Source organism: Comamonas sp. C24C, assembly GCF_053345995.1.
In genome coordinates, this window is record NZ_JBKFBC010000001.1 from 57148 (window position 1) to 114818 (window position 57671).

Below are 57671 nucleotides of genomic sequence, written 5' to 3' on the forward strand. Positions count from 1 at the left end.
TCCTCGCCAACCCCTGGGCTCAGGGGGCGCACGATACGCGGCTGTACCGCACCGGGGATCTGGCGCGTATCGACGAGCACGGCCAGATCCACTGCCTGGGCCGGGCCGACGATCAGGTCAAGATCCGCGGTTTTCGCGTGGAGCTCGGCGAGATCGAGGCCGTGATGGCCCAGCAGCCGGGCGTGGGTACCACGGCGGTGCTGCTGCGTCAGGACGAAGGCATAGACCAGCTGGTCGCCTTCTACGTGCCCGCCGAGGTCGCCGCACCGCCCGCGCATTCCACGCTGCGTGCCGCCCTGGCCGAGCGCCTGCCGCCCTATATGGCGCCCGCGCGCTTCGAGGCGCTGGCCGAGATGCCGCGCCTGACCTCGGGCAAGATAGACCGCAAGGCACTCAAGGTCCGGCAGCTGTCCGCAGCGATGGATGCTTGCGGCTCCGACCTGCCCCAAACTCCGGCCGAGGAAGTGCTGTTCGCGGCCCTGGCCCAGCTTTTCCCGGGGCAGTCCATACGCCGCGGGCTTGATTTCTTCAGCGATCTGGGCGGGCATTCCCTGTTCGCGGCGCGGCTGACCTCGCTGCTGCGCGCCGATGCACGCTTTGCCCGGGCCACGGTGAGCACCATCTACCAGCAGCGCCACATAGGCCTGATCGCCGATGCACTGCAGGTTGCCATGCTGGCCGATGATGAAGCCGCCGAGGGCGTTCCGCCGCGGCCGTTTCGCATCCATTCCGCGTGGCGGCGCTGGCGCTGCGGCGCGGCCCAGGCGGTGGCGATTCCGCTGCTGGTGCTGATCAAGATGGCACAGTGGCTGGCGCCGTTCTTCACCTATCACTTCTTCACCGGCGACGAGAACGACTCGGTCTGGTTTGCCGTGGCCATGTCGGTGCTGGCTTTCGCGATCGCCACCCTGGCCGAATTCGCGATTGCCTGGGCCGGCAAATGGCTGGTCGCCGGGCGTCTCAAGCCCGGGCGTTACCCGCTGTGGGGATGGACCTATTTCCGCTGGTGGTTTGCCGACCGGCTGGTGGAGGCCGTGCCCATCGCGATGATCACCGGTTCCTCGCTGCACCCGCTGTGGCTGCGTGCGCTGGGCGCAAAAGTGGGCCTTGAGACCAATCTCGGCTCGATGACGGTGCGCGTTCCCGACCTGCTGGTCATCGGCGACGGCGTGAGTGTGGGCAATGCCGTGAGCCTGGAGAACGCGCGCGTCGAAGGCGGTGAGCTGGTGCTGGGCCGTATCGTCATCGGCAACCAGGTCTGCATAGGCTCATATGTGGTCGTGGAAGGCAATACCCGCCTCGAAGACTGGGCCCACCTCGAGGGTCAGTCGGCGCTGGCCGACGGCATGGTCCAGCCCGCGCGCAGCATCTGGGCCGGCTCGCCGGCGCGGGCCGTGGGCGAGTTCGACCCTGCCAGCCTGCCGCCGCGCCAGACTGCGGGTCGGCTGCGCCAGGCCCTGGGGATGCTGGTCTTCCTGGCCGGGGGGCTGCTGGTGGCCACGCTGTTCTTCATGCCGGTGTTCCCGACCTTCATGCTGATCGACGTGCTCGACGTCGAGGCGATCTCGGTGCGGCCGTTGCTGGAGCAGGGAGTGGTCGATGCGGGGGGAGCCTTCATGCTGCGCCTTCTCAAGTTCTTCGTGCTGGCACTGCCGTCCAGCCTGGTGCTGGTGGCCTGCACGGTGCTGGCGGCGGCGCTGGTGCGCTATCTGTTCCTGCCGCGTACGCGGGCCGGTACCTGGTCGGTGCACAGCGGGCGTTACCTGGGCAAATGGCTGGTCAACCAGATCCAGGAGGCGAGCCTGTCCACGCTGCACGGCATCTACGCCACGGTCTACTCCTCCACCTGGTACCGGCTGCTGGGCGCCAAGGTCGGCAGGCAGACCGAGCTGTCCACTGCGCTGGGCGTGGTGCCCGATATGTTGACGCTGGGTGACGAATGCTTTGTGGCCGATGCCGTGATGCTGGGCGACGAACTCATCGACGGCGGCTGGATGACGGTCAAGCCCACGGTGGTGTCGCGCCGCAGTTTCATCGGCAACGGCGCCTATGTGCCCGATGGCTCGACCATCCCAGAGAATGTGCTCATAGGCGTGATGACGGCCGTGCCGCGCAATGCGGACATGCAAAGTGGCGATACCTGGCTGGGGGCACCCGCGATCAATTTGCCGGCGCGCGAGGTCGCACAGGGCTATCCCGAGCATCTGACGTTTGCGCCTTCTGCGTGGCGGCGAGTCGCGCGCGGGTTGGTGGAGGCCGTTCGCATTGCCGTTCCACATGCGCTGGTGATTGCCGTCGGCTATGCCATTGTGCTGGATGCGATGCCTCTGGCTTCTGAAGAGCGCTGGGGGGCCGTGGTGCTGGACCTGGCCATTTCGGGGGTGGTCTTCGGGATCGCGGCGTTCTTTCTGGTGGCGCTGTTCAAATGGCTGGCGATCAGGCGCTACGGCAAGACGGCCGTGCCCATGTGGACACCTTTTGTCTGGCTCTCCGAGGCTGCGACCAATATGTACGAGGGCATGGCCGTGCCCAACTTCCTGCGTTACCTGCGTGGCACACCCTGGCTGCCATTGGCCATGAACCTGATGGGCTGCAGGATTGCGGCCAGCGTCTATCTGGATACCACCGACATCACCGAGCATGACTGCGTGACGATAGGCGCCCACAGCGAGCTCAACGCGCTGTGCTGCCCGCAGACTCATCTGTTCGAGGACCGGGTGATGAAGATCGACCATGTGTCCATAGGCAGCCGCGTGACCATGGGCGCGCGCTGCACTGTGCTCTACAGTGCCAGCGTGGGCGACGACGTACAGCTCGGGCCGCTGACCCTGGTGATGAAGGGCGAGACCCTGCCCGCGCGCACGCGCTGGGAAGGCGCGCCGGCCGCACCGGCCCGGCGCCGCACCGGGATGGCCTGATGCAGACCCGGCCCTGCGTCTTTGCCGGCGAGCGGCGAGCCGATGCGCCGCAGCTGCGGTTGGTACAGGGTCTGGATGCCGCAGACCGTGACAGGGCGCGAGGTCAGGCTCGGGCGGCGCTGCGAACCTGTCTGGCACCGGAGCTAGGCTGTACCGAGGCCGAGTTGGAGGTCAGCAATCTGCGCAACCAGGCGCCGCGGTTGTTGCTGCGCGGCAAGCCGCTTGTGGCGCCGCACTGTTCCATCAGCCATGCGCCGGGACTGGCACTGCTGGCCTGGCATGACCGGTCTGCGGTAGGTGTGGATATCCAGGCCGTGGACGAGACCACGCCGCGCCGCGAGCTGGAGGAGGTAGCGCGCCTGTTTCTGAGGCCGGAAACCGCTCGGAAGCTTCTGGATATTGCGCCGGATACTCTTTTTTCTGAAGCATTTGCGAGCGCCTGGACGCAGCACGAAGCCAGGCTTAAATGCGCCGGCCTGGGTCTGGCGGAATGGAGCGGCTCGTTGCAGGCGCGGCTGACGGGTATGAACTGCGCACCGCTGGAGCCCGCAGCTGGCTATGCGGGCGCCGTGGCCTGGTATGGCGCTGCCGGCGGCGGCGTGCGCTGAACAGGCCGTACATCAGGATTCGGTCGCCCAAAAAAAAGGCTGCCGGAGGCAGCCTTGGCGGGTGAGCGCAGTGCTTACTGGAAGCCCAGCGTATGCGGCAGCCAGGTGGAGAGTGCCGGAATGAAGGTCAGCAGGCACAGCACGACGAAGTGGGCCAGCAGGAACAGCGGCATCTCGCGCGTCAGATCGGTGATGGACACGCGCGTGGACACGGCGGTCACGAACAGCAGGCCGCCGACCGGCGGCGTGATCATGCCCAGCGTGAGGTTGACGATCACCACCATGGCGAAGTGCGTGGGATCGATGCCCAGGCTGAAGGCGATGGGCGCGAGAATGGGCACCAGAATCATCACGCCGGGCAGCGGCTCCATGAAGATGCCGAAGATCAGCAGCAGAATATTCACGGCAATCAGGAACATCACGGGCGAGAGTTCCCAGCTCACGATCAGCTCGGACAGATACTGCGGAATGCCTTCCACCGTGAGCACCCAGGCAAATGCTGCCGAGGTCGCCATCACCAGCAGCACCGAGGCCGTGAGCATGGCCGAGCGCGCCAGGATGCCGGGCAGAGCCGACCACTTGAGCGTGCGGTAAACCCATTTGCCGCAGACCAGGGCATAGAACACGGCCACGACGGACGCTTCCGTGGGCGTGAAGATGCCGAAGCGGATGCCGACCACGATGAGCACGATGAGCATCAGCGCAGGGATGGCCTTGAAGCTGGTGCTCCACATCTCGCGTGCCGAAGGGCGCGGCTCGGTGCTGCGGTAGTTGCGCTTCTTGCAGACCCACCAGTTGACGGCCGCCATGGCCAGCGCGATCAGAATGCCGGGAATGAAACCGGCCATGAACAGGCCGCCCACGGACACATTCTCATCCTGCAGCGCATAGATGATCATGCTCACCGATGGCGGAATGATGGGGCCCACGATGGCGGTGCTGGCCGTCAGCGCGGCCGCATAGGGACGGCTGTAGCCTGCCTTGTCCATCATCTTGACCATCATGGAGCCGGGGCCGGCTGCATCGGCCAGGGCCGAGCCAGAGATGCCCGAGAACATGGTCAGCGACAGCACATTGGCATAGCCCAGGCCGCCGCGCAGATGGCCGACGAACTGGGCGGCGAAGCGCAGCAGCACGGCCGTGAGCGCACCGCCCGACATCAGCTCCGCGGCCAGGATGAAGAAGGGCACGGCCATCAGCGGAAAGCTGTCGATGCCCGTGAACATTTCCTTGAAGACGATCAGCTGTGGATAACGTCCGCCGACAAAGACTGCAAGGGCTGCCGAGATGGCCAGCGCAAACGCCACCGGAAAGCCCAGCGTGAGCAGGGCGATGATGGCAACAAATAAAGTGATACCCATGATGTTTCAATCGATCAGTGATTCGTGGCGCAATGCATAAAACTGGCCTGACCCAAGCCAGGGACAGCGAGCAAGGGCCTATGCCGGCCGCGCCGCCCCGCGGCGAGGCTGTCGTCCCCCTTCCAGGGGGAAGGCGCGCAGCGACTCAGGGGGTGTTTCATATCGATGCTGCGGCATCCGCATCCATTTCATCGGACTCGGCGAAGCTGCCTGCGGTGATGTAGCCGCGTGCGATGAACAGCAGATGGATCAGCATCAGCACAAAGCCCACAGGCATGGCGCCGTAGATATAGGAGATCGGAATGTCCGTGGCCGCCGTGGTCTGAAAGCGTGTGGCGTACACATACTGCGAGGAGGTCACGGTCATCACCACAAAGAAGACCGCCAGGATCAGCACGACAAAGCCGCGCATGGCCTGCGCCTTGCGGGTGCTCACGCTGCGGTGCAGATTGTCGATGGCCACATGGCCGCCAAAGCGCAGCACCAGGCCGGAGCCCAGAAAAGTGACCCAGATCATCATGTGGCGGGCCACTTCCTCGGCCCAGACGATGGAGTCGCCCGTGGTGTAGCGCAGCACCACGTTGGCAAAGACGATGCAGGCCATGGCCAGCAGCAGCAAGATCAGCAGCCAGCGATTGCCGGCCACGAGAATGCGTTCGATACGATCAAGCATAGGAGTGGGGGTGAGCAGAGGCAGCGGCGAAGCCTGCCGCAAGAGCCGGCTGCGTCACGGAGTTGAAGGCTGCGTCATCATCGGCGGGAATTGGCGCAAGTCCATTCGTGCTGACCGCAGCCGGGCAAGGACCTGCCTTGCCCGGGAGTGAGAAAAATGCATGGGCCTGCCTCAGCGGAGGCCGTCCCATGGTGCCGGTGCTTACTTGACGGCGGTGATGGAGTCCAGCGTCTTCTGGCCGAACTTCTTGGCGTATTCCTTGTACGCGGGCTCCAGCGCGGTGCGGAAGGCGGCCTGATCAACCTTCTCCACGACCTTCATGCCGTTGGCCTTGGCTTCTTCAACGCCCTTCTTCTCCACGTTGTCCACAAAGGCGCGCGAGGCCAGCGCACCCTTCTTGGCGGCTTCCGTGAAGGCGGTCTTCTGGGCGGCGTTCAGCGAACCCCAGAAGGAGGGCGACACGATCAGGGCCATGGGGGCGTAGACGTGGGAGGTCAGGGTCAGGTGCTTTTGCACTTGCCACAGCTTGGCGGACACCAGCACGGAGATGGGGTTCTCCTGGCCGTCGATCGTGCCTTGCTGCAGCGCACCGATGACTTCGGGCCAGGACATGGGAGTGGGTGAGGCACCCAGGGTGCGGAAGGCCGTGATGTGCACGGGGTTCTCGGTCACGCGGATCTTCAGGCCCTTGAGGTCAGCCACGCCATTGACGGCATGCTTGTTGTTGCTCAGATGGCGAAAGCCCTGCTCGCCCCAGGCCAGCGCGATCAGGCCGCGCTTCTGGAACTTGGCCAGCAGGTCCTGACCGAAGGCACCGTCCATCACGGCACGTGCGTGCTGGGTGTCGCGGAACAGGAAGGGGATGTCCACCACGCCCACATCGGGCACGAAGTTGCTCAGGGCGCCGGTGGAGACGATGGCGGCTTCCACGGTGCCCAGCTGCAGGCCTTCGATCAGCTCACGCTCGCCGCCCAGGGCGGAGGCGGGGAACTGCTTGAACTTGTAGGCACCGTTGGTGCCCTTTTCCACGCCTTCGGCCCAGGCGTTGGCGGCAGCGCCGTAATGGGAGTTGACGGCCAGCGCATAGCCGATCTTGACTTCCTTGCCCTGGGCAAATGCAGTGCCTGCGGTCAGGGCGGCTGTTGCTGCCACGGCCGTGGCGACAAAGGTGCGGCGAATCATGCGCATGGTGTTGGTCTCTCAGAAATGTTTTGAAATGAATCAAAAATTGTAGTGAGTGCCAACCGTGGGTTTTTACGCATCCGGGGGTCGTCTTGTACGGGTGGATGCATCGTGTTTGGCGATGGATGGGCGTCAAAAAAGGCCTCCGTGCCGGCAAGCACGGAGGCCTTTGAAAATGAGAGCTGTTTACGCTTGTTCTCAAACGATTTCAGATCATTTTGATGTTGAAATCGTTAACCAAAGAGCGGTTGCAGCTACTATTTTTGCTGAGCCAGCAGCTGATCGGCAAGCTGCACAAAGCCGTCGCCGCGCTCGGCCGTGGTCACATAGCGCGGCAGATGCCTGAGCTGGGGCACGAAGCGCGCGATATTGGCCACGCCCACGCTGTGGGGCATGTGCTCGAACATCTGCTGGTCGTTGGTCGAGTCGCCGATATACACCCAGCGCGTCAGCGTGGCGTCCAGATCGATGTCGAACAGCTCGCGCGTGATCCAGCGCGCACCTTCGAGCTTGTTGTGCTCGCCGAACCAGCCGTTGATGTGGATGGAGCTGACGGTGGCATTCATGCCGGCCGCCTTCATGATGGCCACGCATTCATCGATCTGTGCCTGGGGCATGTTCGTGAATTCGCTGTGGTCCACGGCGATATCGCATTCACGGCCGGCCGAGTCCGTGGCGCGTTTGGCGCCGGGCACGGTGGCCTCGATCTGCTCGAGCACCTGCTGCATGCGGGCAAAGTTGCGGGCGCGCTCGTCGGCAGATTGCTGGTAGAGCTTGTCCAGGCCGCCTTGGGCATTGCGGCGCAGGGCCACGGCACCGTTCTCGGCCACGATGGCGTCCACGGGCCAGGCCGATGCAAACGGCACGCTCCAGCCCACGGGACGACCGGTGATGGGCACCACTTTCAGACCCGCATCCTTGAGGCGCGCAATGGCGGCCACCACATGCTCGGGCACCACGCCCTCGGTGGTCAGCGTGTCGTCGATATCGGTCAGCACGCCCAGCAGCTTGGCAGGTGTCTGCAGTTCAGACAAAGGGCGCAGAAATTCTTGGCTCACAACAAACTCTCTCGATGTTGATCCTCGCCTGAGGCTAGCGCGGTCCAACTCAGAGACATCGAGCAAGAGCCGCCTCGCAGCGAGGATGTCGTCCCCCTCCGGCGAAGCCAGAGAGGGGGAAGGCGCGAAGCGCCTCAGGGGGTGATCACGCTCAATTCGCCGAGCCCAGTGCCAGGCCCGCATGCTCGCGCAGCGGGTGGAAGTGGATCTTGGGGAAACGCTCCTGGGCCAGGCGCACGTCATAGGGGCTGGTGCACAGATAGGCCAGGGTGTCGGCCGCGTCATGCGCCAGACGCATGGGGTAGGCGTTCTCGAACTCGCGCAGCTCGGCGGGCGAATCTGCCGTGATCCAGCGTGCCCCGGTGTACTGGCAGCCTTCCAGGCGGACGTCGCAGTCGTACTCGGTCTTCAGGCGGTGCTGCACCACTTCGAACTGCAGCTGACCCACGGCGCCCAGCAGCATATTGCCGCCGACATCGGGCTTGAAGACCTGGATCGCGCCTTCCTCGCCCAGCTGCATCAGGCCTTGCTGCAGCTGCTTGGTGCGCAGCGGGTTCTTGAGCACCACGGTCATGAACATTTCGGGTGCGAAGAAGGGCAGGCCGGTGAACTGCAGATTGGGGCCGTCGGTGATGGAGTCGCCCAGCTGCACGCCGCCGTGAATCGTGAAGCCGATGATGTCGCCCGCATAGGCCTCGTCGACGGCCTCGCGGCGCTGCGACATGAAGGTCACCACGGACGTGGGACGCAGTTCCTTGCCGGTGCGCTGCACCTTCATCTTCATGCCGGGGGTGTACTTGCCGCTGGCCACGCGCACGAACGCAATGCGGTCGCGGTGGTTGCTGTCCATATTGGCCTGCACCTTGAACACCACGCCTGCGAAGGTCTTGTCTTCGGGGTTGATGGTGACTTCTTCGCGCTGGCGGTTCACTTCGGTGAAGGCAACGCGCGGGCCGGGCGGGGGCGACATGTCGACCACGGCGTCCAGCACTTCCATCACACCGAAGTTGTTCACACCGGAGCCGAAGAACACGGGGGTCAGCTTGCCTGCCAGGAAGGCCTCATGGTCCCATTCGGCCGAGGCGCCAACGGCCAGTTCCATGGATTCCAGGGCATCGTCGAAAGCCTTGCCAAAGCGCGCGCGCAGCTTGTCGCCTTCGCTCAGCGCAATGACTTCAAAGTCCTTGGGGCCGCGGTCGCTTCCGGGCGTGAACACCGTCATGCTCTGCGTGCGCAGATTGATGATGCCGCCGAAGCTCTTGCCCTGACCCACGGGCCAGGTGATGGGGCAGCAGGGCATGCCCAGTTCGCGCTCGACTTCGTCCATGATGTCCAGCGGGTCGCGCACTTCCCGGTCGAACTTGTTGACGAAGGAGATGATGGGCGTGTTGCGCTGGCGGCAGACCTCGATCAGGCGGCGGGTCTGCGATTCCACGCCGTTGGCCGCGTCGATCACCATCAGCGCCGAGTCCACGGCCGTCAGCACGCGGTAGGTATCTTCCGAGAAGTCCTTGTGGCCGGGAGTGTCGAGCAGGTTGATCACATGGTCGCGGTAGCTCATCTGCATCACCGACGAGGCCACCGAGATGCCGCGCTGCTTTTCGATTTCCATCCAGTCGGAGGTGGCGTGGCGCGAGGCCTTGCGGCCCTTGACGGCGCCGGCAATCTGGATCGCGCCCGAGAACAGCAGCAGCTTTTCGGTCAGCGTGGTCTTACCCGCGTCCGGGTGGGAGATGATGGCGAACGTACGACGGCGCCGGGTTTCTGGGGCGTATGACACAGTATTGAGAGCTGTAAATACAGCCGGAGAACGCCGGCTGTGACAACAAAAGGTGCAGCGGTCCGTTTGCCGCACCAGGCCCGCACCCATGCAGGGCAGACCTGTGAATAAGTCTTGAGGGCGCTTATTTTAACGGCAGGGCCAATTCTTGGAGCCGCTGCGGAAATGCGGGCCGCTCGACGCCATTGCCCAAGGCCGCTGGCTGCGGCAACTGGCAGATGCACAGCACAATAGAGGTCTTGTTTCCGGTCCTCATCTTTCCCTCATGAACAGCGCCCCGCAGGAGGTGAATACCTCCTTACCCAACGAGTCTCCTGCCACTGCTGCTCCGGTATGGATCAAGCGCGGCACTCCCGAGTACTGGCGGGTCAGCGTGGCGTTGTTCCTGGCGGGGTTTGCCACCTTCTCCCTGCTGTACTGCGTGCAGCCGCTGCTGCCGGAGCTGGTCCACAGCTTTGCCGTCAGTCCGGCCCAGAGCGCGCTGGCGCTGTCGGTCTCCACGGCCTGCCTGGCCGGATCCATCGTGCTGGCGGGGGCCTTGTCCGAAGGGCTGGGGCGGCGCAAGCTGATGTTCATCTCCATGGCCCTGGCGGCGCTGTGCAATCTGCTGGCTTCATTCATGCCGCAATGGCATGCGCTGCTGGCCGCGCGCGCGCTGGAAGGCTTGTTGCTGGGCGGCGTTCCCGCCGTGGCCATGGCCTATCTGTCCGAGGAGATCGATCCGCCCGGCCTGGGCTTTGCCATGGGCCTGTATGTGGGCGGCACGGCGCTGGGCGGCATGCTGGGCCGGGTCGGCATGAGCGCCATGACCGAGTTCTGGGGCTGGCGCCACGCCATGGCGGTGCTTTCGGTGCTCGATCTGCTGGCCGCCCTGGGTTTTGTCTGGTTGCTGCCCCATTCGCGCAACTTCATCAAGAAGACCGGGCTGGGCGCCAGATACCACCTGCAGGCCTGGGGCCGTCATCTGCGCCACCCGGGCCTGCCGCTGCTGTTCCTGATCGCCTTCGGCCTGATGGGTGTGTTTGTCAGCATCTACAACTATGCCGGCTTTCTGCTCAGCGCATCGCCCTATGGTCTGAGCCAGTTGCAGATCAGCCATATCTTCTACGCCTATCTGCTGGGCACGGCGGCGTCGCCGATTGCCGGGGGGCTGGCCGACAGGCTGGGGCGCGGGCCGGTGCTGGTTGCGGGCACTTTGCTGATGGCCGTGGGCGTGGTTCTGACCCTGTTGCAGCCGCTGGCCGCCATCGTGACGGGCATGGTTCTGCTGACGGCCGGCTTCTTTGTCGCGCATTCGGTTGCCAGCGGCTGGGTGGGGCGGCTGGCCACGCAGTCCAAAGGCCATGCATCGTCGCTCTACCTCTGGGGCTACTACATGGGCTCCAGTGTGCTGGGGGCCGGGGCGGGCTGGTTCTGGTCGCGCTGGGGCTGGACGGGCGTGGGCTCGGTGGCCCTGGCCGTGCTGGCGCTGGTCATCGTGTTGGCCCTGCGCGTGCAGTGGCTGGCCAAGGTCGCAGCCGCGAACCGGGCCGCGTCTTGATGCCGTCTTGATATCGGCAAGCCCAATCTCTACCCGTTCTTGACGGGCGAATTTCTACAGTTCCTCCATCGCAATCAAGCCGCGTGAACGGCTTGTGGGAGGAATGAAATGAGCATCACCTGGATCGAAGCCCTGGCCGCCCTGACGGCGCTGGGGCTGTTTGCCTATTTGGGCTATGCGCTGCTGCGCCCCGAGAAATTCTGAAGGGGGCGCCATGCAAGTGCTGCAAGACCTGATTTTTGTGAGTCTGACCGTGGTCTGCTTTGTCGGACTGCTGGGCTTTGTGCGCGCCCTGGCGCGTATCTGAAAGGGGTGGATCATGTGGCTACCCTGGATGGAATTCGCGGCCGTGCTGACGGCGGCGACCTTGCTGACGATTCCCATGGGCCAATGGCTGGCGCGCTGCTTTACCAGCGAGCACCATGGCTGGCTGGAGCGCCTGAGCTACCGTGCCATGGGCGTGAACCCGCAGGAGCGCATGGGCTGGCAGCGCTATGGCGCAGCCCTGGTGCTGAGCAATGCGCTGATGCTGCTGCTGGGTTACGGGCTGCTGCGCCTGCAGGGCGCCCTGCCGCTGAATCCGCTGGAGATCGCGGCGCAGGCGCCCGACCTGGCTTTCAACACCGCCGCCTCCTTCATCACCAACACCAACTGGCAGGCCTACTCGGGTGAGAACAGCCTGAGCAATGCAACGCAGATGGTGGTCATCACCTTTCTGATGTTTGCCGGTGCCACCACGGGTGTTGCTGCCGGAGCCGGCTTTGTGCGCGGCCTGGCGCGATCCAGTAGCAAGGATGTCGGCAACTTCTGGGTCGACTTCGTGCGCGTGTTCTGGCGCGTGCTGCTGCCACTGTCCTTCATCATGGCCCTGGTCTATGTCTGGCAGGGCATTCCGCAGACCCTGCATGCCGAAGCCGTGGCGACGACGCTTGAAGGAGGCCGTCAGCAGCTGCTGATGGGGCCGGTGGCCAGCCTGGAAAGCATCAAGCATCTGGGCACCAACGGCGGTGGGTTCTTTGCCATGAATGCGGCCCATCCCTTCGAGAACCCGACACCGCTGACCAATCTGCTGCACATCCTCTCGATGCTGCTGATTCCTGCGGGCATGACCTACGCCTTCGGCTCCATGCTGCTGCGTCGCAAGCAGGGCTGGGTGCTGTTTGCAGCCTGCATGGTGATGTTCGTCGGCTTTCTGAGCCTGGTGTTCGTGGCCGAGCAGAACGGCAGCCAGCTGTTGGCGCGCGCCGGAGCCGATCAGCAGTACAGCCTGACCCAGAGCGGCGGCAATATGGAAGGCAAGGAGCTGCGCTTCGGCATTGCCGATACGGCCTTGTTCGTGGCCACCACCACGGCAGCCACCACGGGATCGGTCAATGCCATGCATGATTCGCTGACCCCGCTGGGCGGCATCACGCCGCTGGCCCAGATGATGCTCAACTGCGTCTTCGGCGGCGACGGCGTGGGGCTGATCAATCTGATTCAGTACGCCATCCTCACGGTGTTTCTGGCCGGCATGATGATAGGTCGCACGCCCGAATTCCTGGGCAAGAAGATCGAGGTGCGCGAGATCAAGCTGGTCATGCTCGCGGTGCTGGTGCCGCCGGCCTGCATTCTGGGATTCACAGCCCTGGCCGTGCTCTGGCCCGATGCCGCCGCCAGTCTCAACAACCGCGGCCCGCATGGTTTCTCGGAGATCCTCTACGCCTATGCATCGGCCACGGCCAACAACGGATCGGCCTTTGCCGGGCTGAACGCCAACACCCCGTTCTTCAACACCACCACGGGTCTGGCCATGCTGGCGGGGCGCTTTCTGACGCTGCTGCCCATGCTGGCCGTGGCCGGCAGCCTGGCGGCCAAGGCCACCGTGCCGGCAGGGCCGGGAACATTCCCCACGGCCACGCCACTGTTCATGGGCCTGCTGGTGTTCGTGGTGCTGGTGGTGGGCGGTCTCACCTTCCTGCCGGCACTGGCCCTGGGTCCCGTGATCGAGCAGCTGCAAATGCTGGTGGGTCAGCTCTACGCCTGACGCCTTCTTCCAAGTGATGCCAATGGTCTGCAGTCCTTGTGCGGCTGCAGACCAAGGAGCAAACATGAAAACATCGACTCAAACTCTTTGCACCTCGGTGCAGCCCGGCCATGCAACAGCGCAGCCCGAGGCGCAAGCCGCTTCCTGGCCCCGGCTGCTGGGCGCCAGCGTGCGCACCGCCTTGCTGGTGATGGTGGTCTCGGGCATTGCCTATCCCCTGCTGACCACGGGCGTGGCACAGGCGCTGTTTCCCCATGCGGCCAATGGCAGCCTGATCGAGCGCGAGGGCCGGATCGTGGGCTCGGCCCTGATCGGCCAGCAGTTCACCGGGCCGCAGTACTTCCACGGCCGCCCCAGCGCCACCATGGCGCCGGACCCGAACCAGGAGGGCGCAAGCCTTGCTGCTCCCTACAACGCAGGGCTTTCCGGTGCCAGCAACCAGGGGGTGACGCACAAGGACTTGTCCGAAGCCGTGGCCCAGCGTGTCGCCCGGTACCGCGCCGATAACGGCATGGCCGCAGATCTGGCGGTGCCGGTGGATGCGGTCACCGCCTCCGCCTCGGGCCTGGACCCGCATATCTCGCTGGCCAATGCCAGGCTGCAGCTGCCGCGCGTGGCACAGGCGCGCCAGCTGCCCGAGGCCAGGCTTGTGGAGCTGATGGACAGGGCCACCGAATCTCGCAGCCTGGGCCTGCTGGGCGAGCCGCGCGTGAACGTGCTGCAACTCAATCTGGCGCTGGATGCCTTGCAGCCCGCCAACAGCGCCGCGAAGGAGTAAGCCATGAGCGCAAGAAAAATGACAGCAGGCCGCAGCCTGCTTGACGCCGCGCTGGTGAAGTCGGCGCTTTGGGATGCGCTGCGCAAGCTCTCGCCACGCACACAGTCGGCCAACCCGGTGATGTTTGTGGTGTATCTGGGGGCGATCCTGAGCAGCCTCTTGTGGTGGCAGAGCCTGATGGAGCCGGGCAGCGAGAACAGCGGCTTTGTGCTGGCGATTGCGCTGTGGCTGTGGTTCACCGTGCTGTTTGCCAACTTTGCCGAGGCCCTGGCCGAGGGCCGCAGCCGCGCCCAGGCCGCCAGCCTGCGCGGCATGAAGCGCGATACCGTGGCCAAGCTGCTGCAGCAGCCGCATTTCGGCAGCTCCTGGATTCCCATGCGAGCCAGCGAGCTGCGCAAGGGGGTGGTCATCTTCGTCGAGGCCGGTGACACGATTGCACTCGACGGCACGGTGATCGAGGGCGTGGCGTCGGTGGACGAAAGCGCGATCACCGGCGAATCCGCTCCCGTGATCCGCGAGGCCGGGGGCGACTTCTCGTCGGTGACCGGCGGGACGCGCGTGCTGTCGGACTGGCTGGTGGTGGAGGTCACGGTCAACCCCGGCGAGTCGTTTCTGGATCGCATGATCTCCATGGTCGAGTCGGCCAAGCGCCAGAAGACTCCGAACGAGATGGCGCTGACGATCTTGCTCGTGGGTCTGACGCTGGTCTTTCTGCTGGTCATCGTCACGCTGTGGCCGTTCTCGGTCTTTGCGGTGACGCAGGCCGGTACGGGCTCGGTCGTCGGCATCGCCGTGCTGATTGCGCTGCTGGTCTGCTTGATTCCGACCACCATCGGCGGCCTGCTGTCGGCCATCGGCGTGGCCGGCATGAGCCGCATGATGCAGGCCAACGTCATCGCCACCTCGGGGCGTGCGGTGGAGGCTGCCGGCGATGTGGACGTGCTGCTGCTGGACAAGACCGGCACCATCACCCTGGGCAACCGTCAGGCCTGCGACTTTCTGCCGGCACCGGGAACGAGCGCCGCGCAGCTGGCCGAAGCGGCCCAGCTGTCATCGCTGGCCGATGAAACCCCCGAAGGCCGCAGTGTGGTGGCGCTGGCCAGGGAGCGCCATGGCCTGCCCGAGCGCAGCAGCGCCGATTTCCCGGGCGAGTTCGTGCCCTTCACCGCACAGACGCGCATGAGCGGGGTGGACCTGCAGAGCGCTCAAGGCCTGCGCAGCTTGCGCAAGGGCGCTGCCGATGCTGTGCGCCGGCATGTCGAGGCGCTGGGCGGCAGCTTCCCGGCCCAGGTGCAACTGGCCGTGGACCAGGTCTCGCGCAAGGGCAGCACGCCGCTGGTGGTGGCCGACGGCGCCAGGGTGCTGGGCGTGATCGAGCTCAAGGACATCGTCAAGCCCGGCATGCGCGAGCGCTTTGCCGAGCTGCGCCGCATGGGCATACAGACGGTGATGGTGACGGGCGACAACCCGCTGACGGCAGCCGCCATTGCCGCCGAGGCCGGCGTGGACGATTACCTGGCCGAAGCCAGGCCCGAGGACAAGCTGCAGCTGATCCGCTCGCACCAGGCGGCCGGCCGTCTGGTGGCCATGACGGGGGACGGCACCAACGATGCGCCGGCCCTGGCCCAGGCCGATGTGGCCGTGGCCATGAACAGTGGCACCCAGGCTGCCAAGGAAGCCGGCAACATGGTCGATCTCGACTCCAACCCCACCAAGCTGATCGAGGTGGTGGAAACCGGCAAGCAGATGCTGATGACGCGCGGGGCCTTGACCACCTTCAGCATTGCCAACGATGTGGCCAAGTATTTCGCCATCATTCCGGCCGCCTTCGTGGGCACTTATCCGCAGCTGGCCTCGCTCAACGTGATGCAGCTGCACAGCGCGGATTCCGCCATCCTGAGCGCCGTGATCTTCAACGCGCTGATCATCATCGCCCTGGTGCCGCTGGCCTTGCGCGGCGTGCAGTACCGCGCCGTGGGCGCCGCCATATTGCTGCGCCGCAACCTGCTGATCTACGGCCTGGGCGGGCTGATCGTACCGTTCGTGGGCATCAAGCTCATCGACCTGCTGCTGACCGCGCTCCATCTGGTCTGAGTCGTTCGCCCTCTGGGGCTCCTCCGGGCTCTCTGGCTGCCGAGAAACGTGCAGCCAGGGCCGCCCTGTCTCTTTCGCATTTCCTATGTCTCAATCTTCCGTGAAGAAATTTCTGGCCGTGGCAAGCGCCTTGCTGCTGATGGCTGCTTTCGGCGCCAACCCCGCCCGGGCCCAGACTCCTGCCGACGAGGCTGCCGACAAGCCGCCCGTCACCGGTTCGTTCGGCCTGCTCAGCGACTATCGCTTTCGCGGCATTTCGCAAACCTGGCAGGGGGCGGCCGTGCAGGGCGGTGTGGAGCTGGCCCTGCCGCGTGGCTGGTATCTGGGCACTTCGCTGTCCAATGTCTCTACCCACAGTTACGGCCGGGGCCAGGGGCTGGAGCACGATATCTACGGCGGCTGGCGCGGCGATGTGGCGCCCGGCTGGCAGCTCGATGCCGGGCTGCTGCACTACCGATACCCCGGCGCGAGGCTGATGGCCGATAACGGCACTGCCAGGCGCTTTGACACCACCGAGCTCTACCTGGGCGCAGCGCATGGCGGTTTCAGCGCCAAGTGGTCTGTGGCGCTGACGCCTTATTTCGGCCTGGGAGAGAGCACGGCGGCTTCAGCCTTCGCGTCGGCGCTGCGCCCCTTGGGCAGCAGCCGAGGCAGCCAGTATCTGGATCTGAACTATCAGCATCCGCTGGCCGATATCGCCACCCTGGGGCTGCATGGCGGCTATACCTGGGTGCGCAATTACGGCGATGTTTCCTATGCCGACTGGCGGCTCTCGCTGTCCAGGAGCTGGGGCGCGTGGACGGCCTCGCTGGCCTATGTCGGCACTTCGGCCGATGCACGCTTCTACAGTGCTGCCAACGGCCTGGGCCAATGGCGGGATCTGGGCAGCAGTGGCTGGTTGCTCGGACTGGGCGCCGGGTTCTGAGCGGGCTTGAGTGATACGCTGATCGTCCGATGCCTTCATCCACCACCTCCTCCACCGCGTCGCGCCCCGATCCCGACGCGCTGCTCGCCCAGTTGCAGGCCGACAGCCAGCGCGCCCATCGTGGCAAGCTGCGCATCTACTTCGGCTCCAACGCCGGGGTGGGCAAAACCTATGCCATGCTGGCGGCCGCGCAGCGCGAGCGCCAGGCCGGGCGCAGCGTGCTGGTCGGGTTGGTGGAGACTCACGGCCGTGCCGAGACCGAGCAGCAGCTGCATGACCTGGAGCTGCTGCCGCGGCGTCAGCTGGTCTACCAGGGCCGGCGCCTGGACGAGTTCGATCTGGATGCCGCACTGGCGCGCCGCCCGGAAGTGCTGCTGCTCGACGAGCTGGCGCACAGCAATGTGAGCGGCTCGCGCCATCCCAAGCGCTGGCAGGACGTGCAGGAGCTGCTGGAAGCGGGGATTGAGGTGTGGACCACGCTCAACGTCCAGCATCTGGAAAGCCTCAACGATGTGGTGGGCAGCATCGTGGGCATACAGGTCCACGAGACCGTGCCCGACCATCTGTTTGACGATGCCGACGAGGTCATCGTGGTCGACATTCCGCCCGAGGAGCTGCTCAAGCGCCTGAAGGCAGGCAAGGTCTATCCACTGGAGCAGGCCGAGCGGGCCTCGCGCAATTTCTTCCGCCAGGGCAATTTGCTGGCGCTGCGCGAGCTGGCCTTGCGCCGTACGGCAGACCGGGTCGACGAGGACATGCGCGACTATCGCCGCGAGCGTGCCATCGGCGATGTCTGGCCGACGCGCGAGCGCCTGCTGGTGGGCGTGGGCGGGCGCGCTGGCGACGATGCCCTGGTGCGCCAGGTGGCACGCCTGGCGAGAAGGCTGGAGGCCGACTGGGTGGTGGTCTATGTGGACGCGCCCGAGCGCCAGCATCGGCCCCGTGCGGCCCAGGAGGCCGTGCTCAAGACCTTGGCGCTGGCCGCACGCCTGGGTGCGGAAACGGCCACCATTCCCGGCGCCCATGTGGCCCAGGCCCTGGTGGACTTTGCGCGTGAGCGCAATGCCAGCCATCTGGTGCTGGCGCGCGCGCAACAGGCTTTGGGCCGCTGGCTGCGCTGGCGGTCCCCCAGCCTGTCCGAGCAGATTGCCGCACTCGATCCCGGGCTCGACGTGCTGCTGCTGTCCGTCAAGCAAAGCAAGCATGAGAGCCGCATGCGCTTGCCGCCAGAGCGCGAGCAGTCCGTCCCCTGGAAGGGCTATGCGGGCGTGACGCTGGCCTGTCTGGCGGCCACGGCGGTGGCGGAACTGCTGCTGCAGGTGTTTGATCCGGCCAATGTGGTCATGCTGTTCCTGCTGGTGGTGGTGCTGTCCGCCGTGCGCTGGGGGCGGGGTCCCGGCGCATGGGCGGCCCTGCTGTCGGTGCTGCTGTTCGACTTCTACTTTGTGCCGCCGCGCAACTCCTTCAGCGTCAACGATACCCAGTATCTGTTCACCTTCAGCCTGATGCTGGGCGTGGCCCTGGTCTGCGGCCAGCTCACGGCGCGGTTGCGCCATGAGGCGCGCGTGGCCGCAGAGCGTGAGAGGCGGGCCGGCGCGCTGGCCAGACTGGCGCGCGATCTGTCGGGTGCGCTGACGCAGGAGCAGGTCACGCGCATTGCGCTGACCACCATGTCAGGCGTCTTCGACGCCCAGACCGGGCTGCTGGTGCCCGATGCCGACGAGCAGCTGCAGCTGGCGCAGGGCAGCGAGGGCACGATCGACACCAGCGTGGGCCGATGGAGCATGGAGCATGGCCAGATGGCCGGCCACGGCACCGATACCCTGGCCGCCGCGCCGGCGCTGTATGTGCCGCTGATGGCGCCCGTGCGCTCGCGCGGCGTGCTGGTGCTGCAGCTGCGCGCGCCGCAGAAACTGCGGGTGCCGGAGGAGCGCCGTCTGCTCGATGCCTGTGCCAGCCAGATCGCGCTGGCGCTGGAGCGCGTGCATTTTGTGGAAGTGGCGCAGCAGACCCAGATCGCCATGGAGGGCGAGCGCATGCGCAACACCTTGCTCTCGGCCGTCTCGCACGATCTGCGCACGCCGCTGACGGGCATTCTGGGAGCCGCCCAGGCGGCCTTGCCGCATGCGCCCCAGGGGCCGGCGCATCACATGCTGCTGCAGATTCGCAATCAGGCCCAGGCGCTGCAGCAGCTGGTGGACAACCTGCTGGCCATGGCGCGGCTGCAGCAGGGCGGCGTGCAGCTCAAGCGGGAATGGCTGCCGGTGGACGAGCTGGTCGGCAGTGCGCTGGCGCAGATGCGCGAGCGACTGGCAGCTCATGTGCTGCAGACCTCGATGCCGGCCGGGCTGCCCTTGCTGCAGCTCGATGCCGTGCTCATGGAGCGGGTGCTGGTCAATCTGCTGGACAACGCCATCAAATACACGCCTGAGGGCACGACCATCACCGTGGCCGCGCGCGTGCTGGGCAGCGACTGCGTGCTGAGCGTGCAGGATGCCGGGCCGGGCCTGCCGGTACATCTGTCGCCCGAGCAGCTGTTCGAACCCTTTACCCGCGGGCAGGCGGAGAGCGCCGTGTTCGGCATGGGGCTCGGCCTGGCACTGGCGCAGCGCATCGTGCAGGCCCATGGCGGCCGCTTGCAGGTGGCACAGGCTGAGCCGGGGCCGGGCACCGTCTTCAGCATCTCGCTGCCAGTGCCCGAGCAGCCGGCCATGGACGAATGAGCCGACAATCCCGTGCATCACATGCAAATCCGAACATGACAAGCGCCGCACCCCGCATCTTGCTGATTGAAGACGACGCCAGCATCCGCCGCTTTGTGCGCCTGGCACTGGAGGACGAAGGCTGGCAGGTGTTCGAGTCCGAAACTGCCAGGCGCGGCCTGATCGAGGCCGCCAGCCGCCAGCCCGATGCCGTGGTGCTGGATCTGGGCCTGCCCGATGCCGATGGCAAGAGCGTGATTGCCGAGCTGCGCAGCTGGAGCCAGCTGCCGATTCTGGTCCTGTCCGCGCGCGAGCGGGAAGAAGAGAAGGTGGCGGCGCTGGACGCTGGTGCCGATGACTACCTAACCAAGCCCTTTGGCGTGCCCGAGCTGCTGGCCCGGTTGCGCGTGATGCTGCGCCGCCGCCAGCAGGCGTCAGCGGCAGACAAGCCCGGCAGCTGTGCGCGTTTCGGCACGGTGGTGGTGGATCTGGCGGCGCACGATGTCAAGCGCGACGGAGTGGCCGTGCACCTGACGCCCATAGAGTTCCGTCTGCTGGCGACCCTGATTGCCGGCCATGGAAAGGTGCTGACGCACCGCCAGCTGCTGCTGCAGGTCTGGGGGGCGGAGTATCTGGACCGCCCTCACTATCTGCGCGTGCACATGGCCAATCTGCGCCAGAAGATAGAGAGCGATCCGGCCCAGCCCCGGCATCTGGTAACCGAGTTGCAAGTGGGTTATCGCTTGGTGGGACTGGAAGGCTGATTCCTTTATAATCTCCGTCCATCCGAGGAGCGTTGCAGCGTTCCCCAGCCAGCCATGAGCTGGTCTGCGCGGGGCGTGAGGCTCGGATTTCATCCCGCAACGACGCTCGCCCACGCTTTCTGTGCGGTGAGCCGGTTTATTCCCCCTCTGCTGCAGAACGTGGTTTTTCATTCAAGATTTGGAGAAAACCATGAACGCTGCCGTGCGCTTCAACCCCGCTGATTCGGCCATTACCGATATTTCCCTGGCTGCCTGGGGCCGCAAGGAAATCAGGATCGCCGAAACCGAAATGCCCGGTCTGATGGCCGTGCGCGAGGAGTTCGCCGCTGCCCAGCCTCTGAAGGGCGCGCGCATCACCGGCTCGCTGCACATGACCATCCAGACCGCCGTGCTGATCGAGACGCTGACGGCTCTGGGCGCGCAAGTGCGCTGGGCCTCGTGCAACATCTTCTCGACCCAGGACCACGCTGCTGCCGCCATCGCCGAAACCGGCGTGCCTGTCTACGCCATCAAGGGCGAGTCGCTGGAAGACTACTGGAACTACACGCACAGCATCTTTGAATTCGGCGCCAAGGGCACCGAAGGCGAAGGCCCCAACATGATCCTGGATGACGGCGGCGACGCCACCATGCTCATGCACCTGGGCAAGCGCGCCGAGCAGGATCTGTCCGTGCTGGCCAACCCCACTTCGGAAGAAGAGCGCATCGTCTTCGCCGCCATCAAGGCCAAGCTGGCCGTGGACTCCACCTGGTACAGCCGCAAGTCGGCCCAGATTCTGGGTGTGACCGAAGAGACCACCACCGGCGTGCACCGTCTGAACGAAATGTCCGCCAACGGCAGCCTGCTGTTCCGCGCCATCAACGTCAACGACTCGGTGACCAAGTCCAAGTTCGACAATCTGTACGGCTGCCGCGAATCTCTGGTGGACGGCATCAAGCGCGCCACCGACGTGATGATCGCCGGCAAGGTTGCCGTGGTCGCCGGTTACGGCGACGTGGGCAAGGGCTGCGCCCAGGCGCTGTCCGCTCTGCGTGCGCAAGTGTGGGTGACCGAGATCGACCCCATCAACGCCCTGCAGGCCGCCATGGAAGGCTACAAGGTCGTGACCATGGAATATGCCGCCGACAAGTGCGACATCTTCGTGACCACCACCGGCAACAAGGACATCATCCGCCACGAGCACATGGTCGCGATGAAGGATGAGGCCATCGTCTGCAACATCGGTCACTTCGACAACGAAATCGATGTCGCATCGATCGAGAAGTACGAGTGGGAAGAGATCAAGCCCCAGGTTGACCACATCACCTTCCCCGATGGCAAGAAGATCATTCTGCTGGCCAAGGGCCGTCTGGTGAATCTGGGTTGCGCCACCGGTCACCCCAGCTTTGTGATGTCCAACTCCTTCGCCAACCAGACCCTGGCGCAGATCGAGCTGTTCACCCGCCCCGACGCCTACGAGGTGGGCAAGGTCTATGTGCTGCCCAAGGTGCTGGACGAAAAGGTGGCCCGCCTGCACCTGAAGAAGGTGGGCGCACAGCTGACCGAGCTGACCGAAGCGCAAGCCGCCTATATCGGCGTGAAGAAGGAAGGCCCTTACAAGCCTGAAACGTATCGCTATTAACTCCCCCTGAGGCGCTTTGCGCCTTCCCCCTCTCTGGCTTCGCCGGAGGGGGACGACAGCCTCGCTGGGGCAGCCCTTGCTGCGCGGCGGCGCTTGCTCGCTGTTACTGGTGTGGATAGCGCCAGCATCGAGGTCGTCGTGGTTTTATTGATAGCTGCTTGCGCACGTTATGTATTGATTTCAGATGAATATTTATCTGAAATCAAGCTGTATCAAGCGAAAGCAGCTATCTAAAAAGATTTCTTTGCCCGCTGCACCTTTGTGCAGCGCCTGGCGCCGGTTTATTTCAAAGGAAGCGACGCTATGCGCGCAGATGTTTTTTTGGTTGAAGCAGGTCATGCTGCCACCCGTTCCCAGGCCCAGCGCCTGATCGCCTCGGGTGTGGAGTGGCGGCTGACGCCGCTGGCGCCCTGGAAGAAAGTGGCCAAGAACGGCGATGACATTCCTGCTGGTGCCGAGCTGCAGCTGCTGGACGCCGCCGAGGCCAAATACATCTCGCGCGGCGGGCTCAAGCTCGAAGGCGCGCTGGCCGCGACCGGCCTGAGCGTCAAGGGCTTGCGCTGTCTGGACGTGGGCCAGAGCACGGGCGGCTTCACCGATTGCCTGCTGCAGGCCGGTGCTGCCCAGGTCATCGGCCTCGACGTGGGCCACGGCCAGCTGCACGAGCGCCTGAAGAATGACGAGCGCGTGGTCTGCGTCGAGGGCTTCAATGCCCGCGCGCTGACGCCCGAGCTGCTGGAGAAGGCCTGCGACGAGGCGCTGTGCGAAGTCATCGAGGAAGAAGAGGACAACGACACCCAGCCCGTCGCCCCCTATGCCTGGATGCGCAACGGCGGTCAGGTCGATGAGGACTATGACGACAGCGACGATGCCAAGGAGCAGGATGTCGAGAGCTTCAAGGCCGAGCGCGCCGCCAAGGCCAAGGCCCGGGCCGAAGGTCTGGCTCCGGTGGAACTGCGCCGCAAGCCCGGCACCGAGAATATCGACATCACCCCGGCATTTGATTTCGTGACCGGCGATCTGTCCTTTATCTCGCTGACCCTTGTGTTGCCTGCCGTGGTGCAGCTGCTCAAGCCCCATGGCCAGTTGCTGATGCTGGTCAAGCCCCAGTTCGAGCTGCAGCCCGGCCAGATCGGCAAGGGCGGCATCGTGCGCGACACGGCCTTGTACGCCGAGGTCGAGAAGCGCATTCGCGACTGCCTCGGCGATCTGGGGCTGAGCGTCAAGCAGTGGCTGGACTCGCCCATTGAGGGCGGCGACGGCAATCACGAATTCTTCGTCTGGGCCCAGCAGGGCGCAGAAGTCAAGGCTCCGGCCCCCGTCGTTGCAGACGAAGCGGCTGCGGCCAGGCCGGCCGTCAAGGCGGCCGCCAAGCGCCCTTCGCGTGCCGACATCAAGGCCCAGCGCGCCAAGCAGGAGCTGTATGAAGACCCCGAGGTGGCCAGCTTCGGCCAGCCCGGCCCGGCACGCAGCAAGCAGAAAAAGCGAAACGAGCGCTGAGCAAACAGCGCAAGCCGCGCTGAGCACAAGAGCGTGGCGGGTGCCGAGCCTTCGGAGCCCGCCCATGACCCAGGATTCAGAGACATAGACCGCCATGAGCTTTCCCGTCAGCTTCGAGTTTTTCCCCACCAAGACGCCCGAAGGCGCTGCCAAGCATGTGGGCGTGCGCCAGGCCCTGTATGCGCGCAAGCCCGAGTTCTGCTCCGTGACCTATGGCGCGGGCGGCTCCACCCAGGCCGGCACCTTCACCATGGTGCGCGACATCCAGAACGAGGGTGTGGGCGCGGCCTCGCACTTCTCCTGCATCGGCGCCACGCATGAAAAAGTGCGCGCCGAGCTGAACGAACTCAAGGCCATGGGCGTCAAGCGCATCGTCGCCTTGCGCGGCGACCTGCCTAGCGGCTACGGCCTGGGCGGCGAGTTCCAGTACGCCAGCGATCTGGTGGCTTTCGTGCGCCAGGAGTTCGGCGACTGGTTTCACATCGAAGTTGCCGCCTATCCCGAAACTCACCCTCAAGCAAAGTCCCCTCGCAGCGATCTGGACGCATTTGTTGCTAAAGTGCGCGCTGGTGCAGATTCCGCCATCACGCAATACTTCTACAATGCCGACGCATACATGCGCTTTGTCGATGAGGTGAGGGCTCTGGGGCTCGACGTGCCGGTCGTGCCAGGAATCATGCCGATTACCAGCTCTACACAGCTGATGCGCTTCTCGGATGCATGTGGTGCCGAGATTCCGCGCTGGATTCGTCTGCGTCTGCAGGCGTTCGGAGATGACACCGCTTCCATTCGTGCGTTCGGTCTGGATGTCGTGACTCATCTATGCGAGCAGTTGCGCAGCCAGGGTGCTCCCGGGTTGCACTTCTATACGATGAACCAGAGCGTCGCCACTCTGGAGATCTGCGACCGTCTGGGTCTGTAAGCCAAAAGCTTGCCGGCCGCGAGGCGGCCGGTCTTGGGCGGCTCTCACTTGAGCTTTCAAGGAGATTGCGCCCGTGCAACCGAAATTTTGGCGCTTGCGTTGTTGTCAGTGGATAGGTCTTGCCGTCGTTACCGCGACCATGGCCGGTTGCGCTCCACTGCCGGAAAAGCCCGAGGAACAGGCCCCCGTCGCTCAGAGCCAGCCCCGAAAAAAGGGCGCGCAGCCCACGGTCTCCGCCCCCCTGCTGCCCGACGCCTATGCGCGCAGCAACTATCGCGACAAAGGCCTGGGCGTCAAGGCCAACAAGCCTGCGGATGCCGACAAGGCAGACCTGCCCGAAGACAGCAACAAGTATGAGCTGAGCCCTCCTCGCGAAAGCGACCAGGCGGGCCTGGCCTCCTGGTATGGCGAGCAGTTCCATGGCCGCAAGACGGCCAGCGGCGAGCGCTTTGACAGCATGGACATGACGGCAGCGCACAAGACCCTGCCTTTCGGAACACGTGTCTGCGTGCGCAGCTCCGTGACCGGCAAGAGCGTGGTGGTGCGTATCAATGACCGCGGCCCCTTCGCGCCCGGCCGCGTCATCGACCTGAGCAAGGCCGCAGCCCAGGAGCTGGGCATGCTGGGCCTGGGCATCAAGCCTGTGGAGCTGTGGCAGCTGGAGGCCGACGAAGACGAGTGCCCGGCCACGCTCAATGCGTCGAGCCGAAAGCGTCACCCCAGCGTGGCGCAGGGTGCTGCCGCCGCCAAGACGCGCGCGGCGTCCGCTAAGCAGCCCACGCGCAAGGTGTCACAGACCGCCAAGCGCAAGCGCTGATTTCCGGAAACGTGCCCTTGGGATAGGGCTGCATTCACGGCCTTTGCGGCCGCAATCAGCCGCCCGACTCCAGCGTGAATCCTGCATTGCTGTCCTGGCCCAGCAGCTTGACCAGCTGCGGCATGGCGGGCTTGAGCTGTTCCTTGAGATTGAAGGGCGGGTTGATCAGGAACATGCCGCTGGCGGGCAGGCCGCCGCGCTCGGAGGTCTTGTTGCTCTTGACCGTGAGCGTGGCATGCAGCCAGCTCTTGCCGGCCTTGGTGGCCATGGTCTTGAGGCGCTTGGGCAGATCATGGGCCTCGGGGCGCGGGATGATGGGGTACCAGACGGCGTAAGTGCCGGTGGGAAAGCGCTTGAGGCCGTCCGTCACCATATCCAGCACGCGGCCGTAGTCGGTCTTCAATTCGTAGCTCGGATCGCAGAGCAGCAAGGCGCGGCGCGAGGGCGGAGGCAGGAATTTCTTCACGCCTTCGAAGCCATCCTCGTGCAGGATGGCGACCTGGCGCCGGACTTCCAGCTGGGCCATGTTGCCGGTCAGCGAACGCATGTCCGTGGGGTGCAGCTCGAAGGCCTTGAGGCGGTCATGGCCGCGCAGCAGCGCCTGGGAGATGAAGGGCGAGCCGGGGTAGTTGCGGATGGCATTGCCCTGGTTGAAGCGGCGCACCATCTGCAGATAGTCCTGCAGCACCGGAGCCAGCTCGGCTTCCTTGGCGGCAGCCAGGCGCAGCACGCCTTCTTCGGCCTCGCCGCTCTTGCTGGCGTAGTCGCCGTCCAGGCGGTACAGGCCGGCTCCGCCGTGGGTGTCGAGCACCGTCAGCGCAGCCTCTTTTTGCGTGAGGTATTGCACGGTGGCAATCAGAACGGTGTGCTTGAGCACATCGGCGTGATTGCCTGCATGGAAGGCGTGGCGGTAACTGAACATAGAGATGGATGGTAACCAGCAGGGCAAGAGGGGAACAGCACTTTTTACCCTGTGGTCTTTAAAGGCTGTCGGCGCCTGGGTGCAGAGGGAGAAACAGGCGCTAGGGGCTGTTTCACAACAGGCTGCTGCACGAAAACACGCAGATTCTGGCGTTTTTGTATAATGGCGGGCTTCGCAGCGATTTTATGGTTCCCGCGGCGAAGGCTTGGGCCAAGTTTAAATTGGTCCGAGTAACCCCGCCTAAGAGGCTTCCTTTAAAAGACCTGTCTTTTTCAAGAAGAAGCACCGACCGCGGAAAAGGGACCGCCAAACCCTCTTGAAAGAGAAAACTCATGTCTACATTCAGCGCAAAGCCCGCTGAGGTGCAACACGAGTGGTTTGTGATTGACGCCACCGATAAGGTGCTCGGACGTGTCGCCAGCGAAGTGGCACTCCGTCTGCGCGGCAAGCACAAGGCCATTTACACACCTCACGTTGACACCGGTGACTACATCGTCATCATCAACGCCTCCAAGCTCAAGGTCACTGGTACCAAGAACCTGGACAAGGTGTACTACCGTCACTCCGGTTTCCCCGGTGGCATCACTGCTACCAACTTCCGCGACCTGCAAGCCAAGTTCCCTGGCCGTGCTCTCGAGAAGGCCGTCAAGGGCATGCTGCCCAAGGGTCCTCTGGGCTACGCCATGATCAAGAAGCTGAAGGTTTACGGCGGTGCTGAGCACCCCCATACCGCACAGCAGCCTAAGGCTCTGGAAATCTAAGGAGACCTAGATGATTGGTGATTGGAACAATGGCACAGGCCGTCGCAAGTCCAGCGTCGCTCGCGTGTTTCTGAAGAAGGGCTCCGGCAAGATTACTGTGAATGGCAAGGACATTCAGCAGTACTTCGGTCGCGAAACCTCCATCATGATCGCAAAGCAACCCCTGGTTCTGACTGAGAACCTGGAGACTTTCGACATTCAAGTGAACGTCCATGGCGGCGGCGAATCCGGTCAAGCCGGTGCAACCCGTCACGGCATCACTCGTGCCCTGATCGACTATGACGCAGCTCTGAAGCCTGCACTGAGCCAAGCCGGCTTCGTGACTCGCGACGCTCGTGAAGTCGAACGTAAGAAGGTCGGTCTGCACTCCGCACGCCGCGCCAAGCAGTTCTCGAAGCGTTAATCCGTTTCTCCTGCAGGAAAGACTCTTCGGAGTCTTTTCAGGAAAAGCCGCCTCGAATGCAAATTCCTGGCGGTTTTTTCATGGGCGGCCGCAGCCTTGTCCAGCGCTTGCGCAAAGCCCCCACTTGCACTGGCGACAAAGAGATACGGCCGGTATTCCCGAGCCCCTTGCTGTACCATTTCAGGCAATCAAGAAACTACGGAGTAATGCCATGAGCGCCGTTGCTGAAACCACGACCACCGAAATGCCTTCCCCCATCGTCTTCACCGACAGCGCTGCTGCCAAGGTGGCCGATCTGATTGCCGAAGAAGGCAATCCCGATCTGAAGCTGCGCGTTTTTGTGCAAGGTGGTGGCTGCTCCGGTTTCCAGTACGGTTTCACCTTCGACGAGATCACCAACGACGACGACACCACCATGACCAAGAATGGTGTCTCGCTGCTGATCGACTCCATGAGCTATCAGTATCTGGTGGGCGCCGAGATCGACTACAAGGAAGATCTGCAGGGTGCCCAGTTCGTGATCAAGAACCCCAATGCCTCGACCACCTGCGGTTGCGGCTCCAGCTTCTCGGTCTGAGTCGAATGATTGTCTGCGCGCCGGCCGCTCTGGTCTGGCGTTCGCATATTGCTTAAGCCGCTGCGAGTCAGCGGCTTTTTTATTGCCGCCTTGTTCCGGAGCTGCCCATGGGTGAGATGCCCGTCACGCACCATAGTGCCCCCCACAAAGAAAGACTGCTGTGGCTGGTGGCCATAGGCTTTTTCATGCAGTCGCTGGACGCGACCATTCTCAACACGGCGTTGCCGGCCATGGCGACCGAGCTGGGCGAGAGCCCGATGAAGATGCAGTCCGTCATCGTGGCCTATGCGCTGACCACGGCCATGCTGATTCCGGCCACGGGCTGGGTGGCCGACCGCTTTGGCACGCGGCGCGTCTATGGCTGGGCGATAGGCCTGTTTGTGCTGGGTTCGGTGCTGTGCGCGCTCTCGCCCAGCCTGCCGTTTCTGATCGCGGCACGCGTGGTGCAGGGCGTGGGTGGCGCCATGATGCTGCCCGTGGGGCGGCTGGCCGTGCTGCGCACCTATCCGCGTGGCGAGTTCATTCGCGCCATGAGCTTCATCGCCATTCCCGGCCAGGTCGGGCCGTTGCTGGGGCCTACCCTGGGCGGCTGGATGGTGGAGTACGCCAGCTGGCACTGGATCTTCTGGATCAATGTGCCTGTGGGCCTTATCGGGCTGTGGGCCACCTGGCGCTGGTTCCCGCGCAGCGCGCCCGTGGCCGTGCACCGCTTTGACGGTACGGGCTACGCCATGCTGGCCTTTGGCATGGTGGCGATTTCCATCGCGCTGGACGGCCTGTCCGGCATGGGGCTGGGCATGGCGCTGGTGGTGGTGCTCATGGTGTTCGGTCTGGCCAGCCTGGCCAGCTACTGGATGCATGCGCTGCGCGTGGATGAGCCGCTGTTTGCGCCGGGCCTGTTCAAGGTGCGCTCGCTGCGCGTGGGCCTGCTGGGCAATCTGTTCACCCGTTTCGGCAGCGGCGCTGCGCCGTTCCTGATCCCGCTGATGCTGCAGGTCGGCCTCAAGATGTCGCCCATGAACGCAGGCCTGATGATGCTGGCCACGGTCACCGGCAGCATGCTGGTCAAGCGCATCGCGGTGCGCACGGTGCAGCGCTATGGCTACAAGCGCGTGCTGCAGGTCAACTCGGTGATGCTGGCCCTCATGCTGGCCTCGTTCGGGCTGGTGGTGCCGGGCACGCCGGTCTGGCTGCTGCTGGTGCAGCTGTTCATCTTCGGCGGCTTCAACTCCATGCAGTTCTCGGCCATGAATTCGGTCACGCTCAAGGATATGGAGGGCGAGTCGGCCAGCAGCGGCAACAGCCTGCTGTCCATGGTGCAGATGCTGGCCATGAGCATGGGCGTGGCCCTGGCCGGAGCCTTGCTGACGGGCTTCAGCGATATGTGGCCGGCGCACAGCGACGAGCGTATGCAGGCCATTCGCGCCACCTTTGTGACGGTGGCCTTGATGACGCTGGCAGCCACGCTGGTGTTCAGCCAGCTCGATGCCGACGAGCCCGTGCGCCCGGCGCCCGATGGCGGCGATGCCTGAAGATTTGATAGCTTCTAGCGCTGCTCAGTAAACGATTTCAGATTGTTTTCAATTTGAAATCGTTTATTGAAAGGCGATATTGGCTATTGATAGATGAGCGTAACTCGGCTCACGCTTCCTGGGACTTACCCGTAGGAAACCGGGTTTTGTACGGGTTTACCCTTGATTTTGGTCATGGATATATGACGCACTACATAGCCCCTATGAGCGCGTCCATATGAGAAGCTGCCCCTGCAGGCGTAGCCTTCGATCTTGACGAATGCTGCGTTTGGAATGCATCTTGCATGCAGGCATTCAATCTCACCCTGTCCCACGATCATGAGCACCAGTCAGAACTCTCAACCGATACGCTTCTTCCACCGTGGCGAGGTGGTGGAAGTGCAAGGCCCGCACCCCACACGCTCCGTGCTGCAATGGCTGCGCGAGGATGCCCATTGCACGGGCACCAAGGAAGGCTGCAACGAAGGCGATTGCGGTGCCTGCACGGTAGTCATCGGCGAGCTGGCCGAAGCCGGCGATACCGAGGCCGTCAACGGCCTGCGCCTGCAGACCGTCAATGCCTGCATTCAATTCCTGCCCAGCCTGCATGGCAAGGCCTTGTTCACGGTGGAAGACCTCAAGAGCCAGTGCGCGGGCAAGTCTGCCTGCGCCGGCAAGTCTGCAGGCCCGCAAAGCCTGCATCCGGTACAGCAGGCCATGGTGGAGTGCCATGGTTCGCAATGCGGCTTCTGCACGCCCGGCATCGTGATGACGCTGTGGTCGGCCTATGAGCATCACCAGCAGCAGGGCAGCGAGCCCACGCGCCAGCAGCTGGCCGACGAACTCTCGGGCAATCTGTGCCGCTGCACGGGCTATCGCCCGATTCTCGATGCCGGTCAGCGCATGTTCGATCTGCCTGCCGTGCGACTGGATACGGCGCCCGTGGTGGCTGCGCTGCAGGGCCTGCAGGCCGAGGCCGGCGACGCGGGTCTGAACTATGCGGCCCCCCAGGGCCTGCGCACCGACTTCTTCCACGCTCCACGCACGCTGGCAGAGCTGGCCAGCCTGTGCGAGACCAAGCCCAAGGCCCGCATCGTGGCTGGCTCCACCGATGTGGGGCTCTGGGTCAACAAGCAGTTCCGCGACCTGGGCGACATGATTTACGTCGGCGATGTGGCCGAGATGAAGCGCATCGAAGTACGGCCCGATGCCGAGGGCGGCGAGCTGTATATCGGCGCCGGGGCTTCGCTGGAGTCCGCCTGGAGCGCGCTGGTGCAGCGCTGGCCCAGCCTGACCGATGTCTGGCTGCGCTTTGCCTCCACGCCCATCCGCCATGCGGGGACCATGGGCGGCAATGTGGCCAACGGCTCGCCGATCGGCGATTCGCCGCCGGTGCTGATGGCGCTGGATGCCCAGATCGAGCTGCGCAAGGGCGAGCGCGTGCGCCGCATGCCGCTGACGGATTTCTATCTGGACTACATGAAGAACCAGCTGGAGGCGGGCGAGTTCGTGCAGGCCCTGGCGGTGCCGCTGGCGGCCATGCAGCGCCAGGTGCGCGGCTACAAGATCAGCAAGCGCTTCGATTGCGATATCTCTGCGCTGTGCGCCGGCTTTGCCATCGAGCTCGATGGCGAGATCGTGCAATCCATCCGACTGGCATTCGGCGGCATGGCGGCCACGGTCAGAAGAGCGGCGGCAGCCGAAGCGGCCCTGCTCGGCAAGCCCTGGAGCCCGGAGAACGTGAAGGCCGCTCAGGCCGCGCTGGCCCAGGATTTCAAGCCCATGAGCGATATGCGCGCCAGCGCCGATTACCGCCTCAAGGTGGCGCAGAACCTGATCCAGCGTCTGTGGCTGGAAACGCGCGCCGATCAGCCGCAAAGTACCGAGGCGACCAGTGTCTGGAGCGTGATGCCCCATGTTGTTCCTGCCGCCGTGGAGCAAGGAGTCTGAAATGAACCACCCCCATGAACTGACGAATGAACTGGTGGCAGAAGCCTTTGCCGACTACCGCAAGAACCAGGCCTATCGCATCGACGAAGTGACCGAGGCCAAGGCCCATGACCAGGGCGCCCGCGTGGGCGTCAGCCGCAAGCACGAGTCCGCACACCTGCATGTGGCCGGCGAGGCCGCCTATATCGACGACCTGCCCGAGCTCGAAGGCACGCTGCACTGCGCCCTGGGGCTCTCGCCCGTGGCCCACGGCCGTCTGACGGCGCTGGCGCTGGAGGCCGTGCGCGCCATGCCCGAGGTGGTGGAGGTGATCACGGCAGCCGATATTCCCGGCGTCAACGACTGCGGCTCCATCATTCATGATGACCCGATTCTGTGCGACGGCGAAATCCGCTACGTGGGCCAGCCCCTGTTCGCCGTGATTGCCCGCTCGCGCGATGCGGCAAGGCGCGCCGCGGCCTTGGCCAAGGCGGCCGCCACCATCAGCGAGCTGCCGCCCGTGCTGACACCGCGCCAGGCCCATGAGCTGGGGCAGTACGTGATGCCGCCCATGCACCTGGAGCGCAGCACACGAGAAGGCGGCGTGCGCGCCGCCATGGATGCCGCGCCGCACCGCCTCAAGGGCTCCTTCGATGTGGGCGGGCAGGAGCAGTTCTATCTGGAAGGGCAGATCAGCTACGCCACGCCCAAGGAAGACGGAGCCGTGCATATTCACTGCTCCACCCAGCATCCCAGCGAAATGCAGCACCTGGTGGCGCATGCTCTGGGCGTGGCTTCGCACAGCGTGCATGTGGAATGCCGGCGCATGGGCGGCGGCTTCGGCGGCAAGGAGTCGCAGTCGGCGCTGTTCGCCTGCGTGGCGGCCGTGGCGGCGACCCGGCTGCAAAAGCCGGTCAAGCTGCGTCTGGACCGCGACGACGACTTCATGATCACCGGTCGCCGTCACTGCTTCTGGTATGAGTACGAAGTGGGTTATGACGATGAGGGCCGCGTGCTGGGCGCCGAGATCTCCATGGTCTCGCGCTCCGGTCACTCTGCCGACCTGTCGGCGCCGGTGATGACGCGAGCGCTGTGCCATTTCGACAATACCTACTGGCTGCCCGATGTGCTCATGCACGGCTATATGGGCAAGACCAATACCCAGAGCAATACGGCTTTCCGTGGCTTTGGCGGACCTCAGGGCGCGATTGCCATCGAGAACATTCTGGATACGGTAGCCCGCAGCCTGGGGCGCGATCCGCTCGATGTGCGGCGCGTCAACTTCTACGGCAAGGGCGAGCGCAACATCACGCCCTATGAGCAGGTCGTGACCGATAACGTGATTCACGAGCTGGTGGCCGAGCTGGAGGAGTCCAGCGACTACCGTGCGCGCCGTGCAGCCGTGAATGCCTTCAACGCCGGCAGTGCCGTGCTCAAGCGTGGCCTGGCGCTGACACCGCTGAAGTTCGGCATCTCCTTCAATGTGGCCCACTTCAACCAGGCCGGCGCGCTGGTCCATATCTACACCGATGGCTCGATTCTCGTGAACCATGGCGGCACGGAAATGGGCCAGGGCCTGAACACCAAGGTGGCGCAGGTGGTGGCGCATGAGCTGGGCGTGGCCTTCGAGAATGTGCGCGTGACGGCCACCGATACCAGCAAGGTGGCCAACACCTCGGCCACGGCGGCCTCGACGGGAGCCGACCTCAACGGCAAGGCCGCACAGGATGCCGCACGCCAGCTGCGCGAGCGTCTGGCCGAATGCGCCGCACGCCTGCATGGCGGCGACGCCGGGGACGTGCGCTTTGCCAACAATGCGGTGCAGGTCAACGGCCAGAATGTGCCGTTTGCCGAGCTGGTGCGCGCCGCCTATCTGCAGCGTGTGCAGCTGTGGTCGGATGGCTTCTATGCGACGCCCGGGCTGCACTGGGACGGCAAGCGCATGAAGGGCCACCCCTTCTTCTACTTTGCCTATGGCGCCGCCGTCAGCGAGGTGGTCATCGATACCTTGACGGGCGAATGGAAGCTGCTGCGCGCCGATGTGCTGCATGACGTGGGCCGCTCGCTGAACCCGGCCGTCGATGTGGGCCAGGTGGAGGGCGCCTTTATCCAGGGCATGGGCTGGCTGACCACCGAGGAGCTGGTCTGGCATCCGCAAACCGGAAAGCTCACGACCCATGCGCCCAGTACCTACAAGATTCCCACGGCCAATGACTGCCCGCCGGTCTTCAATGTGCGCCTGTTCGAGGGCGACAACTATGAAGACTCCATCCACCGCAGTAAGGCCGTGGGCGAGCCGCCGCTGCTGCTGCCGTTCTCGGTGTTCTTCGCGATTCGCGATGCGGTGTCCGCCGCCGGCGAGCACCGGGCGAATCCGCCTCTGCAGGCACCGGCCACGTCAGAGGCCATCCTGAGAGCAGTGGAAGCCGTTCAAGGGCACACTGGCTAGTTTTTCCTCACAGGTGTTGTCGCCTTGCGGGGCGGCAGCCATTGGAGTCATGGCTGTTTGCCGAGGGGCAAGGCCATGTGCTGCGCCGTCCATTTGGCGGCGCAGGACCGGGCGCGTTCCTCGCGTTGCGCCTCGCATGCAAAACAACACGGAGACTATGCAATGAACTGGACAGAGCGGATATTCAAACTCAGGGAGCACAACACCAATGTGCGCACGGAACTGGTCGCAGGGCTGACGACCTTTCTTTCAATGGCCTACATCATGTTCGTCAACCCCTCCATTCTGGGGGATGCGGGCATGCCCAAGGGCTCGGTCTTTGTCGCCACCTGCCTGATCGCAGCGCTGGGGTCGACCATCATGGCGCTGTATGCCAACTACCCGATTGCGCTGGCGCCGGGCATGGGGCTGAACGCCTATTTTGCCTATGTGGTGGTGCTCAAGATGGGCTATACATGGGAGGCTGCTTTGGGGGCGGTGTTCGTCTCGGGATGTCTGTTCCTGATCTGCACGATGCTGGGCCTGCGTGAGCTCATCATCAAGGGCATACCGCAGTCCATACGTGTGTCCATCACCGTCGGGCTGGGACTGTTCCTGGCGCTGATCGCGCTCAAGACCGCCGGTGTGGTTGCTGCCGACCAGAACACCTATGTGACGCTGGGCGATCTGCACAAGCCCGAGGTCATCATGGCACTGCTGGGCTTTTTGCTGATCGTGGTGCTGGACCGTCTCAAGGTGCCGGGCGCCTTGCTGATCGGCATTCTGGCCGTGACCGTGGCCTCGTTCTTCTTCGGCGGCAACACCTTCCACGGCATCTTCTCGGCGCCTCCCTCCATCGAGCCCACCTTCATGAAGCTCGACATCAAGACGGCGCTGACCACGGGCTTCCTCAACGTGGTGCTGGTGTTCTTCCTGGTGGAGCTGTTTGACGCTACCGGCACGCTGATGGGCGTGGCGCGCCGCGCCGGCCTGCTGGTGCCTGAGCGCATGGGGCGTTTCAACCGCTCGCTGCTGGCCGATTCGGGTGCGATTTTCGTGGGCTCCATCCTGGGTACTTCCAGCACCACCGCCTATGTGGAGAGCGCTGCCGGTGTGCAGGCTGGCGGTCGTACGGGCCTGACGGCTCTGACGGTTGCCATGCTCTTCCTGGCCTGTCTGTTCATCGCGCCGCTGGCCGGTGTCGTGCCCGGCTATGCCACCGCACCTGCGCTGCTGTTCGTGGCCTGCCTGATGCTGCGTGACCTGACGGAAGTGCAGTGGGATGAAACCACCGAAGCCATACCGGCAGTCGTCACCGCGCTGATGATGCCTTTCACCTACTCCATCGCCAACGGCCTGGCCTTCGGCTTCATCACCTATGCCGTGCTCAAGCTGTTCACGGGCAAGGTCAAGGAGGTGCACTGGATCATGTGGGTGATTGCTGCCCTGTTCCTGTTCAAGTTCATCTACGTCGGCGGTCACTGATCTTCAGGCGCTGATCGAACCCGGCATGGCTCGATGGAGCCAGCCGGACAGGACATCCAAGATGCGAAAAGCAGTCCGGCTACTGGTGGGTCGGGCTGCTTTTTGCATTGCGCGCGTCAGGCCAGCCGATGGCCTGGGCCTTGATGGGCAGACGCCCGGATGGTCAGTCATTTCTCCGGGTCTCAACAACATTGATTTCATGAGCATATTGCCGAATCAAAGCTTGTTGTGCGTTCGTGCGCCTGGCCTCGATGGGCGCCTGCCGCCTTAAGTGCCTGACAGCACAGCGAAATCCATGTGCGTCCGCCGGACCGGCACCGGCGCTCGGATGAGTTGGTTGTTTCCAAATTTGAAATCTATATTTTTGAATCGATCGACGGCTCCCTAGCATCTGCCCCATTGCATACATGGGAGAAGAAAGTGGACAAGCGTCGATTTCTGCTGGCCGGGCCTTCATGGCTGGCAATGGCGGCAGCCGGCATCACCGGTGCTGCGCATGCTGCGGTGGACGCCAAGACCAGGCTGGTCGTCGCTGACCAGAGCGAGCTGATTCGCCATCTGCTGGATGCAAGCGGCGAACGCAAGAAGACTGGCTTCCAGCTGGAGCTGCCCAATTTTGCCGGCGGTCCGGCCATCTTCGAGGCCATCCGCGCCGGAGCGCTGGACATGGCCTATGTGGGAGACACGCCTCCCATCCAGGCGCGCGCAGCAGGCGTGAACCTGCCCATCATCGCAACCTTCACCCGAGCCAGAGCGGAATATCGTTTGCTGCAACATGCCGGCGCCGGGGTGGAGCGCCTGAGCGATCTGCGTGGCAAGCGCGTGAGCTATGTCGAAGGCTCGGGTCGCCAGGTTTTCCTGATCGAGGCCCTGAACCGGGCGGGCCTGACGCTCAAGGATGTCACGCTGGTGCATCTGCGCGTGGCCGAACTCAACGATGCCCTGCGTGCCCGGGCCGTGGATGTCGCCACCATTGCCGAGCCGCATGTCACGCGGCTGTCCAGGCAGATCGGTGCGCGTGTGGTGCCCGACCCCCTGGAGCGTCAGCTGCTGCCTTCCACCTCTTATATCTATGCCCGTCCGGAGGTGCTGGCCGATCCGCAGAAGGCCGAGGCCATCCGCGAATTCCTGGCCTCCTTCGTGCGCGCGGGGCGCTGGAGCAATACCCATCGCAAGGAATGGGAGCAGCACTACCTGCGCAATTTCCAGCGCCTCGATGCCGAGAGCGCTGCGGCCATACAGGCCGCGCAGGCTCCGCTCGAGTTCCAGACCGCCGCACAGGCCCAGCCCCATCATCAGAAGCTCATCGACATCCTGCACAGCGCCGGCAGTCTGCCCCGGCGCCTGGATGCCAGGGACTCCTTTGTGGCGAGCTATGACGGCGTGATCGTCGCCAATCGCTGAGGAGCTGCCGTGATGACTCCGATTCCTCTGGAAGCGCGCGTGGCCGGCTGGCAGTCTCAGACCGGAGCGCCGCTTGCCGCGCCAGACCGCAAGGCCCCGGCACTGGTGCCGGCCCGCCTGTCGCCGGGCATGCTGCTGGCCGGGCCGGCCCTGCTGCTGCTGGTATGGGAGGCAGCATCGCGGCTGGGCTATCTCTCGCCCGAGACGCTGACGGCACCGTCGCAGGCATTGCGTACAGGCTATGAAATGGCCGTTGATGGAAGCCTGCTGCCGCATCTGCTGGCTTCGGCCGGGCGAGCCTACACAGGGCTGTTTCTGGGCATTGTGGTGGGCGTGCTGCTGGCGCTGGTCGCCGGACTGAGCCGCACCGGCGAGGCCCTGATCGATGGACTGGTGCAGATCAAGCGGGCCGTTCCCACGCTGGCGCTGATTCCGCTGGCCATCATCTGGCTGGGCATAGGCGAGGCGATGAAGGTCTTCCTCATCTTCACCGCCGTGCTGATTCCCATCTATATCAACACCCATGCAGCGCTGCGCAGCATAGACATCGGTCATGTGGAGCTGGCGCAGACGCTGGGACTGTCGCGTGCCGAGTTCATTCGCAAGGTGGCCCTGCCGGGCGCGTTGCCGGGCTTTTTTGTCGGCCTGCGCATGGCGGTCTCGCTGTGCTGGACGGCGCTGGTGGTGCTGGAGCTGATCAACACGCAGACCGGTATCGGTTACCTGATGAACCGTGCACGCGACTGGGGGCAGACCGATGTGATCGTGGTGGGCATTCTGATCTACGCGCTGCTGGGTCTGCTCTCCGACGCCGCGGTGCGTCGCCTGGAGGCACATGTGCTGTCCTACCGGAGGTCGCTGGGATCATGAACCGTCCATCATTGGCAGGTGCCGTGCACCTGCATGGCTTCAGCCGCAGCTTTCATGGCAGGCAGGTGCTCGACGACCTCGAGCTTGATATTGCGCCGGGGCAGTTTGTGGCGCTGCTGGGAGAGTCGGGCTCCGGCAAGACCACGCTGTTGCGCGCATTGGCCGGCCTCGATGCCGAGGCTCGGAGTTCGGGGGCGGCGGTTGCTCATGGCAATGTGTCCGTGCTGTTCCAGGACTCGCGCCTGCTGCCCTGGCTGACGGTGCTGGACAACCTGACGCTGGGCCTGGACGCGCAGGCTGCCCGGCCTGCCGCGGTGCAATTGCTGCGCGAGGTGGGGCTGGCAGACAAGGCTGCGGCCTGGCCCGCCAGCTTGTCGGGCGGGCAAAAGCAGCGCGCGGCGCTGGCTCGCTCCTTGCTGCGCGAGCCGCATGTGCTGCTGGCCGACGAGCCTTTCGGGGCCCTCGATGCGCTGACCCGATTGCGCATGCAGGGCCTGCTGCGGCGCATGGTGGAGCGCGTACGCCCGACGGTGATCCTGGTGACCCACGATGTGGACGAGTCCCTGCTGCTGGCAGACCGGATTCTGGTGCTCAGGGACGGAAAGATCGCCGAAGACCATGCGCTGGATCTGGCCCATCCGCGGCGCCCCGACCACCCCGCTTTCATGCAGCTGCGCGCGACCTTGCTGCGCAGTCTGGGTGTGGAAGCCGAACTTGTCTGAAAGAAGCTGTGCCATGACGCGACAACTACACCTGAACCTGTTTCTGATGACGCGAGGCCACCATGAAGGTGCCTGGCGTCACCCCGGCGCCAATCCCAAGGCCTTGACCGATCTGCAACTGTATGTGGATGCTGCCCGCATTGCCGAGGCCGCCAAGTTCGATGCCGTGTTTCTGGCCGACGGGCTGGTCGGGCCCGACAGCGGGCAAATGGCCTCTTCGGGTCAGCTCGAGCCGTTGCTGCTGCTGGCGGCGCTGGCGCAGCATACCGAGCGTATCGGGCTGATCGGAACGGCTTCCACCACCTACAGCCTGCCCTATACGCTGGCGCGGCAGTTCGCCACGCTGGACCACCTGTCCAAGGGCCGGGCAGGCTGGAATATCGTGACCTCATGGCTGCCCCGGGCCGGCGAAAACTACGGGCTGCAGCAGAATGTCGAGCATGCCGAGCGCTACCGCATCGCCGAGGAATTCGTGGCCGCAGTGGATGCGCTGTGGCGCAGCTTTCCGGGCGCTGCGGTGGTGGACGATGCCGCATCGGGTCAGTACCTGGACATCGGCCAGGTGCGCCCCGTCAACTATGCGGGCACGCATATCCGTACGCGCGGACCACTGAATGTGCCGGGCAGTCCTCAGGGCCGTCCGGTGCTGGTGCAGGCCGGGCAGTCCGATACCGGCCGGGCCTTTGCCGCGCAATGGGCCGAGGCCATATTCACGGCACATGGCAGCAAGGAGTCGGCGCAAGGCTTTTATGCCGATATCAAGGGACAGGCGAAGGCGCTGGGGCGCCGGGCCGAGGATATCGTGATCCTGCCGGGCATCAGCGCCGCGATCGGCTCCACGGAGTACGAAGCCCGCCAGGTGTGGGAGGAGCTCGACAGCCTGACCAGCATCGAAGTGGGGCTGGGACGTCTGTCGGCCCGCTTTGGTGGCCATGATTTCAGCGGTCTGCCGCTGGACCGCCGGCTCACGCGCGATGACTTTCCGGACCCCGCGCTGGTGGAGGCTTCCAAGAGCCGCGCTATCGGCTATGTGGAGACCACGCTGCGCGACGGGCTCACGCTGCGCCAGCTGCTCAAGCGGCTGGCAGGCGCGCGCGGGCATCTGGCGATTGCCGGCACGCCCGAGCAGGTGGCGGACACGATCGAAGACTGGTTCCGCACGGGCGCTGCCGATGGTTTCAATGTGATGCCACCGGTGATCACCCAGCAGTTGGAGCTGTTTGCCAGCGAGGTCGTGCCGATTTTGCGCAAGCGTGGGCTGTTCCGCAGCGATTACCAGAGCAGCACGCTGCGCGGCCATTTCGGCTTGCCCGATCTGCCGGCCGTGCAGCACAGACTGCAGGCGGATGCCGCAGTAGCGGCCTGAGCCTGCAGGCGGGAGGGCTGCCGGCTATCAGTCTCAGGAGGGGTGGATGGCGCCCAGAATGCGCGGGCCTCTCGCGCCCGTCACGCTGGCCAGATTGCCGGGCAGGCCCAGCAGGCATTGACGTGCCAGCCAGGCAAAGGCGGCTGCTTCCACTTCCAGCGGGGGCAGGCCGCGCTCTGCCGTGGAGGCTACCTTCACACCCGGCAGCAGGGCGGCCAGGCGCTGCATCAGATAGGTGTTCAGTGCACCGCCGCCGCATACCAGCAGTTCGGTGCCGCCCCTGCCGAAACGCCGGACGGCATGGGCACAGCTGGCTGCGGTGAATTCGGCCAGGGTCGCCTGCACATCGACCGCGGCGGCCTGCGCAGCATGCTGCTGCAGATGCCGCTCCAGCCAGTCGGCGTGAAACAGATCGCGCCCCGTGCTCTTGGGCGGCTCCTGGGCCAGATAGGGATCGCCCAGCATGGCGGTCAGCAGCTCGGGAAGGACCTTGCCGCTGGCAGCCCACCGGCCGCTCTCGTCATAGCTCTTGCCGGTATGGCGCAGGCACCAGCCGTCCATCAGCGCATTGCCGGTGCCGGTATCGAAGCCGAGCACCGAGTCGGCACCCAGCACGCTGAGATTGGCAATACCGCCGATATTGAGCACCAGGGCTGTTTCCCCGGGTTTGCCGAATACGCTTTGGTGAAAGGCCGGCACCAGTGGCGCACCCTGACCGCCGGCCGCCACATCACGGCTGCGCAGATCGGCGACGACGGTGATGCCGGTCAGCTCGGCCAGCAGGGCGGGGTTGTTGAGCTGAAGCGTATAGCCCGTGCCATCGAACATCTGGGGGCGGTGGCGCACGGTTTGCCCGTGGGCGCCTATGGCGGCGATCTGCCCGGCGTCGACGTCGGCAGTGGTCAGCAGCTGCTGCACCACCTGCGCATAGTGGCGCACCAGTGCATTGGCGGCCAGGGCGGCGCGATGCAGTTCATCCTGGCCGTCGGCAGTATTGAGGGCCAGCAGCTCTGCGCGCAATGCCGCGTCGAAGCCGCAGCTGGCATGTTGCAACACCTGGGTGCCACGGCTGAAGTCCACGAGAACGCCATCGACGCCATCCAGCGAGGTGCCGGACATCAGGCCGATATAGAGAGGGCTTTGGGCGGCTTGTTCAATGGCATTGGGCATGGCAGATCGGAAGGTAGGCTTACGGTTTTACTATCTTAGCTGTAGCGTTCGGTGTATGTCTGATGCGCGCTGCGAACGATCTTCATGCGGAAATGAAAAAGGGCTGCAATCTGCAGCCCTTGGTGTGCGTGGCGACGCTGGCTCAGCGCGCGCTGGCCACGGCATACGATTGCGTGCCGGCGTTGAGTTCGATGCGCATCTGCGCGGCCTGCTGCTCGAAGGCCGGGCGGGCGGCCTTGGAGATGGGCTGGGCGGCGTCGGTGATCTGGGCAATGGTCAGCGGATCGCGCTGTTCGCCCTTGTCGCGGAACTCGAAGTGCAGATGAGGCCCGGTGGCCCAGCCCGTGGCGCCCACGGCGCCGATGATGTCGCCCTGGTCCACGCGTTGACCGCGCTTGACGTCGATGCGGCTCAGGTGGGCGTAGACGGTGGTGTGTTGGTTGGCGTGGTCGACAAAGATCACATTGCCGTAGCCGTTCTGCACGCCGGCAAAGGACACGACGCCGTCGCCCACGGTGCGCACCTTGGTGCCGGTGGGAGCCGCAAAGTCGGTGCCCAGATGCGCGCGCCAGGTTTTCTGGATGGGGTGGACGCGCATGGAGAAGCCGCTGCTGATGCGCGAGAACTCCACGGGATAGTTCAGATAGGCCTGGCGCAGGCTCTTGCCGTCCAGCGTGTAGTAGGCGCCCTTCTTGCCGGCTTCCTGGAACCACATGGCCTGATGCGACTTGCCATTGTTGTAGAACTCGGTGCTCAGCACGCGGCCGGCACGCAGTGGCTCGCCATCGGCTTCCAGCGATTCATAGACCACGGCAAAGCGATCACCCTTGCGCAGGCCGCGGCGGAAGTCCAGCTCGCCCTGGAAGATGTCGGCCATCTGCATGGAGATGCTGTCGGGAATGTCGGAGGCATCCGTGGCGGCAAAGAAGGAGGAGCGAATCACGCCACCGGCCAGACGGGGGCTGGCCGTGAGCTTGCCGGTCTCGATCTTGGATTGCAGCTTGCCGTCCACGCGCTCCACGGTCAGGCGCTGGAAGCTGCCGTCTTCGCCAGGAGCCCAGCGCACGGTCAGCTGGCTCAATTGCTGGTCGGGCGTGGTTTCGGCGGACACGAGGCGGCCGGCACGGCCCAGCACGTTCTGGCGCACGGCATCGTTGCTGCGCATGAAGGCTGCAGCCTGCGGATCGGCAATGCCAAGGCGCTGCAGCAGCGACTCGGTCGTGTCGTTGGCACGGGTGTATTCGGAACGATAGAGGGAGAAGGACTGCAGATCCGTCAGATCGGCCAGATCCTGGCCGGCGGCCAGGGAGGTGACGGGTTCGGTCAGTGTGCGTACGGGAAGGTCGGCGGGGTCGGGCCCCAGGCTGGCCACTGCAAAGGCACCGCTGCCACCGGTCAGCAAAACAGTCGCCAGCGCGGCCGTGGCGCGCTTGGGGTGTTTTTGCAGAGCCGATGTCAGCCGTGCGAGCAGAGCACCGCCGGCATTTTTCAAGCCAGTCATCAAAACATCAAATCCTTGGGAAAGCGTGTCGGTGGAGTTGGTATTTGTTACGACTGACACGTCTCCAGCAGCTCTACCGTGCCATAAGTCCATCCAAAGAGGTCTTTATGAGGGAGCAGTCTAGAATTGACCGTAACACCAAACCTCCAAGTATATCGGCCGCGTCCTACCTCGCCTGCCGAAAAACCCTTATGAATCAATCTGCTGTTACAAGTTTTCCCGTGACCGACAGAGTGAACCAGGCGCTGGAAGTCACTCTGCGTGGAGTCGATGAGCTGCTGCCCAAGGACGAGTGGGTCCAGAAACTGGCCAGGTCCGAAGCCACCGGTGTGCCCCTGCGCATCAAGCTGGGCCTGGACCCGACAGCTCCCGACATCCATCTGGGCCACACCGTGGTGCTCAACAAGATGCGCCAGCTGCAGGATCTGGGCCATCAGGTGATCTTTCTGATCGGCGACTTCACCACGCTGATCGGCGACCCTTCGGGCCGCAATTCCACGCGCCCGCCGCTGACGGCCGAGCAGATCAAGGCCAACGCCGAGACTTACTACACCCAGGCCGCCAAGGTGCTGGACCCGGCCAGGACCGAGGTGCGCTACAACAGCGAGTGGTGCGACCAGCTGGGTGCGCGCGGCATGATCCAGCTGTCGGCCAAGTACACGGTGGCGCGCATGATGGAGCGCAACGACTTCCATACGCGCTTCACCGACGGCAGCTCCATCAGCCTGCACGAGTTTCTCTACCCGCTGCTGCAGGGCTATGACTCGGTGGCGCTCAAGTCCGACCTGGAGCTGGGCGGCACCGATCAGAAGTTCAATCTGATGATGGGTAGGCATCTTCAGGCCGAGTATGGTCAGGAGCAGCAGTGTGTGCTCACAATGCCGCTGCTGGTGGGTCTGGACGGCGTGCACAAGATGTCCAAGTCCAAGAACAACTACATCGGCATCACCGAGGACGCCAACACCATGTTCGCCAAGGTGCTGTCGATTTCGGACGACCTGATGTGGGACTGGTACACCCTGCTGTCCTTCAAGAGCCTGGCCGATATCGCCGCGCTCAAGGCCGAGATCGAGGCCGGCGGCAACCCCAAGCATGCCAAGGTGGCCCTGGCCAAGGAGATCACCGCGCGCTTCCACAGTGCAGCGGCAGCCGAGGCGGCCGAGCAGGATTTCATCAACCGCTCCAAGGGCGGCATTCCCGATGACATCCCTGAAATCAGCCTGCCCGGCGCACCGCTGGGCATCGGTGCGCTGGTCAAGCAGGCCAATCTGGCTGCATCGACCGGCGAAGCCAACCGTCTTATCGATGGCGGCGGTGTGCGCGTCGACGGCAACGTCATCAGCGACCGCGCACTGAAGCTGGATGCCGGCACCTTTGTGCTGCAGGTGGGCAAGCGCAAGTTTGCGCGTGTCACGCTGAGCTGAGTTGAGCTCAGCGGTGCGTCACCGCTGCGCGCAACAGGGCAAGGCGTTGTCCTTGCCGACATGGTCTGTCGAATGTGTCAGCCATCAAAATGAGAGCTGCTTACGCTTGATACATCTACGTTTCAATTCATTTTGTATTTGAAACAAAGGTGGAGCAAGCGCTGGCAGCTCTCTTTTTTTATGAGGTCGGCTCGCCCGCGCCTCGCATGGCGTCGCGTGTCTGGCGGGCTTGCTCCAGCAGCCACTGGCAGAAGGCCTGCACTTCGGGGCGCTCGCTGCTGCGCGGGCCTTGCAGCAGCCAGTACGACAGCGGCGACGCCAGGCGATGCTCGGGCAATACCTCGACCAGGCTGCCGGCCGCCAGCGCATCGGCCACCAGCGGCAGGCGCGCGATGGCCAGACCCTGGCCCGCGAGCGCGGCCTGCACGATCTGGTGGGCGTAGTTGAAGTACAGCCAGCGCGGCGGCTGCAGCTGGTCGCAGCCGTTGGCGGCAAACCAGCGCTGCCAGCTCAGCCACTCCAGCTGGGGCATGCGGTGCACGTCGCCGGTTTCAATCAGCGTGTAGTGGGCCGCATCGGCGGGGTTGCGCACGGCAGGGCCGCTTCTGAGCAAGCTGGGGCTGGCGACCAGCACCAGCTCTTCACCGAACAGAGCCTTTGCCGAGGCATCGGAGACGCCGGCGCTGTAGCGTATGGCCAGGTCCACATCGGTGGTTTCCAGATCCACCACGGCGTCGCCCGTGTCGATGCGAATGTCGATATCGGGATGGGCGCGCTGGAACGCCTCCAGACGCGGAATCAGCCACATGGCGGCAAAGCTGGCCCATGTGGTGATGGCCACGCTCTTGCGGCCCACGGTCTGGCGGATCTGGCGCACCGTGGCGTCGATCGACTCCAGTGCGGGTTGCACGGCATGCAGCAGCTGGGCACCGGCCCCGGTCAGCTCCACGGCGCGCGAATGGCGCAGGAACAGCGGGATGCCCACCTCGTCTTCCAGCGACTGGATCTGGCGGCTGACAGCGGACTGGGTCAGCGCCAGCTCGTCCGCTGCGGCTCGAAAGTTCAGGTGCCGGGCCACGGCCAGAAAGGCGCGCAGATGGCCGGCACCGATGGCGCGGGTGCGAAGCAGCGGAGTGGGGCTGGTGGTGGCATGAGGCATGGCAGGGCAAGCATAAGGCGTTTGCGGCCACTGTTGCCTGCGCTTGCAGTTGCGGGTGCAGGCTATGGGTCGATAATCAGGCGGTTTTCATCCCACAAATCAATATGACTGCACCTCTGGACATCGTCGTCATGGCCGCCGGCAAAGGCACCCGCATGAAAAGCCGCCATCCCAAGGTGCTGCAAAAGCTGGCCGGTCGCGCCCTGTTGCAGCATGTGCTGGACACTGCGGCTCAGCTCAAGGCGCGCTCGGCCGTGGTGGTGACGGGCCATGGTGCAGCAGAAGTGGAAGCTGCCATCACCACCGCCAATGGCGCGGATGGCTCCATGGATCTGAAGTTTGTGCGCCAGGAGCCCCAACTGGGCACCGGCCATGCCGTGCAGCAGGCCGTGCCTGCGCTCAAGGACGATGGTCTGGTCGTGGTGCTGTCGGGCGATGTGCCGCTGACCCAGGCCGACACGCTGCAGGGTCTGCTCGATGCCGCCGGCAGCGACAAGATGGCGCTGCTCACCGTGAGCATGGCCGATCCCACGGGCTACGGCCGCATCGTGCGCAACGATGCCGGCACGGTGCAGCGCATCGTCGAGCAAAAGGACGCCAGCGAAGCCGAACGTGTCATCACCGAGATCTACAGCGGCATCATGGCCGTGCCCGCCAGGCATCTGACGGCATGGCTGGCCAGGCTCGACAACAACAATGCCCAGGGCGAGTACTACCTGACCGATATCGTCGCCATGGCCGTGGCCGACGGCGTGCCCGTGGTGGGTCACCGCATCGCCGATGCGCTGCAGGTGGCGGGCGTCAACAGCCCGCTGCAACTGGCAGAGCTGGAGCGGGCGCACCAGCTGCGCCAGGCGCGCGGGCTGATGGAGCAGGGCGTGCGCATGGCCGATCCTGCGCGCTTCGACCTGCGTGACGATGCTCGCGGCACCAAGGCCAGCCTGAGCTGCGGTCAGGATGTGGAAATCGACGTGAACTGCATCTTTGCCGGCAAGGTGACGATTGGTGCCGGCGCCAGGATCGGCGCCAACTGCCATCTCAGCAATGTGAGCATTGCCGACGATGCCGTGATCCATCCCTTCACGCATATCGACGGCGAGAAGGCCGGTGTGGAAGTGGGCCAGGGCGCGCTGATCGGCCCGTTTGCCCGCCTGCGCCCCGGCGCCAAGCTGGGCCGCGAAGTACACATCGGCAACTTCGTGGAGGTGAAGAACTCCACCCTGGCCGACGGTGCCAAGGCCAATCACCTGGCCTATCTGGGCGATGCCACGGTGGGCGAGCGCGTGAACTATGGCGCAGGCAGCATCACTGCCAACTATGACGGCGTGAACAAGCACCGCACCGTGATCGAGGCCGATGTGCATATCGGCAGCAACTGCGTGCTGGTGGCTCCCGTGACCATTGCTGCCGGCGGCACGGTGGGCGGTGGCTCCACCGTGACCAAGAACACCGAGGTCGGTGCCTTGACGGTCGGACGCGGCAGGCAGGTCAGCATCCGCAACTGGAAGCGCCCCGAAAAGCTGCCCAAAGCCTGATGGAACCCATGCAGCCAGTTGCTGAAAGCAAGGTGCCTCGGACTCTGGACGAGGCGCTGGCGCTGCTGGCCAGGCGCGAGGCCGAGCTGGCCGCCTTGCGCACGGCCCAGCAGGAGTGGGTGCACGCGGTCTCGCATGATCTGCGGGCCCCGCTGCGCCATCTGCTGGCTTTCAACCCGTTGATTGCCGAATTGCTGCAGTCCCCCAGCCCTGGTGTCGAGGACCTGGAAGAGGCGCGCAGCTTTTTGCAGACCATGGACCAGTCCGCCCAGCGCATGGCGGCCATGTTCGAAGGCTTGTTGCAGCTGGCACGGGCCCAGCGCCATGTGCTGCAGCCGCAGCCCGTGGACTTGCCTGCCTTGCTGGGCAGTCTGCGCCAGCGTCTGCATGCGGGCACGCAAGGCCGGCGCATAGAGTGGTGTCTGCCTGCTGCAGCCCCAAGGCTGCAGGCCGATCCGCATCTGCTGGAGCAGGCTTTGGAGGCAGCTCTGGCCAATGCCGTCAAATTCACGCGGGCCATGCCGCTGGCACGCATTCAGGTCGATGTGCAGCGCGACGGGCAAGGCGGCTGCTCCATCTCGGTGACCGACAACGGCGTCGGCTTCGAGCAGGCGCGCTCGGGCAAGCTGTTTGGCGTCTTTCAGCGCATGCACCGCGAAGCCGAGTTCGAGGGCCTGGGCATCGGCCTGGCGTTGGTGCGCGACGTCTGCCGCCGCCATGGTGGCGAGGCAGAAATTCAGGCACAGCTCAATGCCGGATGCCAGCTGCAGATGCACTGGCCCACCTGTCTGCCCTGAGTGGTCAGACCACGTCGCGGTCCAAGCTCTCCTGCCCGGCGCTCGCCGCGCTGATCCGTGTCGACTCGGGTCGCATGGGCATGGTGGAGGGGCTGTGCTGCCTCTCGGGCTGCTGGGTGGCATCCATCACCTGGTCGCGCCCGCCGCTCTTGGCGCTGTAGAGCGCGCTGTCGGCCGCTTTGATCCATTCGGTTACCGAGCTGAAACTGTCATCGGCTGCGGCAACGCCAATGCTTGCGCTGATCTGCAGCTGCGGATAATCGCGAACGCGTATCTGGGCAATTTTTTCGCATATGCGCATGGCCACGGAATATGCCTCCCTGGCCGTGGTGTGCTTGCACAGTACGGTGAATTCATCGCCGCCATAGCGCCCTGCAATATCGTTGCTGCGCAGGCTGTTTCTAATGGCCAGCCCGATCAGCTTCAAAACCTCGTCGCCCACAATATGACCGTACAAATCGTTCACGCTTTTGAAACGGTCGATGTCAATCACCAGCAGGCAGGTCTGCTCCTTGACGCTGCGGTGCTGGTGCAGGGCGGCACGGGCCTTTTTCCACCAGTAATCGCGGCTGTATACCGTGGTCAGCGGATCGATGCGTCCCAATAGCTTGAGCTGCAGATTCTGCCGGGCCAGAGTCTTGAGCATGCGGCTGTTGGACCAGCTGGCATAGGCGCTGTGCATAACGATCAGCGGCAGCAGGCTGAGCTGCACTGCCAGCGGCGCATCCCATTGCGGGCTGGGCGTGATGGCCAGGCTCATGAAAAACATGCCGCACAGCAGTGCGATCAGGGATGGCAGCCAGCGGCGCTTCAATCCGGTATAGAAGCGGTCGGCCACGCCTATGGCCAGAATGCAGATGCCGGGCAGCAGACTCCAGTGCATCAGAGCGATCCAGCAACCGACGATCAGAGCATCGATCAGGGAGTTGAAATACTCCGCCTGGAACTGATCCTGTTGCCGACTTGAATGCAAAAAAGCAATATGTGGCCACGCCAGTGCACTTACCGCCGTGAATGCCCACCAGGCGAGATTGGTCGGGAGATATGACAGGCTCGCAGCCACCACTGCTCCGCCCAGTGCCATATAAGAGGCACGCAGAGGATAGGTGCGTCGGTGAATATCTCGATGCAAGGGCATCTGGTGGATTTGGCTTAAGTCAAGATCGCGAGAATAATCGAATTAATACAATTTGTATCAAATATTAAGGCGCCTGCGCAGCATCTACACCACACATTGCAGTTCAAGAATAAAGGCGTGCAAGTCCCTAATGTTGAGGGGCTGGCAAAGGCAGTTCGGTGCTGAATTTGGCGCGTTTGAGACTGAAGAAGGCTTTGACATTGCGCACATTGGCGTCCTGCGTGAACAGCTTCTGGCTCAAGGCCAGATAGGCTGGCATGTCGGCGCTGGCAATGACGAGGACGAAGTCGGGACCGGGAGAGACGCGCCAGCATTGCTGCACGCCGGGCTCGGCAACGGCTTTGTGCTCGAACTGCAGCAGCGAGGCACTGTCCTGCCGGTCCAGCGAGACTTCCACAATAGCCTGCAGGCCATGGCCGGTGAAGCGCGCAATGTGTTCGCTGCTGAGGATGGCGACCTGTTTCTCGATCAGACCCAACTCCTGCAGCCGCTTGACCCGGCGCAGGCAGGTGGCGGCAGACAACTCCAGCAGCCGGGCCAGGGCCTGGTTGCTCAGGCTGGCATCCCGCTGCAATTGCTGCAGTAGCTGGAGGTCGATGTGGTCCAGGTTGATGGAATTTTCATTCATTTATTAGAATTTTATTGAATAAAAAATCAAACTGCAGTGGTTGTGAAATTTTCAGTCATTTTTCATTTTTTATTGATTGAAAATTTTTCACTGCAGCAGATAGCATGCTCGCTCAATCAACCTAAGGTGTACCTCTATGTGTGGCATTGTTGCTGCGGTTTCTCATCGCAATATCGTTCCGGTTCTGGTCCAGGGTCTGCAACGACTGGAGTACCGCGGTTATGACTCCTGTGGGGTGGCGGTGCAGGCCGCGGACGCCAACGGCCTGAGCCTTGGGCTGCAGCGTGCGCGTTCCACAGCCCGCGTGGCCGAGCTGATGGAGCAGGTCAAGACCGAACATGTGGAAGGTTTCACCGGTATTGCCCATACCCGCTGGGCCACCCACGGCGAGCCTGCGGTGCGCAATGCCCATCCCCATTTCAGCCATGGCCCCGGCATCTCCCCCGTGGCCGATACAGATGCACCGGCACGCGTGGCCCTGGTGCACAACGGCATCATCGAGAACTACGAAGCCTTGCGTACCGAGCTCCAGGCCAAGGGCTATGTATTTGCCAGCCAGACCGACACCGAGGTCATTGCTCACCTGGTGGACAGTCTCTACAGCGGCGATCTTTTCGAAGCCGTGCAGGCCGCGACGGCCCGTCTGCATGGTGCTTATGCGATTGGCGTGATGCACCGGGACGAGCCCCAGCGCGTGGTCGGCGCCCGCGCCGGCTCCCCGCTGATTCTGGGTGTGGGCAAGGACGGCGGCGAGCATTTCCTGGCCAGCGACGCGATGGCACTGGCGGGCGTCACCGATCAGATCGTGTATCTGGAAGAGGGCGATCTGATCGATCTGCAGCCGGGACGCTACTGGGTCATCAGCAGGAGCGGCGAGCGCCTGACGGAGCAGCAGCGTCCGGTCAGGACCGTGATGGCGCACAGTGGCGCAGCCGAACTGGGCCCTTATCGCCACTACATGCAAAAGGAAATCTTCGAGCAGCCGCGCGCCCTGGGCGATACGCTGGAGGGCTTGAAGAACATTGCCCCCGAGCTGTTTGACGGGGTCACCTCGGAAGGCAAGACCGGTGCTGCGGCCTGGCGCGTGTTCAAGGAGATCGACCGGGTCCTGATTCTGGCCTGCGGCACCAGCTATTACAGCGGCTGCACGGCCAAGTACTGGATCGAGGCGATTGCCGGCATTCCCTGCAATGTGGAAGTGGCCAGCGAGTACCGCTACCGCACCAGCGTGCCCGATCCCAAGACCCTGATCGTGACCATCAGCCAGTCGGGCGAGACGGCCGACACATTGGCGGCCCTGCGCCATGCCCAGGGCCTGGGCATGAAGCACAGCCTGACCATCTGCAATGTGGCCACCAGCGCCATGGTGCGCGAGTGCGAGCTGGCCTATATCACCCGGGCCGGTGTGGAGATCGGCGTGGCATCGACCAAGGCCTTCACCACGCAGCTGGCCGGCCTGTTCCTGCTGACGCTGGCGCTGGCCCAGTCCAAGGGACGCCTGACGGAAGAGAAGGAGCAGCAGTATCTGACCGCCATGCGCCATCTTCCCGTGGCCCTGCAATCCGTGCTGGCACTGGAGCCGCAGATCATCAGCTGGGCCGAAGACTTTGCGAAGAAGGAGAACGCTCTCTTCCTGGGTCGCGGCATTCACTACCCCATCGCTCTGGAAGGCGCGCTCAAGCTCAAGGAAATCAGCTATATCCACGCCGAGGCCTATCCTGCCGGCGAGCTCAAGCATGGCCCGCTGGCGCTGGTGGACAGCCAGATGCCTGTGGTCACCGTGGCGCCCAATGACGAACTGCTGGAAAAGCTCAAGAGCAATATGCAGGAAGTGCGTGCGCGCGGCGGCGTTCTCTATGTGCTGGCCGATGCCAAGACCAATATCGAAAGCAGCGAAGGCATGCATGTGATTCGCATGCCCGAGAACTATGGCGCGCTGAGCCCCATCCTGCACGTGGTGCCGCTGCAGTTGCTGGCCTATCACACGGCGGTGGCACGCGGCACCGATGTGGACAAGCCGCGCAACCTGGCCAAGTCGGTCACGGTGGAATAAGCAGACGGCCTCTGCCACGAAAAAGCGCTCCATGGGAGCGCTTTTTTTGTTTGGGCTTGGCAGGTGGATGGCTGGCTTCAGCGCTGGCTAGACTCCTGCGGCCTTGAAGACCCGACGCAGTACCTGCATGGGTAGAAATTTAACGCGGCGGCGTTTGAGTTCATGTCGGTAGAGGCGCTCCCTCTCAATGAAGTTGATTTTTTCTTTCATTGCGATGTGTCTGGATGGCTAACCCAGCCAATCTAACAGCGTAGTGCGCATTTTCCGTAACACCCTGTCAGAGGGATTCGACATCCACATCCCGGCGCTGAAGCCCGCATGTCCCGGCATGCATGCAGCCATCCGGGATCGCCCACGAGAAACGCCCCTTTCGGGGCGTTTGTGCAGAGCGATTTTGCTTACATATTATTGGGCAGCACGGTCACGATCTGCGGGAAGAACCACAGTATCACGAGTGCCAGCACCATCAACAGGAAGTACGGCGCACAGACGCGGGCCAGGTAGGTGATCTGCTTGCCCGTCATGCCCTGCAGCACGAACAGGTTGAAGCCCACTGGCGGCGTGATCTGAGCGGTCTCCACCGTGATCACGAGGAAGATGCCGAACCACAAGGGGTCGATGCCTGCGGCCTGGATGATGGGAAGGACCACGCCGGAGGTCAGCACAATGGTGGAGATGCCGTCCAGAAAGCAGCCGATGAGAATGTAGAACAGGCCCAGCACCGCGATCAGCATGGCGGGCGAGAGGTTCAGACTGCCCACGTATTCGGCCAGCTGGCGTGGCAGACCGATATAGCCCATGGACAAGGTCATGAAGGCAGCGCCGGCGAGGATCAGCGCGATCATGCAGTAAAGCCGGGTGGCTCCGAACAGCGAGTCCTTGAAGTTCTTCCAGCTCAGCGCACCTTGCAGGGCCGACAGGATCAGCGCTCCCATCACGCCTATGCCGGCGGCTTCGGTTGCCGTGGCAATGCCGCTGTAGATGCTGGCAATCACGCCAGAGATCAGCAGCACGACGGGGATCAGATGGCGTGACTCGTAGACTTTCTGCTTGAAGCTCAGGCTGCTGTCGGCCTTGGGCACCTTGTCCGGGTTCATCAGGGCCCAGACCACGATCCAGCCGCTGAACATCAAGGCCAGCATGATGCCCGGCAGCACGCCCGCCATGAAGAGCTTGGAGATCGACAGCTCGGCCGATACGCCATAGACGATCAAGATGATGGATGGGGGGATCAGCAGGCCCAGCGTGGCGGGGCCGCCCAGCGAGCCAATCACCATGTTCTCGGGATAGCCGCGTTTGCGCAGCTCGGGCACATTCATCTTGCCCACGGTGGCGCAGGTGGCGGCCGAGGAGCCGGACACCGCTGCAAAAATCGTGCAGCCTATGACGTTGGTGTGCAGCAGGCGGCCCGGCAGCGCATTGACCCAGGGCGCCAGACCGCGAAACATGCTCTCGGACAGATTGGTGCGGTAGAGAATCTCGCCCATCCAGACAAACAGCGGCAGAGCGGTCAAGGTCCAGCTGCTGGCCGAGCCCCAGATGGTCATGGCCATGGCATCGCCCGCAGCGCGCGCGGTGAAGAACTCCATGCCGAACCAGGCCACGCCCGCCAGAGTCAGTCCGACCCAGACGCCGCCGCCAAGCAGAACCAGCAGCACCACGATCAGTGCAATGCTTGCGGTGATTTCATTCATGAGGGGTTCCCTCCTTCTCTACCGCCTTGCGTTTGCCCAGCAGCTCCAGCATCAGTTCGTCACAGAACGCGATGAAAAAGACAATCGTGCCCAGAGCCATGAAAACCTGCGGAATCCATAGCGGCGTGGCGTCGATGCCCACGGAGATGTCTTCGATCTCCCAGGACTGCCAGACCAGGCGCGTGGAATAGAAAGCCAGAAAGGCCGAAAGAATGGTGGCGATGCCAAGGGCGGTCAGCTCCAGTGCCTTGTAGGCATGGCCCTTGAGCGCACCCAGCAGCAAGGTGACGCGGATATGTTCACCTTTCTTCAAGGTGCTGGCCAGGGCCATGAAGCCGGCACCTGCCATGGCGTAGCCTGCGTAGGCATCGGTACCCGGGGCGCTGAAGCCAAAAAGCCGGCTGGTGATGGTCAGCAGCACCATCGCCAGCACGCCGATCATGGCGATGCCTGCAAGCCAGGCACTGCCTTCATATAAACCATTGAGTAACTTGCGCATGCTTGTCTTCCTGAGCGGATGAGGTGATCGGCCGCCCGGCCCCAAATGCCGGGACTGGGCAGCCAGATGCCATCTGCGCCTTACTTGCCAGCCTTGTAGCCGTCGAGAATGGCCTGGCCGTCAGCACCGGCCTTGTCCGTCCATTCCTTGATCACGGTCGCGCCGATCTTGCCCAGGTCGGCCTTGAGCTGGGCGGAGGGCTGCTCGACCTGCATGCCGCCTTGCTTGAGTGCGGCAATCGAGCGCGCATCCACTTCCCTGGACTCTTTCCAGCCGCGCTGCTCGGCGGCTGCAGCGGCCTTCAGCACGGCTTCCTGCGTGCTCTTGTCCAGTGCGCCAAAGGCCTTCTTGCTCACGGTCACGGCATTCTTGGGAATCCAGGCCTGCACGTTGTAGTAGTACTTCAGGCTTTCAAACAGCTTGTTGTCGGCGCCGGTCGCGCTCGAGGTGATCAGGCCATCCACCACGCCGGTCGCCAGGGCCTGGGACAGCTCGGCTTCCTGTACGGTCACTGGCTGGGCGCCAATCAGCTCGCCGATGCGGGCCGTGGTCGGCGAGTAGACGCGCCACTTCATGCCCTTGAGATCGGCTGCGGAGCTGATGGGTTTCTTGGTGTAGATGCCCTGGGGCGGCCAGGCCACGGAATACAGCAGCACCTGCCCCTGCTTGTCCAGCAGCTTCTGCAGCGCGGGCTTCTGGGCCTGGTAGAGCTTGTAGGCATCCTCGTAGTTGCTCACCAGAAACGGCAGGCCGTCGGTGCCGAAAATCTGCGACTCGTTCTGGAAGCTCACCAGAAAGAACTCGCCCATCTGTGCATTGCCGGTTTGCACGGCACGCTTGATTTCGGGCATCTTGAACAGCGATGCACCAAAGTGCGGCGTGATCCTGAGCTTGCCGCCGGTGGCGGCGTCCACATCCTTCACGAACAGTTCGTTGTTCTTGGAGTGAAAGTTTCCAGGCCCGTATGCGGTGGCGAAATCCCATTTGGTTTGTGCCATGGCTTGACCGGCAATGCCGATGCCGGCGAGCAAGGTGGCGGTGGCGCAGAAAAGGCGACGCTTCATGAAAACTCCTCGGATAAGAGATGCGGACAAATGAACTCAGGCAAGAGTTGTGCCAAAAGTAGCATTTGTCTCAACAGGTATCCATGAGGGATTTCAACGAGTTTTTACAAAGCGTAGGGCGTTTTCTTTCTTATCTCCATTGGGTAGGCCTGGATTGTTGAACAAGAAACTTCAGGGAGCCTTGATGCCAGCCTCTGCCAGACGCCGGGCATAGGCGGCCAGAATGATGCGCTCCGAGTGCACCAGATAGGCACTGAGCTCCTGCGCCGCCTCTGCGGGTCTGCCGGCCTCGAAGATCTGCAGAATCTTCAGGTTCATGCTTACATAGGGCGCATGCAGGAAATGCGGGTCGCGCAGCAGGCCGAAGGCCAGGCGCAGCTCCGCCAGCAGATGCGAGAACATCTCGTTGAGGCGCTCGCTGTCGGCCAGGGCCACGATGGCTTTGTGAAACGCCATATTGGCGGTGCCCACTTCGGACCAGTCCTCGGCCTCGCTGTGGCGCTGGCCGCTTTCCACGGCCTCGCGCATCCGCGTCAGCGCCGGGTGCATGGGATAAGCCTGTGCCAGCGCCTGGCACTCGATCATGCGCCGCACGCGATAGATATCGATGATGGACGCCATGCTGGGCACGGCCACCGATACGCCCTTGTTGGGCTCGTGCACGAGCAGACCTTCCTTGGTCAGCATGCGGAACACCTCGCGCAAGGTGTTGCGCGAAATATCCAGCGCTTCGCTGAGTGCCGCTTCGGAAAGCCGCTGGCCAGGGCTCAGCACGCCCTTGACCAGCTGGCTGCGTATTTCTTCGGCGATGCGTTCGGTCAGATTCTGGACCTCTGCGGCGACTTTCATGGCATTCCCTTTTTGCTGTCGCCAGAGTGTAGCCATCGTTCTGTTGACTCAGAGAAGTCCAAAAGATTGGCGATACCTAGGGTTTGCTCTATTACAAAGTCTATTTGTTCTGCAAACAATTTCATTTGTGGAATCAATCTAAATAGATTGTTCAACAATTAGAGGAATGAAGCAGGTCTGAAGCAGAGCTGCCCAGCCTTCCTCAAAAGAGCTGGGCGGGTTGCTGAGAGCGTTCCCGTCTTTGGTAGAGCCCGCCGCGCAACGGATCAGGGCGTGATTTCCGGAGGCTTCCATGCCTGTAGACGTAAACCTGTGGCCGCTGATCGGCGTGCTCATCATCATTGCCGGCTTCGCGCTGCGCTTTAACCCCATGCTGGTGGTCATCGTGACCGCCATCGGCACCGCCTTCGCGGCGGGCTTTCCGCTGGACAAGGTGCTGGCCGCCATCGGAGCCGGCTTCATCAAGACCCGCAACTTGCCGCTCATCATCCTGCTGCCGCTGGCCGTGATCGGCTTGCTGGAGCGCCATGGCCTGCGCCAGCATGCGCAAAACTGGATCAGCTCCATCAAGTCGGCCACAGCCGGCCGCCTGCTGATCGTCTACCTGGCAGCGCGTCAGCTCACCGCAGCCATCGGCCTGACCAGCCTTGGCGGTCATCCCCAGATGGTGCGTCCGCTGCTGGCCCCCATGGCCGAAGGCGCGACGGAAAACCGCTACGGCAAGCTGTCGGGCAAGGTGCGCGAGAAGCTGCGTGCCATGTCGGCTGCCACGGACAACGTGGGTCTGTTCTTTGGTGAAGACATCTTCGTGGCCTTCGGTGCGATCGTGCTGATGACCACCTTCCTGAAGGAGGCGGGCATCGAGGTCGAACCGATTCATGTCGCGCTGTGGGGCATTCCCACGGCCATCTCGGCCTTTGCCATCCATGCCTTCCGCCTGCATCGCCTGGACAGGCAGCTGGCGCGTGAAATTGCTGCGGAAAAGAAAGCTGCCCAGGGAGAGTCGGCATGACCATCACCATTCAATACCTGTATTACCTCGTCGGCCTGGTGCTGGCGGTGACGGCCGTGATGACGCTGCGCGACGGCAGCAACCCGCGCCGTTTCTCGGCGGGCCTGTTCTGGGCGCTGTATGCGGCGGTGTTCCTCGTCGGCGATCTGCTGCCGCCCGTATGGGTGGGGGCGGTGGCGGTCGTCATGGCCCTGATTGCCGGTTTCGGCGGCGTGATGGGCGGTAACCATCAGCCGCGCACCGATGCACAGTACCTGGAAAGCGCCAAGCGCCTGGGCAACAAGCTGTTTGTGCCGGCGCTGGCCATCCCGCTGATCACCATGGTGGGCACGCTGTCGGCCAAGCATCTGGTCTTTGGCGGCACTCCCCTGATCGACCCCAAGAACAGCACGCTGGTCAGTCTGGGCATCGGCTGCGTGGTCGCGCTGGTGCTGGCCTGCAAGATGACGCGCGAGACTCCCGTGCAGGGCCTGCGCGAGTCGCACCGCCTGATCGACGCACTGGGCTGGGCTCTTGTGCTGCCCCAGATGCTGGGCATGCTGGGTCTGGTGTTCTCGGATGCCGGCGTGGGCAAGGCCGTGGCCTATGTGACCACTACCTACATCAACATGGATGTGCGCTTTGTGGCCGTGGCCGTGTACGTGATCGGCATGGCGCTGTTCACCGTCATCATGGGCAATGGCTTTGCGGCCTTTCCGGTGATGACCGGCGGTGTGGGCGTGCCCGTGCTGGTTGGCGTCTACCATGGTGACCCGGCCGTGATGGCGGCAGTCGGCATGTTGTCGGGCTACTGCGGCACCTTGCTGACGCCCATGGCGGCCAACTTCAACCTGGTGCCCGCAGCACTGCTGGAAATTGACAAGAATGCCGTCATCCGTGCGCAGGTTCCCACGGCCATCACGCTGCTGATCGTGAATGTGTTCCTGCTCAACTTCCTGATGTTCCGATAAGAGAGAGTTGCCATGACTGAGGCTGCCCACCGAATCCTGCTGACCGGCTTTGAGCCCTTCGACAAAGATAGCGTCAACCCCTCGTGGGAAGTGGCGCGTGCGCTGGATGGCGAGCTGATTGCGGACGGTGTGGTGCATGCCGTGCAACTGCCCTGCGTGTTCGGCGCGGCCATGGCGGCGCTCGACGAGGCGCTAGCCAGGCTGCAGCCCACGCTGATCATCAGCCTGGGGCTGGCCGGCGGGCGCACTGAAATCACGCCGGAGCGTGTGGCCATCAATATCGACGATGCCCGCATTCCGGACAACGCGGGCCATCAGCCCGTTGACCAGCCCGTGGTGCGCGATGCGCCCGCGGCCTACTTCTCGACCCTGCCCATCAAGGCCATGGTGCGCCATCTGCGGGACGCGGGCATTCCGGCTGCGGTGTCGAACACGGCGGGCACTTTTGTCTGCAACCATGTGTTCTATGCCCTGATGCACAGGCTGTCGCGCCGTGCGGGCCCCGGCGTGCGCGGCGGCTTTATTCACATACCCGCGCTGCCGCAGCAGGC

General features: G+C 63.9%; 47 protein-coding genes and 1 riboswitch (2 of these 48 only partly in view). Of the genes, 32 read left to right on the top strand and 15 right to left on the bottom strand.

The genetic code is table 11. The features are described from left to right. Together ACLBXN_RS00250 and ACLBXN_RS00255 are read left to right on the top strand one after the other, a co-directional pair. Positions 1-2918 carry the 3' portion of a Pls/PosA family non-ribosomal peptide synthetase gene (locus tag ACLBXN_RS00250; protein ID WP_447610743.1) on the top strand. The gene continues 1189 nt to the left of window position 1, outside the view, so 2918 of the gene's 4107 nt are visible here — the last part of the coding sequence; its start codon lies off the left edge, out of view; it ends in the stop codon at positions 2916-2918. After that, complete coding sequence (locus ACLBXN_RS00255; RefSeq protein WP_447610744.1) at positions 2918-3526, top strand: 4'-phosphopantetheinyl transferase family protein; 609 nt, start codon at positions 2918-2920, stop codon at positions 3524-3526. Before ACLBXN_RS00250 ends, ACLBXN_RS00255 begins: the two co-directional genes overlap by 1 nt. 74 nt (positions 3527-3600) lie before the next feature. Here ACLBXN_RS00255 and ACLBXN_RS00260 read toward each other — a convergent pair whose 3' ends face one another. The 5 genes from ACLBXN_RS00260 to ACLBXN_RS00280 form a co-directional block, all read right to left on the bottom strand. After that, positions 3601-4887: a TRAP transporter large permease gene (locus tag ACLBXN_RS00260; protein ID WP_447610745.1), complete on the bottom strand. Its 1287-nt coding sequence runs from the start codon at positions 4885-4887 to the stop codon at positions 3601-3603. 157 nt (positions 4888-5044) lie between these two features. After that, entirely contained in the window at positions 5045-5560 is a 516-nt protein-coding gene (locus ACLBXN_RS00265) for a TRAP transporter small permease (protein ID WP_043005417.1), read from the bottom strand. A gap of 201 nt (positions 5561-5761) precedes the next feature. Then, a complete protein-coding gene (locus ACLBXN_RS00270) occupies positions 5762-6748 on the bottom strand; it encodes a TRAP transporter substrate-binding protein (RefSeq protein WP_003059037.1) in 987 nt (328 codons plus the stop codon). A gap of 251 nt (positions 6749-6999) precedes the next feature. Beyond that, the gene (locus ACLBXN_RS00275) at positions 7000-7800 is read right to left on the bottom strand and encodes an HAD-IIB family hydrolase (protein ID WP_343675721.1); all 801 of its coding nucleotides are present in this window, start codon (positions 7798-7800) and stop codon (positions 7000-7002) included. A 151-nt stretch (positions 7801-7951) separates the two neighbouring features. Beyond that, on the bottom strand, positions 7952-9580 hold the full coding sequence (locus tag ACLBXN_RS00280; RefSeq protein WP_043005374.1) for a peptide chain release factor 3: 1629 nt from the start codon (positions 9578-9580) through the stop codon (positions 7952-7954). 265 nt (positions 9581-9845) lie between these two features. Here ACLBXN_RS00280 and ACLBXN_RS00285 point away from each other — a divergent pair, with 265 nt between their 5' ends. From ACLBXN_RS00285 to ACLBXN_RS00340, 12 genes are all read left to right on the top strand, one after another. Beyond that, positions 9846-11120 (top strand): MFS transporter, encoded by a 1275-nt coding sequence (locus ACLBXN_RS00285; protein WP_447610746.1) that lies wholly within the window; start codon positions 9846-9848, stop codon positions 11118-11120. A gap of 108 nt (positions 11121-11228) precedes the next feature. Next, a complete protein-coding gene (gene kdpF / locus ACLBXN_RS00290) occupies positions 11229-11324 on the top strand; it encodes a K(+)-transporting ATPase subunit F (protein ID WP_003059029.1) in 96 nt (31 codons plus the stop codon). 115 nt (positions 11325-11439) lie between these two features. Next, on the top strand, positions 11440-13146 hold the full coding sequence (gene kdpA, locus ACLBXN_RS00295; RefSeq protein ID WP_447610747.1) for a potassium-transporting ATPase subunit KdpA: 1707 nt from the start codon (positions 11440-11442) through the stop codon (positions 13144-13146). Between the two features lie 64 nt (positions 13147-13210). Beyond that, entirely contained in the window at positions 13211-13924 is a 714-nt protein-coding gene (kdpC, locus tag ACLBXN_RS00300; protein WP_447610748.1) for a K(+)-transporting ATPase subunit C, read from the top strand. 3 nt (positions 13925-13927) lie between these two features. Then, positions 13928-16018 (top strand): potassium-transporting ATPase subunit KdpB, encoded by a 2091-nt coding sequence (gene kdpB / locus ACLBXN_RS00305; protein ID WP_447610749.1) that lies wholly within the window; start codon positions 13928-13930, stop codon positions 16016-16018. Positions 16019-16103: 85 nt separating this feature from the next. After that, positions 16104-16943 (top strand): TorF family putative porin, encoded by an 840-nt coding sequence (locus ACLBXN_RS00310; RefSeq protein WP_447610750.1) that lies wholly within the window; start codon positions 16104-16106, stop codon positions 16941-16943. A gap of 29 nt (positions 16944-16972) precedes the next feature. Beyond that, positions 16973-19666: a DUF4118 domain-containing protein gene (locus ACLBXN_RS00315; protein ID WP_447610751.1), complete on the top strand. Its 2694-nt coding sequence runs from the start codon at positions 16973-16975 to the stop codon at positions 19664-19666. Between the two features lie 35 nt (positions 19667-19701). Next, positions 19702-20409 (top strand): response regulator, encoded by a 708-nt coding sequence (locus ACLBXN_RS00320; protein WP_343675729.1) that lies wholly within the window; start codon positions 19702-19704, stop codon positions 20407-20409. Between the two features lie 18 nt (positions 20410-20427). Further along, positions 20428-20524: riboswitch (S-adenosyl-L-homocysteine riboswitch) on the top strand. Between the two features lie 75 nt (positions 20525-20599). After that, the gene (gene ahcY, locus ACLBXN_RS00325) at positions 20600-22030 is read left to right on the top strand and encodes an adenosylhomocysteinase (RefSeq protein WP_447610752.1); all 1431 of its coding nucleotides are present in this window, start codon (positions 20600-20602) and stop codon (positions 22028-22030) included. 303 nt (positions 22031-22333) lie between these two features. Beyond that, on the top strand, positions 22334-23530 hold the full coding sequence (locus ACLBXN_RS00330) for a TlyA family RNA methyltransferase (RefSeq protein ID WP_211457884.1): 1197 nt from the start codon (positions 22334-22336) through the stop codon (positions 23528-23530). A gap of 94 nt (positions 23531-23624) precedes the next feature. After that, positions 23625-24452, top strand: a complete 828-nt coding sequence (gene metF / locus ACLBXN_RS00335) for a methylenetetrahydrofolate reductase [NAD(P)H] (protein ID WP_003061724.1) — start codon at positions 23625-23627, stop codon at positions 24450-24452. A gap of 139 nt (positions 24453-24591) precedes the next feature. Beyond that, positions 24592-25269 carry a septal ring lytic transglycosylase RlpA family protein gene (locus ACLBXN_RS00340; protein ID WP_211457964.1) on the top strand — a complete coding sequence of 226 codons (678 nt, stop codon included), beginning with the start codon at positions 24592-24594 and terminating at the stop codon, positions 25267-25269. Between the two features lie 55 nt (positions 25270-25324). On the opposite strand, the gene ACLBXN_RS00345 is transcribed toward ACLBXN_RS00340, so the two are convergent. Continuing rightward, the gene (locus ACLBXN_RS00345; protein WP_447610753.1) at positions 25325-26191 is read right to left on the bottom strand and encodes a 23S rRNA (adenine(2030)-N(6))-methyltransferase RlmJ; all 867 of its coding nucleotides are present in this window, start codon (positions 26189-26191) and stop codon (positions 25325-25327) included. Positions 26192-26523: 332 nt separating this feature from the next. On the opposite strand from ACLBXN_RS00345, the gene rplM reads away from it, so the two are divergent. From rplM to ACLBXN_RS00400, 11 genes are all read left to right on the top strand, one after another. After that, positions 26524-26952, top strand: a complete 429-nt coding sequence (gene rplM, locus ACLBXN_RS00350; RefSeq protein WP_003059004.1) for a 50S ribosomal protein L13 — start codon at positions 26524-26526, stop codon at positions 26950-26952. Positions 26953-26962: 10 nt separating this feature from the next. Continuing rightward, entirely contained in the window at positions 26963-27355 is a 393-nt protein-coding gene (gene rpsI, locus ACLBXN_RS00355) for a 30S ribosomal protein S9 (RefSeq protein WP_003059002.1), read from the top strand. A gap of 211 nt (positions 27356-27566) precedes the next feature. Then, positions 27567-27932 (top strand): iron-sulfur cluster insertion protein ErpA, encoded by a 366-nt coding sequence (gene erpA, locus ACLBXN_RS00360; protein WP_003059000.1) that lies wholly within the window; start codon positions 27567-27569, stop codon positions 27930-27932. 101 nt (positions 27933-28033) lie between these two features. Further along, positions 28034-29464: a multidrug transporter subunit MdtD gene (gene mdtD / locus ACLBXN_RS00365; protein ID WP_407716222.1), complete on the top strand. Its 1431-nt coding sequence runs from the start codon at positions 28034-28036 to the stop codon at positions 29462-29464. 318 nt (positions 29465-29782) lie between these two features. Beyond that, positions 29783-31393 (top strand): xanthine dehydrogenase small subunit, encoded by a 1611-nt coding sequence (xdhA, locus tag ACLBXN_RS00370; RefSeq protein WP_407715008.1) that lies wholly within the window; start codon positions 29783-29785, stop codon positions 31391-31393. 1 nt (position 31394) lies between these two features. After that, positions 31395-33821, top strand: coding sequence for a xanthine dehydrogenase molybdopterin binding subunit (xdhB, locus tag ACLBXN_RS00375; protein WP_447610755.1), 2427 nt, complete (start codon positions 31395-31397; stop codon positions 33819-33821). A 162-nt stretch (positions 33822-33983) separates the two neighbouring features. Continuing rightward, complete coding sequence (locus ACLBXN_RS00380) at positions 33984-35285, top strand: NCS2 family permease (RefSeq protein WP_003058992.1); 1302 nt, start codon at positions 33984-33986, stop codon at positions 35283-35285. A 420-nt stretch (positions 35286-35705) separates the two neighbouring features. Next, positions 35706-36689, top strand: a complete 984-nt coding sequence (locus ACLBXN_RS00385) for an ABC transporter substrate-binding protein (RefSeq protein WP_034401197.1) — start codon at positions 35706-35708, stop codon at positions 36687-36689. 12 nt (positions 36690-36701) lie between these two features. Beyond that, positions 36702-37559 carry an ABC transporter permease gene (locus tag ACLBXN_RS00390; RefSeq protein ID WP_447610756.1) on the top strand — a complete coding sequence of 286 codons (858 nt, stop codon included), beginning with the start codon at positions 36702-36704 and terminating at the stop codon, positions 37557-37559. Continuing rightward, positions 37556-38281, top strand: coding sequence for an ABC transporter ATP-binding protein (locus ACLBXN_RS00395; RefSeq protein WP_447610757.1), 726 nt, complete (start codon positions 37556-37558; stop codon positions 38279-38281). The genes ACLBXN_RS00390 and ACLBXN_RS00395 overlap by 4 nt, the downstream gene beginning before the upstream one ends. Before the next feature lie 13 nt (positions 38282-38294). Continuing rightward, the gene (locus ACLBXN_RS00400) at positions 38295-39647 is read left to right on the top strand and encodes an LLM class flavin-dependent oxidoreductase (RefSeq protein ID WP_447610758.1); all 1353 of its coding nucleotides are present in this window, start codon (positions 38295-38297) and stop codon (positions 39645-39647) included. A 33-nt stretch (positions 39648-39680) separates the two neighbouring features. Here ACLBXN_RS00400 and ACLBXN_RS00405 read toward each other — a convergent pair whose 3' ends face one another. Together ACLBXN_RS00405 and ACLBXN_RS00410 are read right to left on the bottom strand one after the other, a co-directional pair. Next, on the bottom strand, positions 39681-40817 hold the full coding sequence (locus ACLBXN_RS00405) for an anhydro-N-acetylmuramic acid kinase (protein ID WP_447610759.1): 1137 nt from the start codon (positions 40815-40817) through the stop codon (positions 39681-39683). 142 nt (positions 40818-40959) lie between these two features. Then, positions 40960-42318 (bottom strand): peptidoglycan DD-metalloendopeptidase family protein, encoded by a 1359-nt coding sequence (locus ACLBXN_RS00410; protein WP_447610760.1) that lies wholly within the window; start codon positions 42316-42318, stop codon positions 40960-40962. A gap of 191 nt (positions 42319-42509) precedes the next feature. On the opposite strand from ACLBXN_RS00410, the gene tyrS reads away from it, so the two are divergent. Next, on the top strand, positions 42510-43742 hold the full coding sequence (tyrS, locus tag ACLBXN_RS00415) for a tyrosine--tRNA ligase (RefSeq protein WP_211457874.1): 1233 nt from the start codon (positions 42510-42512) through the stop codon (positions 43740-43742). A 178-nt stretch (positions 43743-43920) separates the two neighbouring features. On the opposite strand, the gene ACLBXN_RS00420 is transcribed toward tyrS, so the two are convergent. Continuing rightward, positions 43921-44901 (bottom strand): LysR substrate-binding domain-containing protein, encoded by a 981-nt coding sequence (locus tag ACLBXN_RS00420; RefSeq protein WP_447610761.1) that lies wholly within the window; start codon positions 44899-44901, stop codon positions 43921-43923. Positions 44902-45005: 104 nt separating this feature from the next. On the opposite strand from ACLBXN_RS00420, the gene glmU reads away from it, so the two are divergent. Next, the gene (gene glmU, locus ACLBXN_RS00425; protein ID WP_447610762.1) at positions 45006-46436 is read left to right on the top strand and encodes a bifunctional UDP-N-acetylglucosamine diphosphorylase/glucosamine-1-phosphate N-acetyltransferase GlmU; all 1431 of its coding nucleotides are present in this window, start codon (positions 45006-45008) and stop codon (positions 46434-46436) included. After that, positions 46436-47233, top strand: a complete 798-nt coding sequence (locus ACLBXN_RS00430) for a sensor histidine kinase (RefSeq protein ID WP_447610763.1) — start codon at positions 46436-46438, stop codon at positions 47231-47233. Before glmU ends, ACLBXN_RS00430 begins: the two co-directional genes overlap by 1 nt. A 4-nt stretch (positions 47234-47237) precedes the next feature. Here ACLBXN_RS00430 and ACLBXN_RS00435 read toward each other — a convergent pair whose 3' ends face one another. Then, the gene (locus tag ACLBXN_RS00435) at positions 47238-48371 is read right to left on the bottom strand and encodes a diguanylate cyclase AdrA (protein ID WP_343675750.1); all 1134 of its coding nucleotides are present in this window, start codon (positions 48369-48371) and stop codon (positions 47238-47240) included. A gap of 127 nt (positions 48372-48498) precedes the next feature. Beyond that, complete coding sequence (locus ACLBXN_RS00440; protein WP_343675752.1) at positions 48499-48999, bottom strand: Lrp/AsnC family transcriptional regulator; 501 nt, start codon at positions 48997-48999, stop codon at positions 48499-48501. Between the two features lie 136 nt (positions 49000-49135). On the opposite strand from ACLBXN_RS00440, the gene glmS reads away from it, so the two are divergent. Further along, positions 49136-51052, top strand: coding sequence for a glutamine--fructose-6-phosphate transaminase (isomerizing) (gene glmS / locus ACLBXN_RS00445; protein WP_447610764.1), 1917 nt, complete (start codon positions 49136-49138; stop codon positions 51050-51052). A 398-nt stretch (positions 51053-51450) separates the two neighbouring features. Here the strand turns inward: glmS and ACLBXN_RS00450 are convergent, their stop codons facing one another. From ACLBXN_RS00450 to ACLBXN_RS00465, 4 genes are all read right to left on the bottom strand, one after another. Continuing rightward, positions 51451-52746: a TRAP transporter large permease gene (locus tag ACLBXN_RS00450; protein WP_407715023.1), complete on the bottom strand. Its 1296-nt coding sequence runs from the start codon at positions 52744-52746 to the stop codon at positions 51451-51453. Further along, positions 52739-53245: a TRAP transporter small permease gene (locus tag ACLBXN_RS00455; protein ID WP_447610765.1), complete on the bottom strand. Its 507-nt coding sequence runs from the start codon at positions 53243-53245 to the stop codon at positions 52739-52741. The genes ACLBXN_RS00450 and ACLBXN_RS00455 overlap by 8 nt, the downstream gene beginning before the upstream one ends. An 80-nt stretch (positions 53246-53325) precedes the next feature. Further along, a complete protein-coding gene (locus tag ACLBXN_RS00460) occupies positions 53326-54309 on the bottom strand; it encodes a TRAP transporter substrate-binding protein (RefSeq protein ID WP_211457864.1) in 984 nt (327 codons plus the stop codon). 171 nt (positions 54310-54480) lie between these two features. Next, complete coding sequence (locus ACLBXN_RS00465) at positions 54481-55158, bottom strand: GntR family transcriptional regulator (protein ID WP_012836944.1); 678 nt, start codon at positions 55156-55158, stop codon at positions 54481-54483. Between the two features lie 292 nt (positions 55159-55450). Here ACLBXN_RS00465 and ACLBXN_RS00470 point away from each other — a divergent pair, with 292 nt between their 5' ends. The 3 genes in view from ACLBXN_RS00470 to pcp are tightly spaced (at most 12 nt apart) and all read left to right on the top strand, a layout consistent with a single transcriptional unit that may run on beyond the window. Next, complete coding sequence (locus ACLBXN_RS00470; protein WP_211457863.1) at positions 55451-56170, top strand: DUF969 domain-containing protein; 720 nt, start codon at positions 55451-55453, stop codon at positions 56168-56170. Continuing rightward, on the top strand, positions 56167-57120 hold the full coding sequence (locus ACLBXN_RS00475) for a DUF979 domain-containing protein (RefSeq protein WP_447610766.1): 954 nt from the start codon (positions 56167-56169) through the stop codon (positions 57118-57120). The genes ACLBXN_RS00470 and ACLBXN_RS00475 overlap by 4 nt, the downstream gene beginning before the upstream one ends. Before the next feature lie 12 nt (positions 57121-57132). Continuing rightward, positions 57133-57671 carry the 5' portion of a pyroglutamyl-peptidase I gene (gene pcp / locus ACLBXN_RS00480; protein WP_447610767.1) on the top strand. It continues 124 nt past the right edge of the window, so the window shows 539 of its 663 coding nt (coding positions 1-539); its start codon is at positions 57133-57135; its stop codon lies beyond the right edge, outside the window.

What these genes read in the sequence shown, in the direction of transcription:
- ACLBXN_RS00255 (WP_447610744.1), top strand. Translation starts at nt 2,918, where the DNA reads ATGCAGACCCGGCCCTGCGTCTTTGCCGGCGAGCGGCGAGCCGATGCG.
- ACLBXN_RS00260 (WP_447610745.1), bottom strand. Translation starts at nt 4,887, where the DNA reads ATGGGTATCACTTTATTTGTTGCCATCATCGCCCTGCTCACGCTGGGC.
- ACLBXN_RS00265 (WP_043005417.1), bottom strand. Translation starts at nt 5,560, where the DNA reads ATGCTTGATCGTATCGAACGCATTCTCGTGGCCGGCAATCGCTGGCTG.
- ACLBXN_RS00270 (WP_003059037.1), bottom strand. Translation starts at nt 6,748, where the DNA reads ATGCGCATGATTCGCCGCACCTTTGTCGCCACGGCCGTGGCAGCAACA.
- ACLBXN_RS00285 (WP_447610746.1), top strand. Translation starts at nt 9,846, where the DNA reads ATGAACAGCGCCCCGCAGGAGGTGAATACCTCCTTACCCAACGAGTCT.
- kdpF (WP_003059029.1), top strand. Translation starts at nt 11,229, where the DNA reads ATGAGCATCACCTGGATCGAAGCCCTGGCCGCCCTGACGGCGCTGGGG.
- kdpA (WP_447610747.1), top strand. Translation starts at nt 11,440, where the DNA reads ATGTGGCTACCCTGGATGGAATTCGCGGCCGTGCTGACGGCGGCGACC.
- kdpC (WP_447610748.1), top strand. Translation starts at nt 13,211, where the DNA reads ATGAAAACATCGACTCAAACTCTTTGCACCTCGGTGCAGCCCGGCCAT.
- kdpB (WP_447610749.1), top strand. Translation starts at nt 13,928, where the DNA reads ATGAGCGCAAGAAAAATGACAGCAGGCCGCAGCCTGCTTGACGCCGCG.
- ACLBXN_RS00310 (WP_447610750.1), top strand. Translation starts at nt 16,104, where the DNA reads ATGTCTCAATCTTCCGTGAAGAAATTTCTGGCCGTGGCAAGCGCCTTG.
- ACLBXN_RS00315 (WP_447610751.1), top strand. Translation starts at nt 16,973, where the DNA reads ATGCCTTCATCCACCACCTCCTCCACCGCGTCGCGCCCCGATCCCGAC.
- ACLBXN_RS00320 (WP_343675729.1), top strand. Translation starts at nt 19,702, where the DNA reads ATGACAAGCGCCGCACCCCGCATCTTGCTGATTGAAGACGACGCCAGC.
- ahcY (WP_447610752.1), top strand. Translation starts at nt 20,600, where the DNA reads ATGAACGCTGCCGTGCGCTTCAACCCCGCTGATTCGGCCATTACCGAT.
- ACLBXN_RS00330 (WP_211457884.1), top strand. Translation starts at nt 22,334, where the DNA reads ATGCGCGCAGATGTTTTTTTGGTTGAAGCAGGTCATGCTGCCACCCGT.
- metF (WP_003061724.1), top strand. Translation starts at nt 23,625, where the DNA reads ATGAGCTTTCCCGTCAGCTTCGAGTTTTTCCCCACCAAGACGCCCGAA.
- ACLBXN_RS00340 (WP_211457964.1), top strand. Translation starts at nt 24,592, where the DNA reads ATGGCCGGTTGCGCTCCACTGCCGGAAAAGCCCGAGGAACAGGCCCCC.
- ACLBXN_RS00345 (WP_447610753.1), bottom strand. Translation starts at nt 26,191, where the DNA reads ATGTTCAGTTACCGCCACGCCTTCCATGCAGGCAATCACGCCGATGTG.
- rplM (WP_003059004.1), top strand. Translation starts at nt 26,524, where the DNA reads ATGTCTACATTCAGCGCAAAGCCCGCTGAGGTGCAACACGAGTGGTTT.
- rpsI (WP_003059002.1), top strand. Translation starts at nt 26,963, where the DNA reads ATGATTGGTGATTGGAACAATGGCACAGGCCGTCGCAAGTCCAGCGTC.
- erpA (WP_003059000.1), top strand. Translation starts at nt 27,567, where the DNA reads ATGAGCGCCGTTGCTGAAACCACGACCACCGAAATGCCTTCCCCCATC.
- xdhA (WP_407715008.1), top strand. Translation starts at nt 29,783, where the DNA reads ATGAGCACCAGTCAGAACTCTCAACCGATACGCTTCTTCCACCGTGGC.
- xdhB (WP_447610755.1), top strand. Translation starts at nt 31,395, where the DNA reads ATGAACCACCCCCATGAACTGACGAATGAACTGGTGGCAGAAGCCTTT.
- ACLBXN_RS00380 (WP_003058992.1), top strand. Translation starts at nt 33,984, where the DNA reads ATGAACTGGACAGAGCGGATATTCAAACTCAGGGAGCACAACACCAAT.
- ACLBXN_RS00390 (WP_447610756.1), top strand. Translation starts at nt 36,702, where the DNA reads ATGACTCCGATTCCTCTGGAAGCGCGCGTGGCCGGCTGGCAGTCTCAG.
- ACLBXN_RS00395 (WP_447610757.1), top strand. Translation starts at nt 37,556, where the DNA reads ATGAACCGTCCATCATTGGCAGGTGCCGTGCACCTGCATGGCTTCAGC.
- ACLBXN_RS00400 (WP_447610758.1), top strand. Translation starts at nt 38,295, where the DNA reads ATGACGCGACAACTACACCTGAACCTGTTTCTGATGACGCGAGGCCAC.
- ACLBXN_RS00405 (WP_447610759.1), bottom strand. Translation starts at nt 40,817, where the DNA reads ATGCCCAATGCCATTGAACAAGCCGCCCAAAGCCCTCTCTATATCGGC.
- ACLBXN_RS00410 (WP_447610760.1), bottom strand. Translation starts at nt 42,318, where the DNA reads ATGACTGGCTTGAAAAATGCCGGCGGTGCTCTGCTCGCACGGCTGACA.
- tyrS (WP_211457874.1), top strand. Translation starts at nt 42,510, where the DNA reads ATGAATCAATCTGCTGTTACAAGTTTTCCCGTGACCGACAGAGTGAAC.
- ACLBXN_RS00420 (WP_447610761.1), bottom strand. Translation starts at nt 44,901, where the DNA reads ATGCCTCATGCCACCACCAGCCCCACTCCGCTGCTTCGCACCCGCGCC.
- glmU (WP_447610762.1), top strand. Translation starts at nt 45,006, where the DNA reads ATGACTGCACCTCTGGACATCGTCGTCATGGCCGCCGGCAAAGGCACC.
- ACLBXN_RS00430 (WP_447610763.1), top strand. Translation starts at nt 46,436, where the DNA reads ATGGAACCCATGCAGCCAGTTGCTGAAAGCAAGGTGCCTCGGACTCTG.
- ACLBXN_RS00435 (WP_343675750.1), bottom strand. Translation starts at nt 48,371, where the DNA reads ATGCCCTTGCATCGAGATATTCACCGACGCACCTATCCTCTGCGTGCC.
- ACLBXN_RS00440 (WP_343675752.1), bottom strand. Translation starts at nt 48,999, where the DNA reads ATGAATGAAAATTCCATCAACCTGGACCACATCGACCTCCAGCTACTG.
- glmS (WP_447610764.1), top strand. Translation starts at nt 49,136, where the DNA reads ATGTGTGGCATTGTTGCTGCGGTTTCTCATCGCAATATCGTTCCGGTT.
- ACLBXN_RS00450 (WP_407715023.1), bottom strand. Translation starts at nt 52,746, where the DNA reads ATGAATGAAATCACCGCAAGCATTGCACTGATCGTGGTGCTGCTGGTT.
- ACLBXN_RS00455 (WP_447610765.1), bottom strand. Translation starts at nt 53,245, where the DNA reads ATGCGCAAGTTACTCAATGGTTTATATGAAGGCAGTGCCTGGCTTGCA.
- ACLBXN_RS00460 (WP_211457864.1), bottom strand. Translation starts at nt 54,309, where the DNA reads ATGAAGCGTCGCCTTTTCTGCGCCACCGCCACCTTGCTCGCCGGCATC.
- ACLBXN_RS00465 (WP_012836944.1), bottom strand. Translation starts at nt 55,158, where the DNA reads ATGAAAGTCGCCGCAGAGGTCCAGAATCTGACCGAACGCATCGCCGAA.
- ACLBXN_RS00470 (WP_211457863.1), top strand. Translation starts at nt 55,451, where the DNA reads ATGCCTGTAGACGTAAACCTGTGGCCGCTGATCGGCGTGCTCATCATC.
- ACLBXN_RS00475 (WP_447610766.1), top strand. Translation starts at nt 56,167, where the DNA reads ATGACCATCACCATTCAATACCTGTATTACCTCGTCGGCCTGGTGCTG.